Here is a 57,671-nt window from a genome sequence, read left to right on the forward strand (position 1 = left end):
TCTTTCGCTATCGCTCGGCTTCGGGTTGCTGTTTCTGCACTTCTTCACCGCGTATGCGACACAGGCCACCGCGCTGCTCTTCGGCAACGTGCTCGGCGTCAGTCACGAAACGCTCGCGGTGCTGGCGGGACTGGCGGCCGTGAGTCTTGTCGCGCTCGGAATCATCATGCGGCCACTGCTGTTTGCTTCGTTGCAGCCGGAGCTGGCCGAAGCCAAGGGCGTGTCGCTGCGGCTCGTGTCGGTGCTGTTTCTCGCGATCACCGCGCTCGCGGTGGCGGCGTGCACGCAGATCGTCGGCGTGTTGCTCGTGTTCGCGTTGATGGTCGGGCCTGCGGCGGCGGCGCAGAACGTCACGACGCGCTTGTCGGCAGGGCTGTTGCTCGCGGCGCTCTTCGCGCTCGGGCAGGCGTGGATCGGCCTCACGCTCGCTTACTACACCGACTGGCCGACGAGCTTCTGGATCACCATGCTCGCCGCGCTCGTTTATGGCGCGAGCCTGCTCGCGCGGCGCGGGAACTGACCGGCGCGCGGCGCCGGCCAGCCGTGTCGCATGTTCAGCGGCACAGCACGCGCGCATGATGCGCGATGTGCTCGCCCATGAACGTGGAGATGAAGAAATAGCCGTGGTCGTAGCCTTCGTGCCGGCGCACGGTCACGTCATGCCCCGCGTCGCGCGCATTGCGTTCGAAGACATCGGGATAAAGCTGCTCGGCGAGGAACTGATCCGCCAGCCCCTGATCGATGAGGATGCCCCCCTCGAAGCGCGATGCGGCATCGCCCTTGACGAGTTCGCTCGCGTCGTACTGCTTCCACGCGTCGCGGTCGTCGCCGAGATAGCCGGTGAACGCCTTCACGCCCCACGGACATTGCGACGGCGCGGCGATCGGCGCGAATGCCGACACGCTGCGGTACAGCTCCGGATTGCGCAGCGCGAGCACGAGCGCGCCATGCCCGCCCATCGAATGCCCGAAGATGCCGAGCCGGTCCTCGCGCACCGGCAATTCGCGAAGCACCGCCTCGCGTAAATCCCGCGTGACATACGAATACATGCGATAACGCGCAGCCCACGGTTCGCGCGTCGCATCGACATAGAAGCCCGCGCCGGCGCCGAAGTCCCACGCGTCTTTCTCGCCGGGAATGTCGGCGCCGCGCGGACTCGTGTCCGGCGCGATCAGCGCGATGCCATGCTCGGCCGCGTATCGTTGCGCGCCCGCCTTGATCGGAAACGTCTCTTCCGTGCAGGTGAGGCCGGCAAGATAGAAGAGCGCAGGCACCTTGCCCGACGATGCCTGCTTCGGCAAATAGACGGAAAAGCGCATCGGCAGGCCGATGGATTCCGGCTCGTGCCGATAAATGCGCTGCACGCCATCGAAACAACGGTGCTCTTCGACGAGTTCGAGCATGACGTTCTCCTCGCTCAATAAATGACGACGGAGCGGATCGACTCGCCCTTCTTCATGAGGTCGAAGCCGTCGTTGATCTGATCGAGCTTCAGATGATGCGTGATGAGATCGTCGATATTGATCTTGCCTTCCATGTACCAGTCGACGATCTTCGGCACGTCCGTGCGCCCGCGCGCGCCGCCGAACGCCGAGCCTTTCCACTCGCGGCCCGTCACGAGCTGGAACGGCCGCGTGCTGATTTCCTCGCCCGCCGCCGCCACGCCGATGATGAACGACTGGCCCCAGCCCTTGTGCGTGCATTCGAGCGCCTGACGCATCAGCTTCACATTGCCGACGCATTCGAACGAATAGTCCGCGCCGCCGTCCGTCAACTGGACGATGTGGTCGACCACGTTCTCGACTTCGTTCGGGTTGATGAAGTGCGTCATGCCGAACTTCTTCGCCAGTTCGACGCGGCCCGGATTGATATCGACGCCGATGATCTTGTCCGCGCCGACCATCTTCGCGCCCTGGATCACGTTCAGGCCGATGCCGCCGAGCCCGAACACGACGACGTTCGCGCCCGCTTCGACCTTCGCCGAATACACGACCGCGCCGACGCCCGTCGTCACGCCGCAGCCGATATAGCAGATCTTGTCGAACGGCGCGTCTTCACGCACCTTCGCCACCGCGATCTCCGGCACGACGATGTAGTTCGAGAACGTCGATGTGCCCATGTAGTGAAAGAGCGGCTTGCCGTCGAGCGAGAAGCGCGACGTGGCATCGGGCATCAGACCCTTGCCTTGCGTCGCGCGGATCGCCTGGCAGAGATTCGTCTTGCGCGACAAACAGAACTTGCACTGACGGCACTCGGGCGTATAGAGCGGAATGACGTGATCGCCCTTCTTCACGGTGCCGACGCCCGGCCCGACATCGACGATCACGCCCGCGCCTTCGTGGCCGAGAATCGCCGGGAAAATGCCTTCCGGGTCCGCGCCCGAGAGCGTGTAGTAATCGGTGTGGCAGATGCCTGTCGCCTTCACTTCGATCAGCACTTCGCCCGCGCGCGGGCCTTCGAGATCCACTTCCTCGATGGTGAGCGGCTGACCTGCTTTCCATGCGATTGCGGCTTTTGTCTTCATCGTTCGGTTCCTCGGTTCGATGTCATCGATTCGTTTTCAACGCACGACGTTCAGCACTTCGTAGCATGCGCCCATCGTGTGATAGTCGGTCTTGCCGGCGGGACTCTTTTCATCGCTGTACTGGCGGTTGTCGCGCGTCAGGATGCGATACCACGCGCCGTACTTGTGATCGACGAAATGCGTCCAGCTATAGGTCCACAGGCGTTCGTACTCGGTCCAGTAACGCGCGGCGGATTGCGCATCGCCGTCGCGGTCCGCGCGGTCGGCGAGCAGCGCCGCCGCCGCGAGCGATTCCGCCTGCACCCAGAAGTACTTGTCCTCGTCGTAGAACTTGCCGTCCGGATCGAAGCCGTAGACCATGCCGCCGTGTTCGTTGTCCCATGAGCATTCGAGCGCGCGATCGAAGAGTTCGCGTGCGCGCTCTGCGTGCCACGCTTCAGGGCGATGCCGGTCCAGAATCAGCAGCAGCTTCGCCCATTCCGTCTGATGCCCCGGCTGGAATCCCCACGGCCTGAAGATGTTGCTGCGGTCGCCCTTGTTGTAATCCCAGTCGACGGACCAGTCCGGCTTGTAGTGTTCCCACACGAGACCGCCTGCAAGCGCGGCCTGACGGTTCACCATGTTGTCGGCGATCAGCGCGGCGCGATCGAGATAGCGCGTCTCGCCGGTCGCCTCGAACGCGGCGAGAAAGGCTTCGCACGCGTGCATGTTCGCGTTCTGCCCGCGATACTCCGACACCTTCCAGTCCGCGCTCGCTTCGTCCTTGTAGAGGCCGTGCGGCGCGTCCCAGAAGTGCGTCTCCATCAGGTTCCACGTTTCGTCGAGATACGCGCGCGCTTCGTCGAAGCCGGCTTCGACCGCCTTCGCATACGCGAGCACGACGAACGCGAGGCCGTAGCAGTGATTCGTCGCATCGGTGACTTCACGGCCATCGAGCGTCCATGCATAGCCGCCCGTCTGCGGATTGCGATGAAACTCGCGCAGATAGTCGATGCCGTGCCGCACGCCGCCGCGATACTCCTCCAGGCCGAAGTGCTTGCACGCCATCGCGTAATTGAAGACGAAGCGCGTGCTCGACACGAGGTGCCGCGACTTGCGGTCGTAGATCGTGCCGTCGTTCTTGTAGAAGTGATAGAAGCCGCCTGCGGGGTCCATGCAGTGCGGGTGATAGAAGATCATCGTGCGCAGCGCGTGATCGAGCAGAAATGCGCGCGAGCGGAAATCGGGTTGCGACGGGACGGATGCGGACATGGCGGAAGGTCGATGTTGTAGTGATGAGCCTGACGCGACTGGCACATGAGAAACGTGGCACGCCAGTTTAAGGGCTAACGTGCGCGACGTCAGAACCAGTCTTCGGCGCGCGCGTAGAGCGCGAGAAAGCGCGCGTACCGGGGATCGAGCGCATCGTCGCGCCGCGGACCCGCGACGCGCCGCGCGGACGGCACGAGCGATGCGAGATCGTCCGCGCGCCAGTGTCCGGCCGCCATCGCGCCGATGATCGCCGCGCCGCGCGCCGCCGCGTTCGGGCAATCGACGGCGTGCAATTCGACATCGAGCGCGTCGGCGAGCAATTGACGCCAGCGCGCGTCGATGGAGCCGCCGCCCGCGAGACGCATCGACGTCAATGGCGTGCCGCTGCGCCGTATCGCGTCCAGTCCCGCCCGCAATGCGAATGCCACGCCTTCGAACGCCGCGCGCATCAGCGAGCCGCGCGTGTCGTCGAGACCGAGGCCGAGCCAGCCGCCGCGCGCGCCCGGATTCATCCACGGCGAGCGTTCGCCGCTCAAGTACGGCAGGAAGGTCACGGCGTCGCTGGGGGCGCCCGCGAAGGCGTCGTCGTAGGCGGCGGGCCATGCCGCGTAGCCGAGCCAGCCGCGCACCGCTTCGAGCGCCACGCCGACGTTCTGCATCGCGGCCATGCGATACCACGCGGGCGTTCCGGTCGCCGCGCGATAGCCATGCAGCCCGCGCACGCGAGGCGGCGCTTCCTTGCACATGACGACGATCTGCCCGCCGCTGCCCGTGGTGAGCAGCGCATCGCCATCGGCGACGAGGCCGCTGCCGAGCGCGGCGCAAGGCGTGTCGCCCGCGCCGACGGCCATCGGAATGCCGGCGCGAAGTCCCAGTTCGGAAGCCGCTTGCGCCGACAACGCGCCGCCCGCCGCGTCCGACGCCAGCACGGGCGCGAACCACTCGCGCGGCAATCCGAGCCTGTCGATGAGCGCCGCGTCCCATTCGCCCGATGGCGCCGCGAGCGCGGTCGCGCAGGCATCGGATGGATCGGTGGCGAACGCGCCGCCGAGCCGCGCGCGCAGCCAGTCCTTCGGCTGCAACGCCCAGCGCATGTCGGCGGCGAGCGCACGTTCGTTCATCGAGAGCCAGCGCAACAGCGGTCCGGCCATGCCCGGCGCGACGGGATTGGGCTGCGAGTCCGGCCACGCGTCGACGAGTGCGCTCGCGCGCGTGTCGGGCCAGAGCATCGCGGGACGCAACGCGCGGCCATCGGTGGCGGTGGCGACGACGCCATGCATCTGCCCGGAGAAGCCGATGGCCGCGACCGCATCGCGTTCGCCGGGCGGCAAGCGCGACGCGGCATCGACGAGCGCGGCGTACCACGCATCGGCGGATGTCTCGGCCCAGCCGGGATGCGCGCTCGTCACCGCATAGGCCGCGCTCGACGACGCGATCTCGCGCGCGCGGTCATCGACGATCGTGAGCTTGAGGGAGCCGGTACCCAGATCGATGCCGAGAAAACGCATGAATGAGTCCATCGAAAAGACGTTAGGGAAAACGCGCGAATCGCGGGTAAACCCCGCCGCGAGCGCGCCACGCACGAAAACGGACTATACGCGCGCCGTGATGACCGCCATAACCACGCGCCGGCAAAAGCAGCCTTTCTTCATACGACGCGAGCCTCGCGGCAAGCACCGGACCCCTTGCGGCAAGGGCTTTTCCGCGATGTTGCCGCACGCCGCGCGCGTTTTCCATATCGGCTGGCGAACGCGACGTATAGCGCCGGGTGGTCTTGTTCGCGCATTTTTTCGCACTTACCGTGGAGGCCAATCAATGCAGAGGCAAATAAGGAGACAGACATGGCATCGAGCGCGAGCCACCCGAAGGTCCACCCATGCGATGAACGGCTGCCAACCGGCCAGTTGTTGACGCTGGGAATACAGCACGTCCTCGTCATGTACGCGGGCGCGGTCGCGGTGCCGCTGATCCTCGGCGCGGCGATGCATCTCACGAAGGATCAAGTCGCGTTTCTGATCAGCGCGGACCTTTTTTCATGCGGCGTCGCGACGTTGATCCAGACGCTCGGCCTGTGGATCTTCGGCATCCGCCTGCCGGTCATCATGGGCTGCACGTTCGCCGCCGTCGGCCCGATGGTCGCCATCGGCACGAATCCGTCGCTCGGCATTCTCGATGTATTCGGCGCGACCATCGCGGCGGGCGTGATCGGCATCTTTCTCGCACCGATGATCGGCAAGCTGTTGCGGTTCTTTCCGCCGGTCGTGGTCGGCACGGTGATCGCGGTGATCGGGCTTTCGCTGATGGGCGTCGGCATCAACTGGGCGGCGGGCGGCGTCGGCAATCCGGACTACGGCAATCCGGTCTATCTGCTGCTCTCGCTCGTCGTGCTTTCGCTGATCCTGCTCATCAACAAGTTCGCGCGCGGCTTCGTCGCGAATATCTCGGTGCTGCTCGGGATCGTCGCGGGCTTCGTGATCGCCGCGATGCTCGGGCGCGTGAACATGGATGGCGTCGCGCATGCGCCGTGGGTCGGCATCGTGCTGCCGTTCCACTTCGGCCTGCCGCACTTCGATGCGCTCTCGGTCGCGACGATGGTCATCGTCATGTTCGTGACGTTCATCGAATCGACCGGCATGTTCCTCGCGGTCGGCGATCTCGTCGAGCGTCCGGTCGATCAGAAGGCGCTCGTGCGCGGCTTGCGTGTCGATGGCCTCGGCACGCTCATCGGCGGCGTGTTCAATTCGTTCCCGCATACGTCGTTTTCGCAGAATGTCGGGCTGATCGGCGTGACGGGCGTAAAAAGCCGCTTCGTCTGCGCGACGGGCGGCGTGATTCTCGTCGTGCTCGGCCTCTTTCCGAAGATGGCGCAGGTGGTCGCATCGGTGCCGCCGTTCGTGCTCGGCGGCGCGGGCATCGTGATGTTCGGCATGGTCGCGGCGAACGGCATCAAGGTGCTTTCCAAGGTCGACTTCACGAAGAATCACCACAACCTGTTCATCGTCGCGGTGAGCGTGGGCCTCGGTCTCGTGCCGGTGGTCGCGCCGAAGTTCTTCTCGCAACTGCCGCACGCGCTCGAGCCGATTCTTCACAGCGGCATTCTTCTGGCGTCGGTGTCGGCGGTGATCCTGAATATCGTGTTCAACGGTGTGCGCAAGGAACGCGATGCGCGCTGCGAGATTCGTCACGCCGGGCATGAGTTCGACGGCACGGCGCACGCGTCGGAAGCGCAGTAACGAAGGTTTGTGGCGGAGTGTTGCGGGTTGTGATGGGTTGAAGCGCCGCGGTGAAAGCCGCGGCGCTTTTTTTCGCGACGGCGCGCGAAAAAAAAGGCCCGACACACGGTCGGGCCTTGCAGCTTCGAAGCACGCTATGGGCGGGAAACCATCAACCCGCCGCAGCCGATGAAGCCGCGCGCGGCGCACTCGCCGCGCCGACATCGGCGGGCGCATCGGCCGGGCGCGGCTGATCGCCGGTGTGCTCGACCCAGCCGCCGCCGAGCGCCTGATACAGCGTGACCAGATTCGCGAGCCGCTCGGTGCGCGCGGTGATGAGCGTCTGCTGCACCGAATACAGGTCCTGCTGCGCGGTCAGCACATTCAGATAACTATCGACACCTTGCCGATACCGCATCGTCGACAAATCCAGCCGGCGCTGTTGAGCCGCCGTGTCGCGCTCGAGCGCCTTGATCTGCTGATCGTAGGTGCCGCGCGCGGCGAGGCCGTCGGCGACATCGCGGAACGCGGACTGAATCGCCTTCTCGTACTGCGCGATCTGGATGTTCTTCTGGATATTCGCGAGATCGAGGTTCGCCTGATTCTGGCCGCCCTCGAAAATCGGCAGCGTGATCGTCGGCGCGAAACTCCATGCCGCTGAGCCGGGCTTGAACAGGCCGCCGAGCGTCGGGCTCAGCGTGCCGAAACTGCCTGTGAGCGAAATGCTCGGGAAGAACGCCGCGCGCGCCGCGCCGATATTCGCATTGGCCGCAAGCAGGTTCTGCTCGGCTTCCATGATGTCCGGACGACGCGTCAGCAAGTCGGACGGCAAGCCCGCCGGAATGTCGGTGAGCAGGTCCTGTTCGTTGAGCGACATGCCGGTCGGGATATCGTCCGGAATCGGCTCGCCGATCAGCAGCACGAGCGCGTTGACCGCTTGCGCCCGCGCGCGCTGCTGCGCCTGCAGATTCGACGCCGCCGTTTCGACCACCGTCTGCGACTGGCTCAGATCGAGTTCGGACGCCGTGCCGTTGTCGAACTGCAGCTTGACGATGTTGTACGACTCCTGCGTCGTCTTGAGCGTCTGCTCCGTGACTTGCAGAAGATCGTCGGCCTGCAGCACTTGCAAATACTGCGAGGCCACTTGCGACACCAGCAGGATTTCCGCCGCCTTGCGCGCATACGCGGTCGAGAAATACTGCGCGAGCGCCTGATCCTTCAGGCTTTGCACGCGGCCGAAGAGGTCCAGTTCCCACGACGCGTTGAGGCCCACCGAGTAGCTGCGCGAGATCGTCTGGTTAAAAAACGACAGGTCGCGCGGCGTGCGCTGCACCGACGGGCCCGCCTGCGCCGCGATTGCCGGGAACAGTTCCGAGCGCACGATGCGGTACTGCGCCTGCGCTGCCTGAATGTTCAGCACCGACACGCGCAGATCGCGATTGTTCGAGAGCGCGATGTCGATGAGACGCTGCAGCCGCGCATCGACGAAGAAGTCGCGCCAGCCGATGTCGGCCGCCGCGACGCCGTTCGCGCTGCGCGCGCCCGCGTCCGCTGCGCCCGGCTGCGTCGAATACACGCCGCCGGCCGGGAAGTTCGCCGACACGGGCGGCGCGGGACGCTCGTACTTGGGCGCCATCGAGCAGCCCGTCGCAAGCGCCGCGATGGCCGCGGCAATCAGAGAAAGTCTACGCATTTCAGTGTCCTTCGTTGCCTGAGCCGCCGCCATCGCGCGGATGCTGCTGTTCAGGATGATGCTGCTCGTAATGCTCGAGCGCCGTCTCCGGATTTTCCTTCTCGCCGCTGAACTGCGCGCGGATCACGACGAAGAACATCGGGACCATGAAAATCGCGAGGAACGTCGCGGTCAGCATCCCGCCGATCACGCCGGTGCCGATCGCGTGCTGGCTCGCGGACCCCGCGCCGTTGCTGATCGCAAGCGGCATCACGCCGAGAATGAACGCGAGCGACGTCATCAGAATCGGACGCAAGCGCAGACGCGCGGCTTCCATCGCCGCTTCGATCGGCCCCATCTTCTCCGACATCTGCAGCTCGCGCGCGAACTCCACGATCAGAATCGCGTTCTTCGCCGACAAGCCCACCGTGGTCAACAAGCCGACCTGGAAGAACACGTCGTTTTCGAGGCCGCGCAGCGTCACCGCGAGCAGCGCGCCGATCACGCCAAGCGGCACCACCATGATGACCGAGAACGGAATCGACCAGCTTTCATACAGCGCCGCGAGACACAGGAACACGACGAGAATCGAGATGCCGTAAAGGATCGGCGCCTGCGAACCCGACTGGATTTCCTGATACGAGAGACCCGTCCACTCGTAGCCGATGCCGGCCGGCAGCTTCGCGGCAAGCGTCTGCATGGCCTGCATCGCCTGACCGGTGGATTTGCCCGGACCCGCCGCGCCCTGGATTTCGATCGACGAAATACCGTTGTAGCGTTCGAGCTTCGGCGAACCGTAAGTCCAGTCGCCCGTGGCGAACGCGGTGAACGGCACCATCCCGCCCGATGCGTTGCGCACGTACCAGTCGCTCATGTTCTCCGGCGTCATGCGGAACGGCGCGTCGGCCTGCAAGTACACCTTCTTGATCCGGCTGTCGGTATCGAGGAAGTTGTTCACGTACTGCGACGCCCACGCGATCGAGAACGTCTGATCGATCGAAGCGGCCGTGACGCCCAACGCGAGCGCCTTCTCGCGGTCGATGTTCACCTTGAACTGCGGCGTGTCGTTCAGGCCGTTCGGACGCACCTGCGCGAGCGTCGGGTCCTGCGCCGCCATGCCGAGCAGCTGGTTGCGCGCCGCCATCAGCGCGTCGTGGCCTACGCCCGCGCGATCCTGCAGCTCGAAGTCGAAGCCCGCCGCCGTGCCGAGTTCCGGAATCGACGGCGGATTGACCGGGAACACCGTCGCGTTCTTGTAGCCCGCGAAGCGCCCGAACAGCCGGCCGACGAGCGCCTGCACCTTCTGGTCGCCCTTCTGGCGCTGCCCGTAGTCCTTCATGCGCACGAACACGAGACCCGCGTTCTGCCCGCGGCCCGCGAAGCTGAAGCCGTTCACCGAGAAGGTCGATTCGACGATCGCGCTTTCCTGATTCAGCAGATAGTCGGACACGTCCTTCAGCGCGCGCGCCGTGGTTTCCTGCGTCGAGCCGGCCGGCGTCTGAACGAGCACGAACATGGTGCCCTGGTCTTCGTCAGGCAGGAACGACTTCGGCAGCTTCACGAACAGCAGGCCGACCGCCACGATCACCACCAGATAGATGATGAGCCAGCGCCCCGAGCGCTTGATGACGTGATACACGCCCGAGTGATACTTGTCGCGGCTCTTGTCGAACGTGCGGTTGAACCAGCCGAAGAAGCCCTTCTTCGCTTCGTGGTGGCCTTCCGGAATCGGCTTGAGAATGGTCGCGCACAGCGCCGGCGTGAGAATCAGCGCGGTCAGCACCGAGAGCACCATCGCGGAGACGATCGTGAGCGAGAACTGCCGGTAGATCGCGCCCACCGAGCCGCCCGAAAGCGCCACCGGCACGAACACCGCCGACAGCACGAGCGCCACGCCCACGAGCGCGCCGGTGATCTGCCCCATCGCCTTGCGCGTCGCCTCGCGTGGCGGCAAGCCTTCCTCCGCCATCACCCGCTCGACGTTTTCCACGACCACGATCGCATCGTCCACCAACAGGCCGATGGCGAGCACGAGACCGAACATCGACAGCGTGTTGATCGAGAAACCGACCGCCGCCATGATCGCGAACGTGCCGAGCAGCACGACCGGGACCGCGATGGTCGGAATCAGCGTGGCCCGCAGGTTCTGCAGGAACAGATACATCACGAGGAACACCAGCACGATGCCTTCGATCAGCGTCTTGACCACGTCCTCGATGGACAGGCGCACGAACGGGGTAGTGTCATACGGATACTTGACCACAAGTCCGTTCGGGAAGTACTTCGACAACTCGTCGATCTTCTGGCGCACGGCCTTCGCGGTGGCGAGCGCGTTGGCGCCCGTCGCGAGCTGAATGCCGAAGCCCGCCGCCGGCTGGCCGCTGTACTTGGTGTCGAAGTTGTAGTTTTCGCCGCCGAGCTCGATGCGCGCGACATCCTTCAGACGCACTTGCGAGCCGTCCTGATTCACCTTCAGCAGCACGTTGCCGAACTGCTCGGGCGTCGAAAGCAGCGTCGCTTCCGTGATGGTCGCCTGCAACAGTTGCCCCGGCACCGACGGCGTGCCGCCGAGCGAGCCGCCCGCGACCTGAACGTTCTGCGCCTGCAGCGCGCTTTGCACGTCCACCGGCGTGAGGCCGAAGTTGTTCAGCTTGTCCGCGTTGAGCCAGATGCGCATGGCGTACTGCGAGCCGAACAGCGTCACCGTGCCGACGCCGTCGAGACGGCTGACCGGATCCTGGATGTGCGACGCCACGTAGTTCGCGAGGTCGTACTTGCTCATGCTGCCGTCCTGCGAGACGAACGCCAGCACGAGCAGGAAGCTGTTGCTCGACTTCGTGACCTTCGTGCCGAGCTGCTGCACGATCTGCGGCAGAAGCGGCGTGGCGAGCTGCAGCTTGTTCTGCACCTGCACCTGCGCGATGTCCGGGTTCGTGCCGGGCGCGAACGTCAGCGTGATGGTCGCGGTGCCGGAGTCGTCGGACGTGGAGGACAGATACAGCAAGTGGTCGAGGCCGCTCATCTGCTGCTCGATCACCTGCGTGACGGTGTTTTCCACCGTCTTCGCCGATGCACCGGGGTACGTCGCGCTGATCTGGACGGCCGGCGGCGCGATGGTCGGATACTGCGCGACCGGCAGGGTGAAGATGGCCGCGATACCCGCGAGCATCAAAACGATGGCGATCACCCACGCGAAAATCGGGCGATCGATAAAGAACTTTGCCATGAGGCGGGCTCCTGGTTTTACGCGCCCGAGGCAGCAGAGGCGGGCTGAGCGGACGAAGCGGGCTGCGCGGCTTGCGCGCTGCTCGCCTGCGATGCTCCGTCCGCGGGCGCTGCGGGCAGTTGCGCGGGCACGGTCTTGACTTCCATGCCCGGACGCGCCTTGTCGACGCCCTGCACGATCACACGGTCGCCCGCATTGAGGCCGCTATCGACCACCCAGTTCTGACCGTAGGTGCCGGACGTCACGAGCTGGCGCAGCGCCACCTTGTTGTCCGGACCGACGACGAGCGCCGTCGGCGTGCCCTTCTGGTCATGCGTGATGCCGATCTGCGGCACGACGATCGCGTTCGGATTCACGCCCTCTTCGATGCGGGCGCGCACGAACATGCCGGGCAAGAGCACGCGGTCCGTGTTCCGGAAAATGGCGCGCACGGTGACGGAGCCGGTGGTCGGATCGACGGTCACGTCGGTGAACTGGAGCTTGCCGTTTTCGGCATAGACGCGGCCGTCTTCCAGCACCAGCGAGACTTTCGCGGCGTTCGGGCCGCTCGTCGTCAGGCGGCCCTGCTGAATCTGGCGGCGCAGCTTGAGACCGTCGAGGCTCGATTGCGTGAGATCGACGTACATCGGGTCGAGCTGCTGGACGGTTGCCATCAGCGTCGCCTGGCTCGCCTGCACGTATGCGCCCGGCGTGACCTGCGAAATGCCGACCTGACCCGTCACCGGCGACACGACGTCCGTATAGCCGAGGTTGATCGCGGCGGTGTCGACGGCGGCCTTGCCCGCGGCGACGTCGGCGGCGGCCTGGCCTTGCGAGGCGACCGCGTTGTCGTAGTCCTGCTTGCTGACCGCGTTCGCCGCGACGAGCACCTTGTAGCGGTTGGCCTGCGCGGTGGTCGACGCGAGGTTCGCCTGCGCCTTCGCGAGCGACGCCTTCGCGTTGTTCAACTGCGCGATGTACGGCGCCGGGTCGATCTTGTAGAGCCGCTGGCCGGCCTTGACGATGCTGCCTTCGGTGAACTCGCGGCGCTGCACGACGCCGTCGACGCGCGCCCGCACCTGCGCGACGAGGTAGGCGCTCGTGCGGCCAGGCAGTTCCGTCGTGACCGGCACGGCGGCGGGCTGGATCGTCACGACGCCGACTTCGGGCGTCTGCGGCGGCGGCGCCGACTGCTTTTGTCCGCATGCCGCGAGCAGCATGGCAGCCGTTGCGGCACTGACGAGGTGATAGGGAACCCTTTCGAAGCGCATGGAGCGACCTCTGTTCGTAACTGATAGCGAATAAAAACGCGCGCATCGGGAAGACCGCGCCTCGACGGACGAGGCGGATCTCTTTTGAACGCGATGCGCGCATCTGCGAGCGAGCGGCGCGCGCCGTACTAAAGCGCCAGCGCCGCGGGAGATTCTGAACAACGATGGTGACGGTGATGAACCGGCGGAAGTGCCGCGGTCTTGACGTGGCGTGGGGTGGTATTATAAATACATTCACGAATGAATGTATAAGTCCATCAACGCATAAGTTACGGCTGTAACGAAATGTTCACCGCGTAAAGCTCGACAAAAGCGGTACGCCGTTTCCCTCAATTCACGCTTCGCCCCTCGCGCCGCAGTTCCGCTGCCGGCGGCAAGCCGCAGTATCACGATATGGTCAGACGAACCAAGGAAGAAGCGCAGGAGACGCGCAACCGCATTCTGGACGCCGCCCAGCGCGTCTTTTATGAAAAAGGCGTGTCGCGCACGTCGCTCGCGGACATCGCGCACGCGGCGGGCGTCACGCGCGGCGCGATCTACTGGCATTTCGCGAACAAAGGCGATCTATTCAACGCCATGTTCGCCCGCAGCCTGCTTCCGCTCGACGAACTCGTCGAGGCCACGCTCGACGGCAAGGAGCCGGACCCGCTCGCGCACATCCGCGAGATTTTTGTCTGGTGCATGCGCAACATCACCGAGGACGAGCAGCGCCGCCGCGTGTTCGACATTCTGTTTCTGAAGTGCGAATTCGTCGAAGAGATGGGGCCGGTGCGCGAGCGCCAGCAGAACAACATGCGCGACGGCATGGAACGCATCGCGCGGGCGCTGCGCAACGCCATCGACAAGGCGCAGCTTCCCGCCGCGCTCGACGTGCGCCGCGCCACCACGCTGCTCCACGCGCTTTTCACGGGCATCCTGCACGACTCGCTGATGCTGCCCGACAGCGTCGATCCCGCGAACGACGCCGAAGCGCTCATCGACGCCTGCTTCGACGCGCTGCGCGCGAGCCCCGCGCTGCTCACGACGACGCTCGACTGAGGCTTTCCTCTACCGCGCGGTCGCACGCGTCCGCTGATTCGACGCGTAGATGTTGTCACGCGCGGGCGGCTCGCCGCTTTCGAGCGCGGCGATCCATTCGTCGGTGCGGAGCACGGCCGCGAAGCGCGACTGCATCACAACCGTGAACACGCGATGAATCTCCTCCGCGCTCGCCCGGCCCGCGCGGTTTTCGTACGGCACGGCGCCGGTCGCATCGACGAGAAATTCCACCGCGAGGCCCGCGTGCACCGCATGACGCACGGTGGAATCGTCGCAATTGTGGGTCATGTAGCCGGCAATCACGATCGTGTCGATGTCGTTCGTCTCGAGCCACTGCGCGAGATCGGTGCCTGCGAACGCGCTCGGCAGCGACTTCTCGACGTAATGCGCGCGCGGGCGCGAAGCCACCGACTCATGCAACTCCGCCATCGCCGAGCCGCGCGCGAAGATCGGCGCGGTGGCCGGCGCGAAGTTCTGCACGACGACGATCGGCACGCCGTGCGCGTCGGCGGCATCCATCGCGCGCGAGATGTTCGCGAGCGAGACGTTCACATCGGGATATTCGATCGGCAGATTGCCGGTGACGTACTCGTTCTGCACGTCGATGACGATCAGGGCGCGGCGCGGCATGGTCTCGTTCCTTTCGGCGAACTTTGGGGAGGAACGCAGGACTTTAGCGCCGATCGCCGTTCAGTGCAGGCTTCCGCGCTCCGCGAAGAACGCGAGCAGCGCGACGAGCACGAGCATCGCCGCCCACGCCCAGCCGTGCAGCCCGAACGGATGCGGCTCCTGCCGTTGATCGCGCTGCTGTTGCGCGAACGGATGCGCGCCCAGCCGATGCCTGAGCACGCCGCTCGCGGCGGCGTCGCCGGGCGAGCCGTGGACCGCGCGCGCGGTCGAAGCCGGACGACGCGAGAATGCCGCCGACATCGCGCCGGGGCGCAGGAAAAGGTGCCGGCGCGCGTCGCGTCGTTCGCGCATCGAGGGCAAGCCGTGCTTCGCGCGCACGACTTCGCAGAATTCGGCGAAGAAATCGTCGGCGCCTTCGCGCAACGCGTTTTCGATCTGGCGCGGGGGCAAGCCGGCGAGCGGCCCGGACACCGTCGCCCAGACGGTGTATTCGATCCACGTGGCGTGTCCGCCGTCGTCGGCATTGAGCGCAACCGCGATCTGACCGCGCAGCGAACCGACCCCCTCGCCGCGGGCCTTGAAACTCAGCGTGCGCGCGTAGGCGGCATCGCTCGCGTGGCCTGGGGCGCCGTCCTCCGCGCCCTGCCGCGTGCGCCCGGCCGGATGCGCGCGCACTTCGTAACGCGCCCTCAGCGCGCCGAGCGGCACGACCAGCGTGAGCGCATGTTCGCCGGACGGCGTGCGCGTGAACGATTCGCAATGGTCGAGACTCGCGCGCAACAGCGCGAGATCGCCGAGCGCGGACTGGACGTGCGCCGGCTCGAGCGGCACGCGCAACGCTTCGGTGACTTCCATCGGCGTCTCCGGGACAAGGACCGCATTCGTTCGTTATGGACGCTCGCGCCCGCCGTGTCTGTGCGCCGGCTCGCCTAAGAAGTCTCGTCGATGCGATCGACCCGCGTCGGATAAAACGCGAGATAGCCCTTGATCTCGATTGCGCCGTCGAGCGGGCTTTCGTAGCTCCACGCCGCGTTCTCGACGGGGCCGTCCTCGGTCAGCAGATGGTAGTAGGTGGCGTCGCCCTTGTACGGGCAATGCGACGTGTAAATGGAGCGCTCGAGCCGCGCCATGTTCACGTCGGCGCGCGGAAAATAGTGAACGATGTCGTGACCCGTTTCGCTGAGCGTCAGCGACGCGTGCGTGTCCGCGTACGTGACGCCCTGATGGATCACGCGGCAGCGCCGGGGGCTCGGCGCAATCTCGATGCGGTGCGCCTTCTGGCCGTCGTTCAGATCCGTGCTCATCGTGGTGTCCTCCGCGCATGACCGTCGAGAGAGAGTCGCGAGGCGCGGCGGCGCGCCGCGTTCACAAAAAAGCCACGAGCCGGCAAGCGACTCGTGGCTTCATTATGAGACAAACTTCCGCCGCGAGGGAGAGCGGAATCGAATCGCGGCGCTAGCGCATCATTGAATATTCCAGTGGAACGCCGCCTTCGCCTTGCCGGGACCGGCCACGCTGACGGATTGCTTCTTCTCCTGATCCTTGTATTTGGCATAGACGGTGTAGCTGCCCGGCGGGAGCTTGACAAGCATGTACGGACCCATCGATTCCGTATTCAACACTTCGCCGCTCTGCCCGCCCTTGCCGCCGACGATACGCACCTGCACGCCCGACAGATAATCGGCGGTCGGCCCGGTGAAGCGCAGCGACAACGGCCAGTGTGCCTGTTCGCGCAACAATGCGCGCGATTCGTCGAGGCCGACGCCGCCCGACGTGTACGAAACGTCCCCTTGCTGCTGGATCTGCGGCAGCCCACCGCCGTTGGCGTTGCCCGCGCTGCCCGTGTCGCTCGTGCCGGCGCTCGCGGCGTTGGCCGCATTGCCCGCGTTACCCGCGTTGCCCGCATTACCCGACTGTTGCGCCCAGGCGCCGCTCGCGAGACCCGCCGACAGCGCCGCCGCCAGCAGCGTCGCTGCCAGCTTGCCCGTTTTGTTCGTCATCTTGTTGGCTCCTTGATTCGATGTCGCCGTGCGCGAAACGCACGAGCGACCTCACGCCCGATGCGCGAATCACGCGACGGGGCCCCGGCATGCGACAGAGCATGCTTCGTGCCCGCATCGCGTGTCCGGGGCCACCGGCGGGGTGCCGTGACGCCGCGCGCGTCAGCCGAGATCGACCGGCACGAAGATCTGCGCGTCGTCGCGCTGGATCAGCAGCGCGATGCTGTCGCCGGCATGCGAAACCATCGATTTCAACTGCTGCACGGTGGTGACCGGCTGGCCGTTGACGGCGAGAATCACGTCGCCCGGCTGAATGCCCGCGCTCGCCGCCGCGCCGTTCGCCTGCTGCACGACGAGTCCGCGGGAAGCCGCGCCCTGCTGCTTTTCTTCGGGCGTGAGCGGGCGCACCGCGACCCCGAGACGCGTATCCTGCGACGCGCCGCCGTCATCGCCATTCACGTTCGCGCTCGCGGTCTTTGCATCCTTGAGCGCGCCGATGGTCACGTTCAGTTCCTTCGTGCCCTTGTCGCGCCACACTTGCACCTTCGCCGACGTTCCCGGCGAGAGGCTCGCCACTTGCGACGGCAGCGACGTCGAGTCCGCCACCGGCACGCCGTTGAGCGCGGTGATGACATCGCCCGGCTGGAGACCGCCCTTCGCGGCCGGTCCGCCCGGCTCGACGGAACTCACGAGCGCGCCTTGCGGCGAACTCATGCCGAAGGAGTTGGCGAGCGTCTGGTTCATCGCCTGCACGGTCACGCCGAGACGGCCGCGATCGACGTGGCCGGTCTTGATGAGCGCGTCCTTGACCTTGATCGCCTCGTTGATCGGGATGGCGAACGAAAGCCCCTGAAAGCCGCCCGTCTGCGAGTAGATCATCGAATTGATGCCGATGACTTCGCCCTGCAGATTGAAGAGCGGCCCGCCCGAATTCCCCGGATTCACGGGCACGTCGGTCTGGATGAAAGGCGTGTAGTTCTCGTTGGGCAGCGCACGCGACTTCGCGCTGATGATGCCCGAGGTCACCGTGTTGTCGAAGCCATAAGGCGAGCCGATCGCGACAACCCACTGGCCGACCTTGCTGCCGTTGGGATCGCCGATCTTGACCGTCGGCAGATTCTTCGCGTCGATCTTGAGCACGGCGACGTCCGACTGCTTGTCCGCGCCGATCACCTTCGCGCGATATTCGCGTTTGTCCGTGAGCTTGACGGTGACGATATTCGCGTTGTCGACGACGTGCGCGTTCGTGAGGATGTAGCCGTCGCTGCTCACGATGAAGCCGGAGCCGAGACCTTCGCTCGGACGATCGGCCGCGCCGCCGTCGCCGCCCATGCCGGGGACGTTGCCGTAGAAGCGCTTGAAGAATTGGTAGAACGGATCGTCGGGATCCATCGGCAACTGGTTGGCATTGCCGCGGCGCGCGGACGTCTGCTTCACGACGTGCTTCGCGCTGATATTCACGACCGCCGGGCCATACGTCTCGACGAGGCCGGAGAAATCGGGCACGCCCGTCTTGGCGGCGGCTTCGGCGGGCATCATCGCGGCCTGGGCCGGCGCGATGACCTGCGGCGCGGGAACGTTGTTGTGACCGGCGACATAGCCCGCCGACAAGGCCACGGCGACCGCGGCTGCGACGGCGCTGCGGGTGAGGATCTTCGCTTTCATCGTGTGCTCCTGATTCCTGATAACGGGTGTATTCACGGATGAGCCAAGATTACGAGACGTCGCTTAAACCTTTCTTAAAGCGCACGGCGCATAAAAAAAGGCGGCTGCCCTTTCGGACAGCCGCCCCTGCGTTGTCAGCCGCGGATGCGCCTGGCGCTTAGAACTCGTAGCCGACTTGACCGCGCACGCCGGTGTCGCCGCTCGGCGTGATCGATGCAGCCGCGTTCACGAGCCAGCGATTGTTCTGCGAGCGATACGTGCCGCCGAGACCGATTGCCGTGTAGCCCTTGTAGTTCGCGACGCCTGCCGCGACCACCGTCTTGCCCGGCTGGCTCGGCGTGAGGTTCGGCATGGCCATCGCGGAGGCGACGCCCGCGAACGCCTGACGCGCGACCGTGTTCACGTTGCTCTGCACCGCGTTCAACTGGTTCATGTTGACCGCGTCCGTACCCTTCACGCCGGGCGCGACGTTCGTGAGACGGCGCTCGTTGCCCGCCGAGCCGATCGACACCGTGTTGTCTTCGTCGGCGACCGAGCCGCTGCCGAGCGCGACCGAATTACTGCCCGACGCGACCGCGCCGTTGCCCATTGCCGTTGCGTCCTTGCCGCTCGCGATGGCCGGCGTATCCGTCTTGTCCGAGGCGAGGATGCTCGTCGATCCGGCGAAGTTTTGCACGCTTTGCGAGAGGCTGTCGAGCTGCTGATTGGTCGCGTAGAGCTGCGAACCGTTGACCGCGTCCGTGCTGTCCGCGCTGAGCGCGCCCGCCGCCACGCCCGTCACCGTGCGCACGCCTTGCGTGCCCGTCATGTCGACGACCGTGCCGTCGTTGTCCTTCGCGACGGTGATGGTGCGCGTCGTTGCGTCCTGACGCACGAGGCCGACGTTGCCGGAGTTGATCGCGTTGTTGATGTTGCTGATGTCGGTCGTGTTCTTCGAGATATCGGCGGTGTTCTGCGCGACGTTCGTGTTGAGGTTCGCGATATCGGCAGTGTTCTGCGCGACGCTCGTGCTCAGGTTGGCGACGGTCTGATTCGTGGCGTACAGCTGCGAGCCGTTGACCGCGTCCGTGCTGCTGGCGTTCAGCGCGCCCGCCGACACGCCCGTCACGGTGCGCGTGCCTTGCGTGCCGGTCATGTCGACGACGGTGCCGTCGGTGTCCTTCGCCACGGTGATGTTGCGCGAGGTCGCGTCTTGCTGAACGAGGCCGATCTGTCCGTTGGTGATCGCCGTGTTCAGGTTGGCGATGTTGCCGTTGAGCGTGCCGAGCGCGTTGTCGACGTTCGTGAACGCTGCGCCGACGTTCGTGGCCGCGCCGGTGGTGCCGTTGATCGAGTTGGCGTTGGTGAGTGCGAAGCTCGGAGCGGAGATCGTGCCGTCGCTGTTGACCGTCGAGCCGGCGCCAAGCGCGCTGGCGGTCGAGGAAGCGAGACCATAGAGCTGCGAGCCGTTGACCGCGTCCGTGCTGCTGGCGTTCACCGCGCCCGCCGACACGCCCGTCACGGTGCGCGTGCCTTGCGTGCCAGTCATGTCGACGACGGTGCCGTCGGTGTCCTTCGCGACGGTGATATTGCGCGTCGTCGCGTCTTGCTGAACCAGGCCGATCTGACCGTTGATGATCGCCGTGTTCAGGTTGTTGAAGTCGCCGCCGAGCGTGCCGAGCGCCTTGTCGACGTTCGTGAACGCTGCGCCGACGTTGGTGGCCGCGCCGGTGGTGCCGTTGATCGCGTTCGCGTTGGTGAGTGCGAAGCTGGGAGCGGAGATGGTGCCGTCCGCATTCAGCGTCGAGCCGGCGCCAAGGGCGCTCGCAACGCTATTGGCCGTACCCTTCAACTGACCGAAATTCACGGAATCGGTATTGGCGGTGCCAGCGGCGAGATTCGTGACCTTGCCGTTGTTCATCTGGATGTTTGCGCCCGACTGTGTGACGGTCAACGCATTGTTGTTCGTATCCGCTCCGTTGATGAACTGGTAGCCGCCGACAGACATGTTCTGGTTGGCGATCGCGACCGCGCCAGTTTGCGTGACGACGTTATAGCCCGCCGTATTGCTGCTGCTTGCGCAGTCTTCCATTCCGACGGTAGTGAAGGACTTGCCGGAAAGATACTGACATTGACCGGGGTCGACCACGCCGAAGTCCATGTCGTTGACGATGAGAGGCGCGGCCGCCGAGGCCGTCATCGGCGCACCAATGCCCACGGCGCCGACGGCGACGAGAGCGGGAACGACTTTCGAAAAAAACTGCAATTGCAGGGGCGAGCTAAGGAAGACTTTTTTCATGAGAAACCGAAGAACCGAACGAACGAATAGATGAAGTCAAGAAACGCTGCCCTGCCGACTAAGCCGGCCAGCCTTCCTGCGAGCTGCGCCGAGGGCCCAATGCAAGGAGGACCGCACGAAGCGTCCTTTTCCCGGTCGTTGCGACTGGCAACGATCAGCCTTCATCGACGGTCTGCCGTTTAGCCGACAGAACGAGAGAAAAGCTGAATGCGGCAGCGAGGTGTGAAATTTAGACGCGTCCAACCCGGACTCACATAGGCGCGCTCCGAATAATGCTCGAACGCGTCCATAGACATCCGTCTAAAAATGGGCTTTCATTTGTAAAAAATGAATGGAATCGGTGAAATGCCGATTCCAGCGCCCGCTGGAGGCATGAGGACGCGTCATTGCCTCGGCCATCGCCGAGAACGCTTTATGCGCGTGAGATCGTTAGTTTTCCTGCACATTTGCCGCAAGCGTTGCGCCTTCGAATTCGCAATGCCCTTTAGAACCGAATAGACGCCTTCAGCCCGCCCGCCTTCGATTCGCTCAGCTCGACGCTCGCGCCGTGCTGCTCCGCGATCCGCCTGACGATCGCAAGCCCGAGCCCGCTGCCGGCCACGTCCGTGCGCGCGCGATTCGCGCTCTGGCCCACGCGGTAGAACCGGTCGAACACCCTTTCTCGTTCTTCTTCTGGAATGCCCGGCCCGGTATCCGCGATTTCGACGACCGGGCGCCCGTCGCGCACGGTCAGACACACATCGACGCGCCCGCCCCTCGGCGTGTATTTGGTCGCGTTGTCGATGAGATTGTTGATCATCACGCGCAGCGAATCCGCATTGCCGATGACGGTCGCCGGCTCGCTCGCCTCGATGCCGAGATCGACGCCGCGTTCCTGCGCGACGAGCACATACGCGCGCACGCAGTCGTCGACGAGCGCGCGAAGGTCGACGGCGGAGGCGAGCGCCTTGCCGTCCGGCTCCGAACGCGCGAGCGCGAGCAGTTGCTCCGCGAGCCGCGTCGCGCGGGCGATGCCTTCGTTCAGATCGGCGAGCGCCTCGCGCCGGGCCGCGTCGTCGTGAGCGCGCCCGACGAGTTGCGCCTGAATCTTCACCGCCGCGAGCGGCGTGCGCAGTTCGTGCGCGGCATCGGCGACGAACGCCTTTTGCGTATCGAGCGCCGTCGAAAGCCGCGCGAGCAGCGCATTCAGCGCGCGCACGAGCGGCCGCACTTCCTGCGGCAGGCGTTGGTCCGAAAGCGGGTCGAGCGCTTCGGGATGGCGCGTGTCGAGCGCGCGCGTCACGCGCTGCAAGGGCGCCAGCCCGCGTCCGACGATCACCCATATCGCAAGCCCGAGCAGCGGCAGGAGCAGCACGAGCGGCCACAGCGTGCGCCACGCGACGCCCGCCGCCACGCGATTTCTGATCGACAGCGGCTGCGCGAGCTGCACGACGTTATCCCCGACGATCGCGCTATACACGCGCCATTCGCCGCGCGGCGTCGTTTCCGTGGAGAAGCCGAGTTCAGCATGCGGCGCGAGCGGCACGCGCGGATGCGAGTAGTACATCAGCACGCCATTGCGGTTCCAAATCTGGATGACGACGCCTTCGTCCGTCTCGCTGCGCGAACTGAGCACCGACGAGAACGGCTCCGACGGCAACGCGGCGGCGATCTGCTGAAGCTGGTAATCGAAGAGTTCGTTGGCTTCGGCGAGCGCCTGCCGGTAGATGAGCCATCCGGCGAAGCCCACGCCGACGATCACGAGCGCGAGCAGCCAGATGAGAAGCTGGCGGCGAATCGACCGCATCAGGCGTCCTTCGCGACCATATAGCCCAAACCGCGCACGTTGCGGATCAGATCGGCGCCGAGCTTCTTGCGCAGCGAATGGATGTACACCTCGACGGTATTGCTGCCGATCTCCTCGCCCCAGCCGTAGATCTTTTCTTCGAGCTGGCTCTTCGAGAGCACCGCGCCGGGCCGCGCCATCAACGCTTCGAGAAGCGCGAACTCGCGCGCCGACAGCGCGACCGGCGCGCCCGCGAGCGTCACCTGATGGCCGACCGGATCGAGCGTCAGGTCGCCATGACGCACGAGCGATTCGCCGCGCCCCGCGTGACGGCGGATGAGCGCGCGCATGCGGGCGCCCAGTTCGTCGAGATCGAACGGCTTGACGAGGTAATCGTCCGCGCCGGCGTCGAGACCCTTCACGCGATCCGCGACGGCATCGCGCGCGGTCACGATCAGCACGGGAAGCGCGTTCGCGCGGGCGCGCAGCGTCCTCAGGACATCGAGGCCGTCGCGCTTCGGCAGGCCGAGATCGAGCAGCATGAGGTCGTAGGCTTCGCCGGCGACGGCCGTGAGCGCGGCCTCGCCGTCCTGCACCCAATCGACCGCGAAGCCGTCCGCGCGCAGCGCACGGCGCACGCCTTCGGCGATCATCCGGTCATCTTCGACTAGCAGGATTCGCATGACAGTGTGTGTTGATGAAAACGTGGAGGGCGTCGCGTGCGGCTCATTTTAGCCGCGCGGCCATACGGCAGGCTTAAACCGGACTTAACCGCGCGCGGGCCGTGCTTGAGCGAAAGCCGGCTCGTTCGCGGCTTGCCCAGCTTGTCTACAATAGCCGCTCTGCCCGCGGCGGCTTTGCCGGCCAAGCGGGGCGGTCCACGAACTCATTGCCCAAAACAAAGCCCGTATGCCGCTTCTTTCTCCGACTTTCGGTTCCCTTTCCGCGCGTCTTTCGACGTTCGCGCTCGCCGCGACGCTCGCGTGCGGCGCTCTTTTCCACGCACCGGAAGCCGACGCACGCGGCGGCACGAAAGCCGAATCGCAGAAACATGCGCCCGAGCGCGCCGCACACAGCGGCAAGGGCAACGGCAACGGGAAGAAAGCCGCGCGCGCCGAGAGTGCGGTGCGGGCCGCGCGCCCGAGCGTGCCCGCCGGGCCGCTGCCCGCGTCGGTCATGGGCGCGCTCGCGCGCTCGCACGTGCCGCTATCGTCGATGAGCGTGTTCGTGCAGCGCATCGGCGCGCCCGCGCCGCTCGTCGCGATCAACGCCGATCGCCCGATGCTGCCCGCCTCCACGATGAAGCTCGTCACCACGTACTCGGGTCTTTCGCTGCTCGGTCCGGACTATCGCTGGAAGACGACCGCCTACGCCGATGGCGACGTCGACGCGCAGGGCGTGCTGCACGGCAATCTCTACATTCAGGGAACGGGCGACCCGAAGCTCGTGCCCGAGGAACTGATCGATCTCGTCACGCAGATACGAAGGAACGGCATCACCGGCATCGATGGCGCGCTCGTGCTCGACAAGCGCTATTTCGACGCCTCCACGCGTGATCTGCCGGCCTTCGACAGCGACGAAGCCGCGCCGTACAACGTCGGTCCCGATCCGCTGCTGTACGCGTTCAAGTCGCTCTCCTTCACGCTCACGCCGAATGCGGACGGGCAAGTGTCCATCGACGTGCTGCCGCAACTCGCGCAGCTTCAGATCGACAACGAACTGCGCGTGACGCGCGGCGCGTGCGCGGGCACGCTGCCGGCGGCGTCGCCGAGCGTGGCGCAGGCGCAGGGCGGCTTCGTGCAGGCGTCGTTCATCGGCGACTATCCGCTGCGCTGCGGATCGCGCACGATCAACGTCGCGGCGCTCGATCATTCGACCTTTTTCGCGGGCGGCTTCCTCGCGTTGTGGAAGCAGGCGGGCGGCACGTTCCAGGGCGCAACGCGCGAAGGCCCGACGCCTTCGGCCGCGCGGCTAGTCGGCACGCACCGCAGCCCGGTGCTGTCGGACATCGTGCGCGACATCAACAAGTACAGCAACAACGTGATGGCGCGCAATCTCTTCCTCACGATCGGCGCGGCGCAACTGAAGCCGCCCGCGACGACCGCTAAATCCGCGCAGGCCATCGGAACGTTTCTCAGCCGCAGCGCCCTGCCGATGAAAGGCTTGCAACTCGACAACGGCTCGGGCCTCTCGCGCGACGAAACCATCTCGGCGGCATCGCTCGGCGGTCTGCTGCAGGCGGCGAACGCGAGCCCGGTCGCGCAAGTCTTCGTGGAGTCGCTGCCGATCGCGGGCGTCGACGGCACGATGCGCAACCGGCTGACCAACGCCGGCGCGGGCGGCAACGCGCACATCAAGACCGGCACGCTGCGCGACGTGCGCGCGATTGCGGGCTATGTCGGCGCGGCGAATGGCGAGAGTTACGTCGTCGTGAGCTTCATCAACGATCCGCGCGCGGAAGCCGCTCGCGCCGCGCACGATGCGCTGCTCGAATGGGTCTACGAAGGCGCGCGCAACGCAGGCGCCGACGACTGAGCGCGCAGCCGGTGCGCGCGTTCGCGTGACTGAAGATTTCTTCTAGGACGCGTAGCCCGGCAGCGCGCGCGCGGCGTGTACTCTGTCGGCACGCCGCATCCCCGGACGGCGCGGCTTGCGGCACAATCCGGACAGCAGGACGCGCGGCGTGCATGTCGCGAGAACATTAGAAAACATCGAAGAAGGAGACGAGGTCCATGACGAAGCAACTCTCGAGGCGCGCGGCACTGGCGCGCCACGCCCGCACCGCCATCGCGAGCGCGGCATTGGCTTTCCTCGCCGCGTGCGGCGGCGGAGACGACAACAACTCGACGCCGGCGGGCGGCATCAAGCTGCAAGTCGTGTCGTTCGGCGACAGCCTGTCGGACGTCGGAACGTATGCGCCGGTCGCGGCGGCTAACTTCGGCGGCGGACGCTTCACGACGAATCCCGGCGAAGTGTGGGTGCAGGATGTCGCGAAGTACTACGGCGACACGCTCACCCCCGCGATGACCGGCGGCTTCGGCACGCCGCCTTCAACGCAGTCGGGCCTCGGCTACGCGCAGGGCGGCTCGCGCGTGACCAATCCGGTCGGCGTCGGCCACCAGACGGCCGATCCTGCGAACTACGCGGGCGCGCTGACGGTGCCGGTCGCGCAGCAGGTGACGAACTACCTGTCGTCGCATGGCGGCTTCAACGGCAATCAGCTCGTGATCGTCAATGGCGGCGCGAACGACATCCTGTACAACCTGAGCGCGGTTCAGGCGGGCCAGATGACGCCGGCTCAGGCGAGCGCGGCGATCGGCCAGGCGGCGATCGATCTGGCGGGCGTCATCGGCAAGATCGTGCAAAGCGGCGCGACGCACGTGCTGGTCTCGGATGTGCCGGATATCGGCACGACGCCGCAAGGCATGATGAGCACCGCGACGACGCGCGCGCTGCTGTCGCAGGCATCGCTCGGCTTCAATCAGGCGCTCAGCGCTGCGCTGACGCAAAGCGGCCTGATGTCGAAGGTGATTTATCTCGATATCGTCGGGCCGCTCGCGAATATCACGGCGAACTATCAGCAGTACGGCTTCGCGGTGTCGAATACGGGCACCGGCTGCAATCTGCAAGCGATGGCTGCGGCGGCAAAGGCGTTCGGCGAACCGAATCCGAGCGATTTCGCGACGTCGCTGTTCTGCTCGCCGCAGACCTATACGGCGGCGAACGCGGATCAGACGTACATGTACGCCGATACCGTTCATCCGACGACGCATCTGCACGCGCTCTACGCGCAAACGGCCGAGCAGAAGGTGGCGGCGAGCGGATTGGGGAAGTGATGTTTCGCTGAAGCGCTGGGAGCTAAACGACAAACCGCCCGGTTGGAAGAGCCGGGCGGTTTTTTATTTGCGTTTTCGAAAAGGGGCTTGGTCGCTGCTACTCGCCGTTCTCGCCTTCGAACGCCGCTGCAGCCCTTCCCAGCCGGTCGTTCACCGCGGCCCATTCCGCCGACTCCGGCAACTTCTCGATGAGAATTCGCCCGACATTCGCCCGGTCCAGCGCCCGCAGCAGTCCATAAAGCTCGCGCGCATAGCTTTGCGGATCTTCCGGCGCGGCGACGAAATGCACCTGCGGCGCACGCGCCCAGTCGCCGGCACTCGACGCCCTCGCCACCAGCGCGATCTTCTGCGCGCTCGCGCGATCATGCGCCGCGAGCAGCGGCTCGATCGATGCGAACGGCAGGAGCGCGAGCGGCGTGCGCGTCGCGTAATGCGCCTTCAGCGTGCCGGATGCGCGCGGCGCGGTGGCATCGGTGCCATCGGGCAGGCGCGGCGCGACGCCGATCACGTCCGCAATCGCCTGCGGGCTGACATGCCCCGGCCGCAACAACGCCGGAAAGCCGCGCGACAAATCCAGAATCGTCGATTCGATGCCGACGTCCGCCGCGCCGCCATCGAGCACATGCACCGCGCCACCGAATTCGTCGCGAACGTGCTGCGCCGTCGTCGGACTCACGTGACCGAAGCGGTTCGCCGATGGCCCCGCCACGCCGCCCTGCCCGCCCGTGCCGGCCCGCCGCGCGGCAAACGCCGACAGCAGCTTCTGCGCAACCGGATGCGAAGGACAACGAATCCCCACGGAATCCTGCCCGCCGCTCACCGCCGCCGGAATATGCGACGCGCGCTGCAGGATCAGCGTGAGCGGCCCCGGCCAGAAGGCGTCGATGAGCTTCTGCGCATCGGCGGGCAACGCGCGCACCCAGTAGCCGGGATCGGCGTCCGGCGCGAGATGCACGATCACCGGATGATTCGCCGGCCGGCCTTTAGCCGCGTAGATGCGCGCGATGGCTTCCGCATTCTCGGCGTCGCCGCCGAGACCGTAGACCGTTTCGGTCGGGAACGCGACGAGTTGCCCCGCATCGAGCAGAGCCGCTGCTTCGTCGATCTGCGCCGCGCTCGGGAAAATAATGGTCATTGCCAGCTGCTGCCTGCGATTTCAGTCGAGCGGAATATGCAGCATGCGCGCGCAGTCGCGCGCCGCCGTGCGCGCTTCCTCGAGCGTCGCCGCCGTGAAGTTGATGTGGCCCATCTTGCGGCCCGGACGCGCTTCCTCCTTGCCGTACAGATGCAGCCGCGCCGCCGGCATCGCCGCGACATCGACCCAGGCCGGCGCGCGGGCCTTGTCCTTTTGCGGACCGTCGAACCAGATATCGCCGAGCAGGTTCAGCATCGCGGCGGGCGAATGCTGGCGCGTGTCGCCGAGCGGCATGCCGGTCATCGCGCGGACTTGCTGTTCGAACTGGCTGGTGGCGCAGGCATCGACCGTGTAGTGGCCGGAATTGTGCGGGCGCGGCGCCATTTCGTTCGCGATCAGCGAGCCGTCTTCCAGCACGAAGAATTCGACGCACAGCACGCCGACATAACCGAGTTTCGCGGCGATGGTCAGCGCGGCGTCCTGCGCCTGAGCGACGAGCGCGGCGGACGCATCGGGCGCGGGCACGATCGTCTTCGCGAGAATGCCGTTGACGTGCGTGTTCTGCGCGAGCGGAAACACGGCGGACTTGCCGTCGCCGCCGCGCGCGATCAACACGGAGACTTCGTACTTGAGCGGCATGCGCTTTTCGAGCACGCACGCCACGCCCGAGAGCGAACCGTAGGCCGTGCGGACTTCTTGCACGTTGCGCACGCTGATCTGCCCTTTGCCGTCGTAGCCGAGGCGCGCGGTCTTGAGAATGCCCGGCAGCACGGCGGCGATCTCGTCGTCGTTGAGCGCGGCGAGCGCTTCGGGCGATTCGATCGCGAGATGCGGCGCGACCGGCACGCCCGCCTGCGCGATGAACCGCTTCTCCGCGACGCGATCCTGCGCAATCGCGACGCAACTCGCCGCCGGACTCACGAACGTGGACGACGCCAGAAATTCGAGACTGGCGGACGGCACGTTCTCGAATTCCGTCGATACCGCCGCGCACAGCCGGCCGAGTTCGGTGAGCGCGGACTTGTCGTCATACGCGGCGCGGATGTGGCGGTCGGCGACCGCGCCCGCCGGACTCGCCTCGTCGGGATCGAGCACGGCGACGCGATAGCCCATCGATTGCGCGGCGAAGCAGAACATGCGGCCGAGCTGGCCGCCGCCGACCATGCCGAGCCACGCGCCGGGCAGAATCGGGGAATTGGGAGAAGAGTGTGGGTTCATCGATGCGTGCGGTTGTCGAAGTCTTGCAGCGGGAACGAAGCCGCGATCAAAGCGGCGGCAGCGCCATGTCGCGCGCGGCCTGATTCTGCTTCGCGCGAAACGCGGCGAGCGCGTCGGCGTAGCGCGCGTCGGTCACGCTCAGGATCGACACCGCGAAGAGCGCCGCGTTCGCCGCGCCCGCCTCGCCGATCGCGAACGTCGCGACGGGCACGCCCTTGGGCATCTGCACGATCGAATGCAGCGAATCGACGCCCTTCAGATACTTGCTCGCCACCGGCACGCCGAGCACCGGCACCGTGGTCTTGGCGGCGAGCATGCCCGGCAGATGCGCCGCGCCGCCCGCGCCCGCGATGATCGCGCGCACGCCGCGTTCCCGCGCGCGCTCGGCGTAGGCGAACATTTCGTCGGGCATGCGGTGCGCCGAGACCACTTTCGCCTCGTAGGGCACGCCGAATTCCTGAAGAATCGCGACTGCGTTCTTCATCACGTCCCAGTCGGAACTGGAGCCCATCAGCACGCCGACGAGCGGCGCGTCGTGCGTATGTACTTCGTTCGTCATTTCTCGTGATTCCCCGCTCAGTCGAGCGTCTGGCCGGTCAGCCGTTGCAGCGCTTCCTGATACTTCTCCGACGTCTTCGCGATCACGTCTTCCGGCAGTTTCGGCGCGGGCGGCTCCTTCTTCCACGGCTGCGTTTCGAGCCAGTCGCGCACGAACTGCTTGTCGAACGACGGCGGATTCGTGCCGACCGTGTAGCCGTCCGCCGGCCAGAACCGCGATGAATCGGCGGTGAGGACTTCGTCCATCAAATACAGCTCGCCCTTGTTGTCGAGACCGAACTCGAACTTCGTATCCGCGATGATGATGCCGCGCGTCGCCGCGTACTCGGCGGCTTCCTCGTATAACTGGATCGAAATGCGCTTGATCGTCGCGGAAAGCTCCGTGCCGATGCGCCGTTCCATTTCATCGTAGGTGATGTTTTCGTCGTGATGGCCCATTTCGGCCTTGGCTGCCGGCGTGAAGATCGGCTCGGGCAGCTTCTCGGCGTTCTGCAGGCCCGGCGGCAGTTGCACGCCGCAGACCGCGCCCGTCGCCTGATAGTCCTTCCAGCCGCTGCCGGCCAGATAACCGCGCACGACCGCTTCGACGAGAATCGGCTCCAGGCGCTTCGCGACGACCGCGCGGCCCTTGACCTGCTCGGCTTCGTCCGCCGCGACGACCGTCGCCGGATCGATGCCCGTATTGTGATTCGGCACGATATGGCCCAGCTTCTCGAACCAGAAATCGGCCATCTGATTGAGCACGCGGCCCTTGTTCGGGATCGGCTCGCCCATCACGACATCGAATGCGGAAAGGCGGTCGGTCGTCACGATCAGGAGCTTGTCGTTGCCGACGGCGTAGTTGTCGCGGACCTTGCCACGGCCGAGCAGCGGCAGCGATTTGATCGTGGATTCGTAGAGCGTGGACATCGTCATGTACCGAAGAGGTGCCGAAAAAGTGAATCGCCGCGGCTTGCTGGAAGCGCGGCGAAGGGGAAAAAGCGAACAGGTTCCGTCGCCGGAACCCGTTGATTTTACTTTAGATACGCGCTGCTACTCAGAGCCGTCTCATTTGACGATCTGCGCAAGCTCGCCGGCCTTGTACTTCGCGGCGATCTTCTCGAGCGGAACCGGCTTGATTTTGCCCGCCATGCCCTCGCAGCCGAACTGCATGTAGCGCTGGCGGCAAATTTCCTTGGCGGCCTCGCGCGCGGGCTTCAGATAGTCGCGCGGATCGAACTTCGACGGATTTTCGAACAGATAGCGGCGGATTGCGCCGGTAATAGCCAAGCGCAAGTCGGTATCGATGTTCACCTTGCGCACGCCGTGCTTGATGCCTTCCTGAATTTCCTCGACCGGCACGCCGTAGGTTTCCTTCATGTCGCCGCCGAATTCGCGGATTTCGGCGAGCAATTCCTGCGGCACCGACGACGATCCGTGCATCACGAGGTGCGTGTTCGGAATGCGCTGATGAATCTCGCGGATGCGGTCGATCGCGAGAATATCGCCCGTCGGCTTCTTCGTGAACTTGTACGCGCCGTGCGACGTGCCGATCGCGATCGCCAACGCATCGCACTGCGTCTGTTTCACGAAATCGGCGGCCTGCTCGACGTCGGTGAGCAATTGCTCACGCGTCATCGTGCCTTCGGCGCCGTGGCCGTCTTCCTTGTCGCCCTTCATCGTTTCCAGAGAACCGAGCACGCCCAGTTCGGCTTCGACCGTGACGCCGATGGAATGCGAAAACGCGACGACCTGCTTCGACACGTCCACGTTGTACTCATAGGACGCGACGGTCTTGCCGTCCGCTTCGAGCGAGCCGTCCATCATCACGCTCGTGAAGCCGGAGCGGATCGCCGCCATGCACACCGCCGGCGACTGGCCATGATCCTGATGCATCACGACCGGAATATGCGGATACGACTCGACGGCCGCTTCGATCAGATGACGCAGGAACGCTTCGCCCGCGTACTTACGGGCGCCCGCTGACGCCTGCATGATGACGGGCGCGTTCACTTCGCTCGCGGCCGACATGATCGCCTGCACTTGTTCCAGGTTGTTCACGTTGAATGCCGGGAGGCCGTAGCCGTGTTCGGCTGCGTGATCCAGCAATTGACGCATTGATACGAGAGGCATTGTGGGACTCCATGATGTCAAACGAAACGCTTCGCGCGCGCGGTTCTGCTCTTGCGTGAGTCCTTCGGCAGCTTCCGGCCTTTTCTATGGCGACGACTTGCGCGCTCTTCGCGTTCGCGCCTGGCGATGCAGGCGGCGAACGCGTTTCAATGCCGTGATGCGGCGATGCGGTGATGCGGTAAAACGCGCGCGGTGCTTGACCGCGCATCTTTCCCGAAAATCGAGCGGCGTCAGAAATGATCGCCGACGCGCACGATCTTCAGCGTATTCGTGCCGCCCGCCTGCCCCATCGGTTCGCCGACGGTCAGCACGACCATGTCGCCGCGCGCCGCATAGCCTTTCGACACGACCACTTCGAGCGCCTGATTCAGCGCGGTGTCGCGGTCCATGTTGGTGTCGAGATGCAGCGGCGTGACATTGCGATACAGCGACATCGTGCGCTCGCTGCCGACGCGCGGCGTCAGCGCGAAGATCGGCACATGCGTCCAGTGACGCGACATCCACAGCGCCGTGGAGCCGGATTCCGTCAACGCGACGACTGCCTTCGCGCCGAGGTGATACGCCGTGAACAACGCGCCCATTGCGATCGACTGGTCGATGCGCGTGAACGTACGGTCCAGGAAATCGCGGTCCAGTTGCGACTCCTCGGACTTCTCCGCTTCGATGCACACGGCCGCCATCGTTTCGATGGTCGTCACCGGATACTTGCCGGCCGCGGTTTCGGCGGACAGCATGACGGCGTCGGTGCCGTCGAGCACGGCGTTCGCCACGTCCGAGACTTCCGCGCGCGTCGGCACCGGCGCGTGGATCATCGATTCCATCATTTGCGTGGCGGTGATGACGAGCTTGTTCGACTCGCGCCCCATCCGGATCATGCGCTTTTGCAGCGCGGGAACCGCCGCGTTGCCCACTTCCACCGCGAGATCGCCGCGCGCGACCATGATGCCGTCGGAGGCGTCGAGAATGCCTTGCAGCGCGGGAATAGCCTCGGCGCGCTCGATTTTCGCGATCATCTTCGGCTTGATGCCGTAAGGCGCGCCCGCGATGTTGGCGAGTTGCCGCGCCATTTCCATGTCGGTCGCGTTCTTCGGGAACGACACCGCGACGAAATCCGCGCCGAGCGACATCGCCGTCTTGATGTCCTCCATGTCCTTCTCGGTCAGCGCGGGCGCGGTCAGCCCGCCGCCCTGCCGGTTGATGCCCTTGTTGTTCGACAACTCGCCGCCGACCTTCACGGTCGTATGAATCTCCTCGCCGATCACGCGCGTCACATCGAGCACGATCAGGCCGTCGTTGAGCAGAAGCGTGTCGCCCGCGCGCAGATCGCGCGGCAGGTCCTTGTAGTCGAGGCCGACGCGCTCGTTGTTGCCCATCTCGCAGTTCGCGTCGAGCACGAACGTGTTGCCCGCGACGAGCATGGTCTTGCCGTTCTCGAACTTGCCGACGCGAATCTTCGGGCCTTGCAGGTCCGCCATGATCGCGACCTCGCGGCCTACGTGCCGCGCGGCCTCGCGGACCCATTCGGCGCGTTGGCGATGATCGTCGGCGGTGCCGTGCGAAAAGTTGAAGCGCACGACGTCGAGCCCCGCCTGCATCATCTGCAGCAGGATGTCGGGATTGCTCGATGCCGGACCGATGGTGGCGACAATCTTGGTGGCGCGATGCATGTCTTTCCTCGTCTCTTTGGGAACGCCCGGAACTGGGCTGCGAGCACGTTGCGCTTGCAGCGAGCTGTTGCTCACCGGTTGCGCGCGCGCGCCGGTTCGTGCCGGCGTCGCTTTGTCGATGTTCTTCAACGCATGGGCGGGCACGCCGCCGATGATGACCGGCGGGGTCGCCGGCAATGCTTCCTGCGTGACTGGAAGCGGCTCGTCGTCGGGACGGGCCGACTCTGCGATCAGTCGGGCTGCTTCGCCGGCGGCATCGAGTGCGCCGGCGTTTTCGAGTTCATCGGTTTGCGCGCCGCCGGCTGCTTGCGCGCCCTTCTTTCCTGCTTTCGCCGGGTTGTCTCGGGCCGTCACTGGCTTTATGCCCGTGACTCGAGCACTTCCACCGCGGGCAGCGTCTTGCCTTCGAGGAATTCGAGGAAGGCGCCGCCGCCAGTCGAGATGTAGCTGACCTTGTCGTGAATGCCGTACTTCGCGATGGCCGCGAGCGTGTCGCCGCCGCCCGCGATCGAAAACGCCGACGAATTCGCGATGGCTTGCGCGAGCGTCTTGGTGCCGTTGCCGAACTGGTCGAATTCGAACACGCCGACCGGCCCGTTCCACACGATGGTGCCGGCCGTCGCGAGTTGCGCGGCGAGCGCGTTGGCGGTGTCCGGGCCGATGTCGAGAATCATGTCGTCGTCGGCGATATCGGCGACGGGCTTCGTTTCCGCCTTCGCGGTCGCGGCGAATTCCTTCGCGGTTACGACGTCGCTCGGAATGGGCACGGATGCGCCACGCGCGCGCGCCGCCTCGATGATCTCCTTCGCCTCGTTCACGAGATCGGCTTCCGCCAGCGACTTGCCGATATTGAGCCCCGACGCCAGCATGAACGTATTGGCGATGCCGCCGCCGACGATCAGCTGATCCACCTTCTCTGCAAGCGACTTCAGAATGGTGAGCTTCGTCGACACCTTCGAGCCCGCGACGATTGCGACGAGCGGGCGCTTCGGGTTGCCGAGCGCGCGGCCGAGCGCATCGAGTTCGGCGGCGAGCAGCGGGCCGGCGCACGCAACCGGCGCGTACTTCGCGATGCCGTGCGTGGTCGCCTCGGCGCGGTGCGCGGTGCCGAACGCGTCGTTCACGTAGATGTCGCAGAGCTTCGCGAGCTTTTGCGCGAGAGCGTCGTCGTTCTTCTTCTCGCCCTTGTTGCAGCGGCAGTTTTCCAGCAGCACGACGCCGCCGGGCGCGACATCGACGCCATCGACCCAGTCGGCGACGAGCGGAACGTCGCGGCCAAGCAACTCCGACAGGCGCTTCGCGACCGGCGCGAGCGAGTCTTCCGGCTTGAACTGGCCTTCGGTCGGGCGGCCGAGATGCGACGTGACCATCACGGCCGCGCCGGCGTCGAGCGCCGCCTTGATCGCCGGAACGCTGGCGCGCACGCGGGTGTCTTCGGTGATGTTGCCGGCGTCGTCCTGCGGCACGTTGAGGTCCGCGCGGATGAACACGCGCTTGCCGGAGACTTTGCCTTCGGCGATCAGATCGGTGAAACGCAATACTTTCGTCATGGGAGTCAACGTTAGTCAGAAAAGCGGTTCGGGCGAAGAAGACCGGCGTGTGCCGGCCGGTTCGTTGAAACTTGGGCGCGGGGCCTGAAAACGGAATCCGTGAAGCGGAAGATGCGCGCGCGGACGAGACGGGAGACGAAGACCGCGCGAAAGACGCTGGAGAGCGAGACGCCGACAGCGCGAGGAGACGGACGCGGCGAGCTTCGGAACCGATGCGCGGTGAATGCCGGACTCACTTTCGACCTCGCTCCATGCGACAGGAAAGACCGTCATTTTAACCGATAGCACCGGCCGCTTTTAGCGTGCGATTCTTGATGATGCGTATTTGGCGGGATCGGCATGGACGATTGGCGCGGGCTTACGCGGCGAGGCGCAACAGCGTGTAGACGATCATGCCGACGGCGATCGTGCCCATCATCCCGCGCCGCCACAGGCAATACGCGAGCCCCGCGAGCGACGCCCACAGCGCATGGTTCGAGAGCGCGACGGAGAACCCGGCAGGCGTCTCGAGCAGGTCCGGCACGACCACGCCGGCGAGCGCGGCGGCCGGCGCGTAGCGCAGCACGCGCTGCATGCGCGGCGGCAGCACGGCGCGTTCGCCGCCAATCAGGAAGAACGCACGCGTCACGGCGGTGACGACGCCCATGCCGAGAATCACGAGCCAGATATAGAGCGTGCTCATCGCGCGGGCCTCGTGGCGTCGGGCGCTTGCGCGTCTTGTTCGGATGCCCAAGGCGTTGCAGGCGCTGGCGCCGGCTGCCCCCGTTTCCCGACGACATCGGCGAGCGTGCCCGCCGCGAGCGCGGCGAACACCGCGAGCGGCAAGCCGAAGCGGTACGGCAGATCGAATGCGAGGAGCGCGACGACGCTCGCGACGGCCACCGCTGCAAGCGTCGAGCGCGTCGCGATGGCCGAGACGATGAGCGGAATCAGCGCGAGCGTGCCCGCCAGCTCGAGGCCCCAGTCGTCCGGAATGACGCTCGCGAGCAGGATGCCCGCCACCGACGACACTTGCCACGACATCCAGCTCGTCACGGCGAGTCCCCAGAAGAACGCTTCCTTGCCGGGCTGCGCGCCGACGGCGAAGTTCCGCTTCGCGAACATCAGATAGATGATGTCGCCGTTGAAGTAGCCGATGAGCAGGCGCCGCGGCATCGGCAGATAGGTGAAATGCGGCGCGAGTCCCGCGCTGAAGATGACGAAGCGCAGATTGACCATCGCGGCGGTCAACGGCACGGTCCAGAGCGGGAGCTTCGCGGCGAGAAGCGGCAGCACCGCGAGTTGCGACGACCCCGCGTACACCGCGAGCGACATCCCGAGCGCCTGCGGGACCGTGAGCACGGACTTGGTCATGGCGACGCCGGTGACGAGGCCCCACGAAAAGGTCGCGACAATGGCCGGCGAGAAGGTGCGAAAGCCTTCGATGAAAGCGCGGCGATTCGTTTCGGACAGCCGTTCGAGCATGGACGAGTGCGAGGCCAGGATGGTGCGGTCTGATGCGATGCAGCCGGCCTGAAACGCGCAGCCGGCGCAGAAAGATTGCGCGATGCACTGAAAAACGCGACGTCGCCGCTCACCGACGCGCCGAAAGGCAAATTATAGCGGCGTGAAAGGCGGTGCCAGTTCGGTTCGATTGTGAAAAGAAGCTAAAATGACGGACTTTCACCGCCTTTGCGCCGCCCGCGCTCGTTCGCCGTTTTCTCCGCCTCTCTCTTTGCGTTTCGTGGCTCTGCCCGGTCTCGCGAGCGATGCGCGAGGCGCCGGCAACGAACGGCGGCAGACACGGATTCATCGTAATCACTGAACGAGACAGCTAGGAGAACCGTATGTCAATGGCCGACCGCGACGGCAAGATCTGGATGGATGGCAAGCTCATCGACTGGCGAGACGCCAACATCCACGTTCTGACGCACACGCTGCACTACGGCATGGGCGTGTTCGAGGGCGTGCGCGCGTACAAGACCGCGAAAGGCACGGCCATCTTCCGCCTGCAGGAACACACCAAGCGCCTGCTGAACTCCGCGAAGATCTTCCAGATGGACGTCCCGTTCGACCACGCCACGCTCGAAGCCGCGCAACTCGAAGTCGTGCGCGAGAACAAGCTCGAGACCTGCTATATCCGGCCGATCATCTGGGTCGGCTCCGAAAAGCTCGGCGTGTCCGCGAAGGGCAACACCATTCATGTGGCCATCGCGGCGTGGCCGTGGGGCGCGTATCTCGGCGAAGACGGCCTCGCGAAGGGCATCCGCGTCAAGACGTCGTCGTTCACGCGCCATCATGTGAACGTGTCGATGGTGCGCGCGAAGGCGTCGGGCTGGTACGTGAACTCGATTCTCGCGAATCAGGAAGCCGTGACCGACGGCTACGACGAAGCCCTGCTCCTCGACGTGGACGGCTACGTGTCCGAAGGCTCCGGCGAGAACTTCTTCCTCGTGAACAACGGCAAGCTGTACACGCCGGACCTGTCGTCGTGCCTCGACGGCATCACGCGCGACACGGTCATCACGCTGGCGCGCGACTTCGGCATTCCGGTCATCGAGAAACGCATTACCCGCGACGAGGTCTATACCTGCGACGAAGCGTTCTTCACCGGCACGGCCGCCGAAGTCACGCCGATCCGCGAACTGGACAACCGCACCATCGGCGCGGGCAAGCGCGGCCCGATCACGGAGAAGCTGCAGAGCGCGTTCTTCGACGTGGTCGGCGGCAAGAACGAGAAATACGCGAGCTGGCTCGCAAAAGTCTGATGCATCGCGGGCGGGCCGAGCGCTCGCCTTCGATCGGACAGACGACAGCAACGAACGACATCGAGAAAGAGATAGCAATGAGCGACCTGAAGGAAATGCCGCTGGTGGAATTGTCGGCGAAGGATATTCCCGCGTTCTGCCCGAACCCGAAAATGCAGCGCTGGAGCACGCATCCGCGCGTGTTTCTGGACGTGACGCACGGCGAAGCGCGCTGCCCGTACTGCGGCACGCGCTACAAGCTGAAAGACGGCGAGATCGTCAAGGGTCACTGATTCTCCGAACGCCCGTCGCGCCCGCGTATCGCGCGCGTCACTGACGCGCGCGGCTTCGTTCGGCTTCGCCGCAAGCGCAAACGCGCCGCACGCGCGCACCCGCCGCCCCACAACAAAGACATGAACCACGGCTCGCTGCACTGATGGCAATGAGCCGCGCAATTTTGAGATCGGAAACCGAAAGATGCGCCGTGCGCTGGTAATAGCACCGAACTGGATCGGTGACGCATTGATGGCGCAGCCGCTCTTCACGCTTCTAAAGAAGCTGCATCCGCGCATCGCGATCGACGCCGTCGCGCCCTCGTGGGTCGCGCCCGTGCTCGAACGCATGCCCGAGATCCGCGACGTCTACGCAACCGACCTCGCGCATGGCAAGCTGCAACTGCTGCGCCGCTGGCAACTGGCAAGCGACCTGCGCGATGTCGGCTACGACGCCGCCTACGTCCTGCCGAACTCGATGAAATCCGCGCTGCTGCCGTGGATGGCCGGCATCGGGCTGCGCATCGGCTACAAGGGCGAGAGCCGCTACGGGCTCTTGAACGTGCGCCATGCGAATCCGCCGAAAACCGACCGTCCGCCGATGACCGCGCACTACGCCGCCCTCGCCTATGCGCCCGGCGCGAAGCTGCCGTTCATCGACAAGTTCGCGCAGGCCGACGCCGCGCAGACGAGCGACGCGCCGCACTTGCCGGTGCCGCGCCTCGAATCCGATCCGAACGAAGCCGTGCGCGTCTCGGCGCGCTTCAATCTCGATACGCGCACGCCGCTCGTCGTGTTTTGTCCGGGCGCGGAGTACGGGCCGGCCAAGCGCTGGCCGCCGGAGCATTTCGCATCGCTCGCGCAGTTCGTCGCGCAGTCGTTTCCGTATGCGCGCATCGTCGCACTCGGGTCGAACAAGGATTCGGCGGTCGCCCAGGCCATCGCGGAACGCTCGCCCAATGTGCGCAACCTATGCGGTCAGACATCGCTTGGAGAAGCGTGCGCGTTGATCGCGCGGGCAAGCGCCGTCGTCACCAACGACTCCGGCCTCATGCACGTCGCGGCGGCGTTGCGGCGGCCGCTCGTCGCGGTGTACGGCTCGACCGACCCGCGCCACACGCCGCCCTTGTCCGATCTCGCAAAGGTACAATGGCTCCATCTCCAGTGCAGTCCGTGCTTTGCCCGCGAGTGTCCGCTCGGCCATCTCAATTGCCTTCGCGAACTCTCCGCCGAACAGGTTTTCGGCGATCTGCGCGGCATGCTGCTCGCGCATCGTTAAGCGCTTTTCGGGCGGCTTCGATTGCAGCGTGCGGGCGCGGACACGCCAATGTCTCCGAACGGAGGCATGCTTTGAACCATGACCGATACGCCGCGCCGCCACACGGCGCGACGCATCGAATGCCAGAGACCCACGAGCCATGCCACGTTTCGCCCGCCTATTCGAAGCTGCCGCCGACACGCTCAACGCCTACTATCAGGCCGTCGCGGACAACAGCATCGACGCTGTGATGTCGCTCTGGATCGACGAGGAATTCGCCACGTGCATCTGCGCGGACGGCACGCATCTGCATGGTCTGGAAAGCATCCGCGCGGGTCTCGGCAAGCAGTTCGAGACGCAGCCGCTCAACATCGAGCCGCTCGACATCCGCGTGTACGACAGTCTCGGCACCGTCGTCTATGCCATCGCGGAGGCGCATCAGAACGCGGTCGCCCTCGCGCCGCGCATGATCTTCACGACTTACGTGATGGTTCACGAGCGCGGCGAATGGCGCATCGCGCATATTCACGCGAGCGAGATGCCGACCGACGCGGCCGGCCAGTTCGCCGCGAAGCTGCGTCACGGGCAAGGGCCGTTGCACTGAAACACCGCGGTATCGAAACACAAAGACGTTCGTCGGGGAGAAGGCCATGAAACGCGATCCGTTGTTGAAGCACGATTCGTCGTTCGTGGACAAAGCGCCCGCCGCGGCGCTGAAGGACACCGCGCAAGCCGCCGCGCGCGTGCTGGCGCAGCCGGCGTCGCAATGGCTGTATAGCGCCCCGCGCTGGCTGCCGACGAGCCACGCGCAAACCATCGTGCCCGCGCTTTTCGGGCGCAAGCCCGACGTGCGTTACCGGCGCGAGCGATGGAACACGCCGGACGGCGATTTCATCGATCTCGACTGGCTCGCGCACGATTCCGACGCGGCGCGCCCGGCTTCGGCCGCGCCGCTCTTCGTGCTCTTTCACGGCCTCGAAGGTAACTCGGACTCCCACTACGCCCGCACGCTAATGGCTGCCGCGCAAGCACGCGGCTGGCACGGCGTGGTGCCGCACTTTCGCAGTTGCAGCGGGCCGCTCAACGATCTGCCGCGCTTCTATCACCTCGCGGATAGCGCCGAAGTCGACTGGATTCTGCGGCGTCTGCGCGAGCGCCACGCGGGGCCGATCGTGGCGGCGGGCGTGTCGCTCGGCGGCAACGTGCTGCTGCATTGGCTCTGCAAACGCGGCGCCGATGCATCGATCATCAGCGCGGCGGCGGCGATCTCCGCGCCGCTCGATGTCCACGCGGGCGGCCAGGCCATCTCGCAGGGCTTCGGCATGGTCTATACGCGCAGCTTTCTCAAGTCGCTGAAGAAGAAGGCGCTCGCGAAGCTCGCGCAATATCCCGGCCTCTACGCGCGCGACGCCGTGCTCGCCGCGCGCACGCTCTACGAGTTCGACAATGTCGTGACCGCGCCGCTGCACGGCTTTCGCGATACGAACGACTACTGGTCCACGGCGACGGTCCGCGCGCATCTGAAGCGCATCGAAGTGCCCGCGCTCGTTTTGAACGCGCGCAACGATCCGTTCCTGCCCGATTCCGCGTTGCCATCGCAGGCCGAAGTGTCGCCGTGCGTCACGCTCGATCAGCCGAACCACGGCGGTCACGTCGGCTTCATGACAGGGCCGTTTCCGGGGCGCATCGACTGGCTGTCGTCGCGCGTGTTCGGCTATCTGGAACACTTCCTTCCCCGCGAGTGAATCATGGATGACATCGTCAAACAGGCGCTCGCCAAGTGGCCCAACGTTCCGCACTGCACGGGCTGGCTGCTGCTCGACCGGCGCGGCCAATGGCGCATGCGCGACGAGGCGAGCCAGGCTGCGGGCACGCTCGGCGACGTGATCCGCCATGAAGCGCTGATCGGCTTCATCAACCGCAACTACGAGCGCGACGAAGAAGGCCAGTGGTTCTTCCAGAACGGGCCGCAGCGCGTCTACGTGGAACTGGCCTATACGCCGTGGATCGTGCGGCTCGCCCAGAGGAACGGCGGGCTTGGCCTGACCGATCACATCGGCACGCCGTTCGAGCCTGCGCACGCGTGGCTCGACGACGAAGGCGGCGTGCTCTTCTCCGACGGCGCCTCGCCCGCGCGCGTCGCCGCGCTGCACGATCACGATCTCGATCTGCTCGCAAGCCACGCATCGTTCGACGACACCGCGCGCAGCGGCGTTGTCCATTGGCGCGATGCGGTCGACATCACCGTGCAGCCGATCGCGCGCGCGGAGGTCGAAACGCGCTTTCACTTCGTCGCGAGTCCGTCGGCGCGCGCCGCGCTAACACGCTGACGCGCTAGCTTTTCTCGTCCTGATCGCGCTCTTCCTTGTAGCGCGTCTCGAAATCGCGCAGACGCGCGGAAATCGTCGATAGATCGTAGAAGCTCGCGCCTTTCACGTCGCGCGCTTCCTTCAACTGCCGGATCGCGGACGGCCATGCGCCGTCGAGCGCGAATTTCTCGGCCATCGCCTCGTGGTGGCGCAACGGATCGTTCAGCCCCGCGCTCGCCTGCGCGAGATAGAGCCACCAGTCGGCGCGGGCCGGCTCGATGCGCGTTTCGCGGCGCGCGAGCGTCTGGGCGTCGGCATAGCGATGCGCCGCGACGAGCGCCTGCAAATGAACGTCGATGGCCGCGTGCGAGTTCGGCCAGCGCGTCTCTGCGATGTCGGCGAGACGGATCGCGTCGTTGTAGCGGCCCGCCCGGCGCGCGATCTCGGCGGCGAGCACGTCGAGGCTCGGCGTGCTGCGGGCGGGATGCGGCAGCGCGTCGGCGGTGACACGCACGGGCGGAAGGGTGATTTCGTTGCCGGTCGATGCCGTCGCATCGAGTGCGTCGCGTGCGCTGCTGCCGAAGAGGGACGTCATCGCGGCGGCGGGCGGAGTACTCGCGACAGGCGCGCGGGACGCGGCGGCGGGCGGGGCGCTCGCTACAGGCGCGCGAGACGCGGCGGCGGCGGGCGGGGTACTCGCGACAGGCGCGCGAGACGCGGCGTCGGCGGGCGGAGCGCTCGCGACAGGCGCGCGGGAAGTCGCGGCGGCGGGCGGAGCGCTCGCGACAGGCGCGCGGGAAGTGGCGGCGGCGGGCGGGGTGGCGGTTTCACGCGCCCGTGCTGCCGGTGCGCCGCCCGATTGCGTCGCATGCGCCTTGCTGCTGGCGGTGTTTGCGGGACGCGCCGGCGCTGTCATCGATAAGTGCGTTGAACTGGCCGCGCTTGACATGTTCGCCGCGTTCGCCGCGTTCGCCCAACTTGCCGCCGAATCCGCCGATGCCGCGGCGCGCCCGCCCGCCGTCGCATCGACCGTCTGCGCCAGTTCACGCCGCGCTTCGACCGATGCCGCCGCCGTGCTCGCCTCCTCGCCTTCGAAGAGACGCCGCGCCCGCGCGAGCGCGTCGTTGGCGGCGTCGGCGTCGCCCATCAGCGAACGGGCAAGCGCGATGCCGTACCAGTTCGCCGCGGGATTGAGCGCGGTTTGATCGTCGATTTCGGACTTCAGGCGGCTCGCGACCTCGCGATAGTCGCTCGCGTAGTTGACCTGCAGCACGCGCGCGCGGGCGCGCACGAACGCGTATTCCGCCGATTGCCTCGGCTGGCGATACGGCACGCGCCGCGCGCGATCCTCCATGTCGGCGATGCGCTCGGTCGTAAGCGGATGCGTGCGCGCGTAGGGCGGCACGCCGTTATCGGCCATCGACGCGCGATCGAGCCGCTCGAAGAACGCGGTCATCGCGTAAGGGTCGTAGCCGGCAGCCGTCAGCATCTGGAAGCCGACGCGGTCCGCCTCGTGTTCGGCGGCGCGCGAAAAGCGCAGTTGATTGTCGACGGCGAACGCCTGCCCGCCCATCGCGATGCCCATGCCGAGATCGCCGCTGCGCGCCATCACGCCGGCGAGCAGACCGGCGAGCATCGCCGCGAGCGCCGCGTAGCTGCTCTTCTGCTGCGCACCGATCATCCGCGCGATGTGCCGCTGAAGAACGTGCCCCATCTCGTGCCCGACGACGGACGCAAGCTCCGATTCCGTCTGCGTCGCCGAAATCAGCCCCGTATTCACGCCGATGAAGCCGCCCGGCATGGAGAACGCGTTGATCTGGGCATCGCGCACGGCGAACAGTTCGAAGTCGGGCCGGTAGCCGCCGAGATACTGCGTGGCTGCGGCGGCCGAGAGCCGCGATGCGATGGAATCGAGGTAATCGCGCATCAGCCAGTCGTCGAGATAGTCCGGGTCGGCGCGGACTTCGCGCATCATGCGCTCGCCGAGCTTGCGCTCCGCTTGCGGCGAAAGCGTACCGCCGGAGCCGTCGCCGAGATCGGGCAGTTGCACCGACGAAAGCGGCGCGCGAAGGTTCGACATCGCTCCCGGACGATCCGCAAAACGGCTCTCTGCGCCGCCGTACACGCCGAAGACGCCCTCCGCGACGTTGCCCGCGTTTTGCGCGCCGGCGTCGTCTCCTCCGGAGTGGACCGGAGCGGCGGCGATGGCGTCGCGGTTGGCGTCGCGATGAACGTCCGCGTTCGGCGCGCCCGCCTGCGCCCACGCGAGTGGCGGCATGGCGAGGCTCAGGCAGAGCGAGACGATGAATACGCGACTTGTACGATTGGGCATATCGCGAAACGGGGCTCGAGGCGGCGGTCGGCGTGTCGGGGAAAACGCGCTTATCGTATCAAGTGTCGTGCGCGCGGACCTCCGGACGAAGGCGCGACGAGATGCGCCGATGCCGCGCTATGATAGGCGCCCTTTCAAAGCAACCCCACTGCGCAAACGGAGACGCCATGTCTGGACTCACTCATTTCGACGCCGCCGGCGAAGCGCACATGGTCGATGTCGGCGACAAGAACGAGACGCGGCGCATTGCGGTGGCGCGCGGCTCCATCGTCATGCTCGACGCCACGCTCACGCTGATCCGCGAAGGCCGCGCGAAAAAGGGCGACGTGCTCGGCGTGGCGCGCATCGCCGCGATTCAGGGCGCCAAGCGCACCGCCGATCTCATCCCGCTCTGTCATCCGCTCGCGCTGACGCGCGTGGCGGTGGACTTCTCAATCGATGAAGCGCTGCCCGGCGTGCATTGCGAAGTGCGCGTGGAAACGGTCGGACGCACCGGCGTCGAAATGGAAGCGCTCACGGCCGTGCAGGTCGGACTGCTGACCATCTACGACATGTGCAAAGCCGTGGATCGCGGCATGACCATCACGAACGTGCGCGTGATGGAAAAGCACGGCGGGAAATCAGGGGACTGGGTAGCGGACGAAGCATCGCCCGCCTGAACGACCCGGCCTTTCGCCGATGCCGCGCGCGTCATTCGTCCGCGTCGTCGTCGGGTTGCGCCTCCTCGCCCGCTGGCGCGCCGTACCGCTTCACCAGTTCCGCGCGGAACGACGCCAACGGCGCGCCGATCTCGTCGATGGAACGGTAGAGCGAATCGAGCTGCGCCGGCCAGTCATGCAACTCGGTCGCGAATATCTTGAGGCGCGCGGTCGTGTCCAGCGCTTCGGCCCGCTGCCCCGCGAGCGCCTGCAGCACCGCGTAGCGACGCAAGACCGTCTCGCCCGGCAAGAGCGCCATCGCCTGCCGATGCGCCTCGAGCTTGGATTCGAGGTCCTGCGCGTTCATCGGCAGCAGCGTGGCCGCGCCGTACTCGCCCCAGGCGCCGAAGAGGAACGCCGGATCGTCGCGATACTGCTCGGCCGGACGTGAGCCGTAATACAGCACCTCCGCGCGGTTGTAATCGCGCATCGTCGGGTAAAGCGCGATCAGGCCACCCGCCACCAGCACCGCATACACGCCATACGACACCGGCCGCGCGACGAGCCGCAGCGGGCGCGTCTCCAGCAGCCCGAACACGAGCATCGCGGGCATCAGAAAGAACATGTACTGCTGCGGATATTCGACGAGCGCGTGCATCAGCAGCACGCCCAGCAGCGACAGCGCGAAGATGCGCGCGGGCGTATGCGGCGCGCGCAGCACGCGAATCAGCCACAGCACGATGCCCGCCACCAGCACGGCGACGCCGATCAGCCCGGTCTTCGCGAGCAGATCGATGAAGATATCGTGCGCGTTGTTCGCAATCTCGACGCCGCCGAGATCGCGAACGAGATCGAACTGATAGCGCGGAAACTCGCCCCAGCCGACGCCGAGCAGCGGGTGCGTGCGGAACATCGTCCAGCCGTATTTCCACAGCGCAAGACGCGGCGCAATCTGGTTCGCGTCCTGCATGCGTTCCGCCGCCGATTGCGCGAGACCGAGCTGATAGCGCACGTTGATCCAGCGCACGGCTGCGTTCACCGCGACGAACAGCACGGCCAGCGCAACCGGAATCAGCCACGCGCGGATATCGCGGCGGTCGCGTCCGCCGCTCGATACGGGATCGTCGGCATCGGCGGCGGCGCCTGCGCGCCCGCGCGCGAAGGCCATCCACCATCCCGCGACCACGAGCACGCCCGTCTGTAGCCACGGTCCGCGCGATACGGTGAGCGCGAGCCCGAAAGAAAGCACCGCCGACACGACGACCCACACGGCGACGGGCATGCGGCGCGTCTGCACGAAGTAGAGCGCGCCCGCCATCGCGAACGAAATGACGGTCGCGAGGTGATTGGCCTGCGCCATGTTGCCGAAAGGCCGCCGCTGGATCGCGACGTTGTAAGCGACGACGAACGGCGCGAACTTCGCCTCGGCGTGGAACAACTGCACCGTCTGGCAAAAGACGGCGAAGAGCCCGCCCACGATTAGCGCCGCCGCGCCGACGCGCAGCGCCTTTTCAGCCAGCCCCGCACGCGCGAAGCCGAAGCCCGTATGCACCGCGACGAACGACGCGAGCAGATACGCGCCGCCGAGCCAGTTCATCGACGGCTGCGCGACGGGCAGCAGCGCCGTCTGCGCGACCACGACGATGCCGAACGCGAGCGGCATCAGCGCGACGACCGGCGATGCGAACGGCACGCGCGGTTCCGAGACGCGCACGAGCAGCGCGACCGTCGCGCCGAGCGCAAGGTACAGGGCGAGCGCGCTGTACTCGGCATAGAAGGTCGGAATCGGGTAAGTGTGGTTGACGACGCCGAAAGGAATCGTCAACGCGAGACACAAAACGGCGAAACAGAGAAAACGCGCGTATCGAGAAAGCATGAGGGGCTGGGAACGTCGGGAACCGGCGCACTATACAAAACTTTGCGTCCGCTGTGCGCCGCATGCCCGTAAATGCCGCGAAATGACCGTCGGACGCGCGGGAGCGCGTTGCCTCTCGCCCCCGCTCGACGCATCCCGCTTCAGGCGCGGCACTCCGGCGGTGCAAGATTGCCCGGCAGCGTCGGCGCCTGTGCCGGCGCCGGTCCCGCGCCCGGCGCCGGGAGCGAGGACGCCGCCTTGGCCCCGGCGAAGCACTCCCAGGTGATCGTGCCCGCCTGCACCGAGCCGCGCGTCAGCGCGACGCGCGCGGTCGGCGTCTCGGCGTTGTCGGGCGCGGACGGCACGAGCACGAGCGTGTTCGATCCCTCCGGCGCGACGCGCGTGCTGTATGCAATCGTGATCTGGCCGCTGTCGCTGTCGACGTGAATCGATTCCACATTGCGCGTGGCGGGCGGCGACGCGTAGGCGTTTGCGAGATCCGCGCCACTCGACGCGTTCTCCGCCACCGCGAGCCGCGCCGATGCCGCGAGCGCCATGCCCTCGCCTACGCGGCTGCGCGCCAGATAGTCCTGATACGCGGGAATCGCGTAGGCCGCGACCACGCCGACGATCGCCAGCACGATCATCAATTCGATCAGCGTGAAGCCGTTCGCGCCCGCTTTCGCGCGCGTGAGCCATGCGCCCCATCCTAGCCGCTCACGCGGCGCCTTCAAACTCAAAGCCGTGCTCGTCATTGCTGCTCCCAAAAGACAAAAAGCGCCGGCCGCGCAATGCGAACCGACGCTTTCATCGTATTGGGCGAGCACGCGCCGCAACAGTCGGCCATTCGGCCTAGGCGCGAAACGCGGGCATGTCAGCCGGTGGCGCGCCTGGCGACCGCGAGCGCGCGGCGTTTCATCAGCCAGCCGATCACTATCACGAAGCCCGCGCCGGCCACGCGCGCCGCGTAGCCCGCCGCGTCCGTATTGAGGGACGGCCAGCGGTCGATGAACGGATCGTCGATGATGAGGCCCCCCGCGATCCATCCGAGCAGCCCCGCGCCCAGCAACACGACGGCCGGGAAGCGGTCAAGGAGCTTCAGCACCAGCGTGCTGCCCCACACGATCAGCGGAATGCTCACCAGAAGCCCGAACACGACGAGCGTCAGGCGATGCCTCGGATCGGCAGCCTCGGCTGCACCCGCGATCGCGATGACGTTATCGAGGCTCATGACTGCATCCGCGACGATGATCGTCTTCACCGCCGCCCAGAGCTTGTCGGAAGAACTGATCTCGTGCGCGTCCTGGCCGGGCTGCATCAGCTTCACGCCGATCCACAGCAGCAGCAGGCCGCCCAGGAACTTGAGGAACGGCACGTCCAGCAGGAACACGGCGAACGCGATCAGCACGACGCGCAGCAGTATCGCGCCGAGGGTGCCGAACACGATGCCGCGCGTGCGCTGCGTAGCGGGAAGATCGCGGCACGCAAGCGCAATCACGACGGCGTTGTCGCCGCCCAGCAAGATGTCGATGACGATGATCTGGACGACCGCGCTCCAGTGGAGCGTCGAGAAAAAATCGAGCATGTGCGGAAAACAAAAAAAGCGAGGAAGCCTGCGCTCCCTCGCTTTCATTCGGCCTGTTACGAAAGGATTCGGTAAGCGTACCAAACCCTGACGTTTCGTGCCTGACTGCTTCCGGCTCTTAGATCACCGACTTCAGCAGGCGGCCCATTTCGGACGGATTCTTCGTGACCTTGATGCCGCACGCGTCCATGATTTCGAGCTTGGCGTCCGCCGTGTCCGCACCGCCCGAGATCAGCGCGCCTGCGTGGCCCATGCGCTTGCCCGGGGGCGCCGTCACGCCCGCGATGAAGCCGACGACCGGCTTCTTCATGTTGTCCTTGATCCAGTAAGCGGCGTTCGCTTCGTCCGGACCGCCGATCTCGCCGATCATGATGACGGCGTCCGTTTCCGGATCGTCGTTGAACATCTTCATGACGTCGATGTGCTTGAGACCGTTGATCGGATCGCCGCCGATACCCACCGCCGACGACTGGCCGAGGCCGAGCGCCGTCAATTGGCCGACCGCTTCGTACGTCAGCGTGCCCGAACGCGACACGACGCCGATGCGGCCCTTGCGGTGAATGTGACCCGGCATGATGCCGATCTTCAGCTCGTCCGGCGTGATCGTGCCGGGGCAGTTCGGTCCGAGCAGCAGCGTCTTGCGGTTTTCGCGGCGCATGCGGTCCTTGATTTCGAGCATGTCGCGAACCGGAATGCCTTCGGTGATGCAGATGGCGAGATCGAGGTCGGCTTCGACGGCTTCCCAGATCGCAGCAGCGGCGCCCGCGGGCGGCACGTAGATGACCGAAACGGTCGCGCCGGTTTCGGCCTTCGCTTCCTTGACGGATGCGTAGATCGGAATGCCTTCGAAGTCTTCGCCGGCCTTCTTCGGGTTCACGCCCGCGACGAACGCTTCGCGGCCGTTCGCGTATTCGCGGCAAGCGCGCGTGTGAAACTGGCCGGTCTTGCCGGTGATGCCCTGCGTGATGACCTTCGTGTCTTTGTTGATCAGAATCGACATGTAGTGACCTCTGTTCGTTTGGCGTCGCTCAGGCGTATGCCCGGCGCCGCCATTCGTATCTGGTGGAACGCTCTCTTAGGCAGGCACGCGAACGCGCTTACTTGCCTTCGGCTGCCGCGACGACCTTCTGCGCGGCTTCTTCCATGCTGTCGGCCGAGATGATCGGCAGACCCGAATCCGCCAGCATCTTCTTGCCGAGGTCTTCGTTCGTGCCCTTCATGCGCACGACGAGCGGCACCTTCAGATCCACTGCCTTCGACGCCGCGATCACGCCTTCGGCGATCACGTCGCAACGCATGATGCCGCCGAAGATGTTGACGAGAATCGCCTTCAGGTTCGGGTTCTTCAGCATCAGCTTGAAGGCTTCCGTGACCTTCTCGGTGGTCGCGCCGCCGCCGACGTCGAGGAAGTTCGCCGGTTCGCCGCCGAAGAGCTTGATGGTGTCCATCGTGGCCATCGCGAGGCCCGCGCCGTTCACGAGACAGCCGATGTTGCCGTCGAGCGAGATGTACGCGAGATCGAACTTCGACGCTTCGACTTCAGCCGGGTCTTCTTCGTCCAGATCGCGATACGCGACGATTTCCGGATGGCGGAAGAGCGCGTTGGCGTCGAAGTTGAACTTGGCGTCGAGCGCGATCACCTTGCCGTCGCCGGTCACGATCAGCGGGTTGATTTCGGCGAGCGATGCGTCCGTCTCGTAGAACGCCTTGTAGAGACCTTGCAGGATCGCGCGTGCTTGCGGGATCGATGCGTCCGGAATGCCGATCTTGCGTGCGAGGTCGTCGGCGTCCTTGTCCTGCAGACCGGTCGACGGCTCGACGGCGAACTTGTGCAGCAGATCGGGCGTCTTTTCCGCGACTTCTTCGATGTCCATGCCGCCTTCGCTCGACGCCATCACGACGATCTTCTGTGAGACGCGATCCAGCACGAGGCCGACATACAGTTCCTTCTTGATGTCCGCGCCTTCTTCGATCAGCAGGCGATTGACCTTCTGGCCTTCCGGACCGGTCTGGTGCGTGACGAGCTGCATGCCGAGGATCTGGTTCGCGTACTCGCGGACCTGCTCGATCGACTTCGCGACCTTCACGCCGCCGCCCTTGCCGCGACCGCCCGCGTGAATTTGCGCCTTGACGACCCAAACCGGGCCGCCCAGCTCTTCCGCGGCCTTGACCGCATCATCCACCGAGAACACGGGTTTGCCGCGCGGGACCGCGACGCCGAATTTCCGCAGGATTTCCTTACCCTGGTACTCGTGAATCTTCATGCGTGATTCCTTCAGTCTGAGAGTTGGAGTGAACTTCGATTTCGAATTGCCTGAACCGCCAATTCTTTAGATTCGTGTTGGACTGCGAGGCGCTCAACTGCCTGCCGACGATCAGCGGCTCATGTGTCGGGCGCATCTGGCGCATCTGGCGTTGCGGCTTGCGAACGCTCGGCCCGGGACGGCTCGTAGCCGAACCAGCGCGGATAGTATTCGCGCACAGCCGGACCGTCGAACCGCAACGCGTGGCAGCGGCCAAGCTGAAACGGCGGCTGCGGTTGACCCGACGCTTCGCGCCCCGATGCGTCGCCCCGCTGGAACGGACTGCCGTTCTCGATGGACCATACTTCGCCGGAAAACGCCTGGATCGCGACGGTCGGCAACACGGCGCACAACTCGGTGAGATGGGTGCACGCAGCCGTTCCGCGCAGGCGCGCACCGGCTTCGCGACGAAAATTCTGGAGCAGACTGAGTCCGATGAGGGAGCGATACGCGGAATTCGACTCGGCGCACAGCGCCGCATAAGGCGCCCACTCCGACGATGCCTCGGCGTCGACGATGGTGAGCTTGCGGTCGATGGTGATGCGCAGCCAGAGTTCATGGATCGGCAGGCCTTTCGGCCGGACGCCCGCCGCGAGGGGAAAGTCGCGGGGCTTCTCATCGGTTAGGCAGGCTTCGATGTCCCAGAGACCGTCCTCCCGCTCGAACGCTTCCAGGCGAATCGCGCGACGATGGCGCAACTGGCGGGAAACGGGCGGTGAGAGAGGCATTGGAGCGAAGCCGGAACGGGGAAAACCGTTGAATTTTAGCATAGCGAGTATTTCCGGCCTTGCATGTGCCTGACGAATGGCTGCGCGCGATGGAGCGCGGTTCGCGCTTGCGCTTGCCACCCTCAATCGTCGACGAACTCGTCGGCCCAGTCTTCCTCGCCGCCCTTCAAAATTTTGCCGATGGTGCCGCTCGAAAACCCGCGCGCCGCCAGAAAGCGCGCCTGCTTGGCCCGCTCGGCGGGCGTTTCGGGCGCAACGCCGTATTTCTTTTCCCAGACTGCCTTCGCGCGAGCGGTCTCCGTCTGCGCGAGCTTGTCTGCCGTCTCGCCGATGAGCGCCTCGCCGACTGCGTGCCGCTTCAGTTCGCTGATGATCCGGCTGCCGCCCATGCGACTCGCTCGCCGATGCACCACGCTTTCCACGAAGCGTTCATTGGACAGCCAGCCGTCGCGTTCGAGACTGTCGAGGACGGTTTCGAGCGAATCGGCTTCCTGGACGTAGGGGCGCAGCTTCCGGGACAGCTCCGCCCGGCTGTGTTCGCGGCGTGAGAGATAGGCGAGCGCTCGGCCTTTTAGCGAACGTTGAGGGCGTCTCGCGTTGTTGGCATCCGATGGCTTGCGCTGACGTTGCGTCGATCGGCTATAGACCGTGTCGGGTTCCGGCTCGGGCGCAGCGGCCGGAGCGCATTGCTCGAAGGGCTCGAACGGGTCGGCGTCTTCGAAGGGGTCCGGGAAGGAATCGATGCCCGCGTTCGCGTAGCTCGCCTCGGACGCCTTCAGCGATGCCGGCTCTTTCTGGACGCCAGGCGCCGTTGTGCGCCCCATCAGTGAGCGTGCTTGGGCAAGGCGTTCAGCGCGATCCAGTTCGGCAGCGCGCTGAGGGCGATGAGCGTCGGCTGCGAGTTGTTCTGCATCCTCAACAGCGACGGAATGCTTCGCCGCCCGGCGCGGTGTTTCCGCTTCCGGCGCGGTCGCGCTTCGCTCGCTCTCGTCGCGTTGATCGCGCTCGTTCGCCGCATGTGGCGGTGTCTCTTGGGGAGTCTCTCGAAGAGACTCGCGACGCGCGTCGAAAGCGCCACGCGCCGACGCGGATGACTCTGCGTCGGCGCGTGACTTGTCGCTGCGCGTGGACGAGCGCGGTTTTTTCGACGATGCCGCTCGGCGTTCGCTGCTTCGCTCGTAGCGGTCGACGGACTCCGCGGCTTCATCTGAAAACCCGACGCTGCGGGCAGCACCCACAGCGTCTTCACCGCCGGTCAGCGCGCCGTCCGAACGCTCAGAACGGCTGCGCCTGGATTCGGCGTTGCGAGCGTTCGACCCGGACCGGCGCTTGAACATCGACCGTGCGGCGGGACGCTTATTCGTCGCCCGCCACTGCTGCGCCCGTGGCTACGCCATCCGCCAGCGCCGCCACACCGAGCGATTCGCGGATCTTGTTCTCGATCTCGCGCGCGATGTCCGGATTTTCGCGCAGGAATTCACGCGCGTTGTCCTTGCCCTGACCGATGCGATCGCCGTTATAGCTGTACCAGGCGCCTGCCTTGTCGACGAGCTTGGCCTGCACGCCCAGATCGATGATCTCGCCCTGACGCGAAATGCCCTCGCCGTACAGAATGTCGAAGATAGCTTCGCGGAACGGCGGCGAGACCTTGTTCTTCACGACCTTCACGCGCGTTTCGTTGCCGATGACTTCGTCGTTCTTCTTGATGGAACCGATACGGCGAATGTCCAGACGCACCGACGAGTAGAACTTCAGCGCGTTGCCGCCCGTGGTGGTTTCCGGGTTGCCGAACATCACGCCGATCTTCATGCGAATCTGGTTGATGAAGATGACAAGGCAGTTCGTGCGCTTGATGGAGCCGGTGAGCTTGCGCAGCGCCTGCGACATCAGACGCGCCTGCAAACCGGGCAGCGAGTCGCCCATTTCGCCTTCGATTTCCGCCTTCGGCACGAGCGCCGCCACCGAGTCGATGACGATCATGTCGATGGAGCCGGAGCGCACCAGCGCGTCCGTGATTTCCAGCGCCTGCTCGCCCGTGTCCGGCTGCGAGATCAGCAGTTCCGGAATGTTCACGCCGAGCTTGGCTGCGTATTGCACGTCGAGCGCGTGTTCCGCGTCGATGAACGCCGCCGTGCCGCCGAGCTTTTGCATTTCGGCGATCACTTGCAGCGTGAGCGTGGTCTTGCCCGACGATTCCGGACCGTAGATTTCCACGACACGGCCGCGCGGCAAGCCGCCCACGCCGAGCGCGATATCCAGCCCGAGCGAACCGGTGGACACAACCTGAATGTCTTCGACCGCCTCACCCGCGCCGAGCCGCATGATCGACCCTTTGCCGAATTGCTTTTCGATCTGCGAGAGCGCGGCGGCCAGGGCCTTGCTCTTTTCCGCAGTCATTCCAGCCGGGCCTTTCTTGCTTTCTTCCATGAATCGTCCTTTGCTATGATGAACGGCGTCTGAGGCTTGTGCGAAAAGGCTTTGGCGCGCCCGTAAAAGGCGCTGTAACGGCGGATTAGCCGCTTTTCGCAAAGATGCAGACACTGTATAAAAAAACAGTAGTTTTTGCAAGCCCGATCACGCGAGCGTGGTTTTTTCCACGTCGCGCGAACCGCGCAAAAACCACGAACACTGGAGACCGCCGCGCCGGGCGATGCGGTGCCGGCAATGCGATGCGCGCCGCGCATCAGGCGCATACGACGATGCGAATCCTCATTGCCGAAGACGACAGCATACTCGCGGACGGCCTCGTCCGATCACTCCGCCAATCGGGATACGCCGTCGACCATGTGAAGCACGGCGTCGAGGCGGACACCGCCCTTTCCCTGCAAACGTTCGACCTGCTCATTCTCGATCTCGGCCTGCCGATGATGACCGGCCTCGAAGTGCTGCGCCGCCTGCGCGCGCGCAATTCGCCGATGCCGGTGCTGATCCTGACCGCCGCCGACAGCGTCGACGAGCGCGTGAAAGGCCTCGATCTCGGCGCGGACGACTACATGGCCAAACCCTTCGCCCTGAACGAACTCGAGGCGCGCGTGCGCGCGCTCACGCGGCGCGGCGCGGGCGGCGGGCCGACGGTCGTGAAGCACGGCTCGCTCGCGTTCGATCAGGTCGGGCGCATCGCGCATATCGGCGATCAGGTGATCGACCTGTCGGCGCGTGAAGTCGGTGTGCTCGAAGTGCTGCTGCAGCGCACCGGCCGGCTCGTGTCGAAGGAGCAGCTCGTCAACCATCTATGCGAGTGGGGCGAGGAAGTCAGCAACAACGCGATCGAAGTCTACGTGCACCGGCTGCGCAAGAAGATCGAGCCGAGCGGCGCGCGGATCATCACCGTGCGCGGACTCGGTTACACGCTGGAAAAGGCGTCGAACGGCGCATCGGGCTTGGCCGGGGCGTCCGCCAGCGCGCCGATGCCGCCGGGCCATCACTGAAGCCGGGGCGCGCATGGCGTCGCCTGTATCCACCGAGCGCGCAGACGAGGCACCGCGCGAGTCGCCAGCAAGCGCCAGCGCCGCCGACTCCGACGCCCTGCGCGACGCCCGCTACGCGAATCCGTTCGCGCCGCCCGACGAACTCGAGCCGGAAGGCGCGGCGCACCCTCGCTCGCTCTTCGGCGAGATTCTCGACTGGATGCTCGCGCCGCTTCTGCTGCTCTGGCCGATGAGCATCGCGGTGACGTATCTCGTCGCCAAATCGATCGCAAACGGGCCGTTCGACCGCGCCCTCGAAGCCGACGCCTACGTGATCGCGCGTCAGATTCAGCCGGCGGGCGGCGTCGCGGAACTGCGGCTGCCCGGCGCGACCCGCGATTTCCTGCGCGCCGACAACGTGGACAGCGTGTTCTTCCAGGTGCTCGGCACGCGCGGCGAACTGGTCGGCGGAGACCGCGACATGCCCTTGCCGCACGAGGACGACCGGCCGCAGCCGGGCATCGTCGAATTTCGCGACGACGTGCTGCGCGGCAACGACATTCGCGTCGCGTACACGACCGTCGATCTGCCGGGCCTCGCGCCGGGCCGCGACCCTGAAAGCGCGCAGCCCGTGCTCGTGCAGGTGGCCGAGACGCTCGACAAGCGCAGCCAGCTCGCCAACGACATCATCAAGGGCGTGATTCTTCCGCAGTTCGTGATTCTGCCGCTCGCGATCGTCCTCGTGTGGTTCGGGCTGTCGCGCGGGCTCGCGCCGCTGCACGCGCTCCAGGCGAATATCCGCTCGCGCCGCCCCGACGATCTCTCGCCGCTCGAAGCCGGCCGCGCGCCGCCGGAAATCGCGCCGCTCGTCGCGTCGTTCAACGATCTGCTCACGCGGCTCGAGCAGAACATGGAGTTCCAGAAACGCTTTATCGCCGATGCCGCGCATCAGATGAAAACGCCGCTCGCCGGGCTGCGCATGCAGGCGGAACTCGCACTGCGGCAGGACGTGTCGGCCGAAGTGCAGCGCTCGCTCGAACAGATCGCGACGAGTTCCGAGCACGCGGCACGGCTCGTCACGCAATTGCTCGCGCTTGCCCGCGCCGAGAACCGCGCGGCGGGACAAATCTTTTCGCGCGTCGAACTGACTTCGCTCGCGCGCCTCGCCGTGCGCGACTGGGTGCAGGCGGCGCTTGCGAAGCGCATGGACATCGGCTACGAGGAGCCGCCGTTTCCGGTCGAGGTCGAAGGCAATGTGGTGATGCTGCGCGAACTGCTCTCGAATCTGATCGACAACGCGATCCGCTACACGCCGGCGGGCGGGCGCATCACCGTGCGGGTTCGGACCGACGACAACGACCTCGATCGCGTGCATCTCGAAGTGGAAGACACCGGCTTCGGCATTCCGCCTGCGGAACGCGAGCGCGTCGTCGAGCGGTTCTATCGCATTCTCGGGCGCGAAGGCGACGGCAGCGGGCTGGGCCTCGCCATCGTCAAGGAGATTGCGACGATGCACGGCGGCACGCTCGCCATCGACGATCACGTCTATCAGGAATCGCCGCGCCTCGCGGGAACGCTGGTGCGCGTGAGCCTGCAGCGGGTTTTTCCTGCCCGGGACAAACCCTGAGCGCACACGTTCGCGGGCATCGGCCGCCAACCGCGAACGCCGGTGTTTCGTTGCAAATGAATCCTCTTTAGCCGACGTACCCGGCGCATTGGCGCTTTCGGCAGTCGCCAGCGATGCTCCGCGCGAAATGGTGCCGAGTCAGAACGCCGTAAGTTTTCGTTCCAATAATCGGTGCACCGGCGCTGCTCCGTGCGGCCCGATGAAGTCGACATCAAGACGCATAAACACGGCAACCAGCTTGCATGGATCGCATCGGGGCAGCGAAGCCCCGAATGCGGCCGCCACAGGAGACGATTCATGGCTACGGTCGAAGGGCGCATTTCCCACGCGCCGATGACGAACGAGGAGCGGAAGGTCATCTTCGCCTCGTCGCTCGGCACGGTGTTCGAGTGGTACGACTTCTATCTGGCGGGCTCGCTCGCCATCTACATCAGCAAGACGTTCTTCTCGGGCGTGAACCCGACCGCGGGCTTCATCTTCACGCTGCTCGGCTTCGCGGCGGGCTTCGCGGTGCGTCCGTTCGGCGCGATCGTGTTCGGGCGGCTCGGCGACATGGTCGGGCGCAAGTACACGTTCCTCGTGACGATCGTCATCATGGGCCTTTCGACGTTTCTGATCGGATTTCTGCCCGGCTACGCGACGATAGGCATCGCCGCGCCGATCATCTTCATCGCGATGCGGCTGCTGCAGGGCCTCGCGCTCGGCGGCGAGTACGGCGGCGCCGCGACCTACGTCGCGGAACACGCGCCGGCGAACAAGCGCGGCGCGTGGACCGCGTGGATCCAGACCACCGCGACGCTCGGCCTCTTCATCTCGCTCATCGTGATTCTGGTCGTCCGCACGATGACGGGCGAAGAGCAGTTCGGCGCGTGGGCGTGGCGCGTGCCGTTCCTCGTGTCGATTCTGCTGCTCGCCGTGTCCGTGTGGATTCGCATGAAACTGCACGAGTCGCCGGTGTTCGAGCGCATCAAGGCGGAGGGCAAGACCTCGAAAGCGCCGCTGACCGAAGCGTTCGGCCAGTGGAAGAACCTGAAGATCGTGCTGCTCGCGCTCTTCGGCCTGACGGCGGGCCAGGCGGTCGTGTGGTACACGGGCCAGTTCTACTCGCTCTTCTTCCTCACGCAGACGCTCAAGGTGGATGGCACCAGCGCGAACATCATGGTGGCCGTGGCGCTTCTGATCGGCACGCCGTTCTTCGTGTTCTTCGGTTCGCTGTCGGATCGCATCGGACGCAAGCCGATCATCATGGCGGGCTGTCTCATCGCGGCGCTCAGTTTCTTCCCGCTCTTCAAGGCGCTCGCGCACTACACGAATCCGACGCTCGAAGCCGCCACGCAGAAGTCACCGATCGTCGTGATTGCGAATCCGGACGAGTGCTCGTTCCAGTTCAATCCGGTGGGCACGTCGAAGTTCACGTCGTCGTGCGATATTGCGAAGAGCGCGCTGTCGAAGGCCGGCCTCAACTACGAGAACGTGGCGGCGCCGGCCGGCACGCTCGCGCAGATCAAGGTCGGCGAGACGGTCGTGAACACCTACAACGGCAAGGCGGCCGATGCGAAGGCGCGAGGCGCGGCGTTCGACAAGACGCTCGCCGGCACGCTCAAGAGCGCGGGCTATCCCGCGAAGGCGGACCCGGCGCTCATCAACTGGCCGATGGCGATCGTGATTCTGACGATCCTCGTCATCTTCGTGACGATGGTCTACGGCCCGATTGCCGCGATGCTGGTGGAAATGTTCCCGGCGCGGATTCGCTATACGTCGATGTCGCTGCCGTATCACATCGGCAACGGCTGGTTCGGCGGCTTTCTGCCGGCGACGGCCTTTGCGATCGTCGCGGCGCGCGGCGATATCTACTCGGGGCTGTGGTATCCGATCGTGATTGCGCTCGCGACGTTCGTGATCGGCATGCTGTTCGTGAAGGACACGCGCAAGTCGAACGTGTACCACGAGGATTGATGCCGGCTCGCGCGCGATGAAAATTGCGCGCGAGGGGTTGACAGACGTTCACGGCATCGCCATAATTTCGCTTCTTTCGGCGAATTAG

At 65.7% G+C, this 57,671-nt stretch carries 49 protein-coding genes and 1 tRNA gene (2 of these 50 cut by a window edge); 16 read left to right on the top strand and 34 right to left on the bottom strand.

Going from position 1 to position 57,671, the window contains the following annotated elements; genetic code table 11:
- A protein-coding gene (locus LDZ27_RS11990; RefSeq protein ID WP_244814295.1) for a metal ABC transporter permease crosses the window boundary here: on the top strand, positions 1–520 show its 3' portion. The gene continues 269 nt to the left of window position 1, outside the view; only the last 520 of its 789 coding nucleotides appear in the window; its start codon lies beyond the left edge, outside the window; the stop codon is at positions 518–520.
- Positions 521–554: 34 nt separating this feature from the next.
- Here the strand turns inward: LDZ27_RS11990 and fghA are convergent, their stop codons facing one another.
- From fghA to LDZ27_RS12010, 4 genes are all read right to left on the bottom strand, one after another.
- Positions 555–1,403 (bottom strand): S-formylglutathione hydrolase, encoded by an 849-nt coding sequence (gene fghA, locus LDZ27_RS11995; protein WP_244814296.1) that lies wholly within the window; start codon positions 1,401–1,403, stop codon positions 555–557.
- Between the two features lie 14 nt (positions 1,404–1,417).
- Positions 1,418–2,524, bottom strand: coding sequence for an S-(hydroxymethyl)glutathione dehydrogenase/class III alcohol dehydrogenase (locus LDZ27_RS12000; RefSeq protein ID WP_244814297.1), 1,107 nt, complete (start codon positions 2,522–2,524; stop codon positions 1,418–1,420).
- 36 nt (positions 2,525–2,560) lie between these two features.
- Entirely contained in the window at positions 2,561–3,775 is a 1,215-nt protein-coding gene (locus LDZ27_RS12005) for an AGE family epimerase/isomerase (RefSeq protein ID WP_244814298.1), read from the bottom strand.
- Between the two features lie 89 nt (positions 3,776–3,864).
- Positions 3,865–5,283: a xylulokinase gene (locus LDZ27_RS12010; protein ID WP_244816131.1), complete on the bottom strand. Its 1,419-nt coding sequence runs from the start codon at positions 5,281–5,283 to the stop codon at positions 3,865–3,867.
- 333 nt (positions 5,284–5,616) lie between these two features.
- On the opposite strand from LDZ27_RS12010, the gene LDZ27_RS12015 reads away from it, so the two are divergent.
- Positions 5,617–7,008: a nucleobase:cation symporter-2 family protein gene (locus LDZ27_RS12015; protein ID WP_244814299.1), complete on the top strand. Its 1,392-nt coding sequence runs from the start codon at positions 5,617–5,619 to the stop codon at positions 7,006–7,008.
- 151 nt (positions 7,009–7,159) lie between these two features.
- Here the strand turns inward: LDZ27_RS12015 and LDZ27_RS12020 are convergent, their stop codons facing one another.
- From LDZ27_RS12020 to LDZ27_RS12030, 3 genes are read right to left on the bottom strand one after another with little or no spacing between them, the layout of a single operon-like run.
- Positions 7,160–8,680, bottom strand: coding sequence for an efflux transporter outer membrane subunit (locus tag LDZ27_RS12020; RefSeq protein WP_244814300.1), 1,521 nt, complete (start codon positions 8,678–8,680; stop codon positions 7,160–7,162).
- A 1-nt stretch (position 8,681) separates the two neighbouring features.
- Entirely contained in the window at positions 8,682–11,885 is a 3,204-nt protein-coding gene (locus LDZ27_RS12025; protein WP_244814301.1) for an efflux RND transporter permease subunit, read from the bottom strand.
- A gap of 17 nt (positions 11,886–11,902) precedes the next feature.
- Positions 11,903–13,135, bottom strand: a complete 1,233-nt coding sequence (locus LDZ27_RS12030; RefSeq protein ID WP_244814302.1) for an efflux RND transporter periplasmic adaptor subunit — start codon at positions 13,133–13,135, stop codon at positions 11,903–11,905.
- Positions 13,136–13,528: 393 nt separating this feature from the next.
- Between LDZ27_RS12030 and LDZ27_RS12035 the strand changes: the two genes are divergently transcribed.
- Positions 13,529–14,173, top strand: coding sequence for a TetR family transcriptional regulator (locus LDZ27_RS12035; protein WP_244814303.1), 645 nt, complete (start codon positions 13,529–13,531; stop codon positions 14,171–14,173).
- Between the two features lie 9 nt (positions 14,174–14,182).
- On the opposite strand, the gene LDZ27_RS12040 is transcribed toward LDZ27_RS12035, so the two are convergent.
- The 8 genes from LDZ27_RS12040 to LDZ27_RS12075 form a co-directional block, all read right to left on the bottom strand.
- The gene (locus tag LDZ27_RS12040; RefSeq protein ID WP_244814304.1) at positions 14,183–14,803 is read right to left on the bottom strand and encodes a cysteine hydrolase family protein; all 621 of its coding nucleotides are present in this window, start codon (positions 14,801–14,803) and stop codon (positions 14,183–14,185) included.
- Positions 14,804–14,863: 60 nt separating this feature from the next.
- Positions 14,864–15,658 (bottom strand): CoxG family protein, encoded by a 795-nt coding sequence (locus LDZ27_RS12045; protein WP_244814305.1) that lies wholly within the window; start codon positions 15,656–15,658, stop codon positions 14,864–14,866.
- A 74-nt stretch (positions 15,659–15,732) separates the two neighbouring features.
- The gene (locus LDZ27_RS12050) at positions 15,733–16,107 is read right to left on the bottom strand and encodes a DUF427 domain-containing protein (RefSeq protein WP_244814306.1); all 375 of its coding nucleotides are present in this window, start codon (positions 16,105–16,107) and stop codon (positions 15,733–15,735) included.
- Positions 16,108–16,266: 159 nt separating this feature from the next.
- Positions 16,267–16,803 carry a carboxypeptidase regulatory-like domain-containing protein gene (locus LDZ27_RS12055; protein ID WP_244814307.1) on the bottom strand — a complete coding sequence of 179 codons (537 nt, stop codon included), beginning with the start codon at positions 16,801–16,803 and terminating at the stop codon, positions 16,267–16,269.
- Between the two features lie 162 nt (positions 16,804–16,965).
- Positions 16,966–18,468, bottom strand: coding sequence for a DegQ family serine endoprotease (locus LDZ27_RS12060; protein WP_244814308.1), 1,503 nt, complete (start codon positions 18,466–18,468; stop codon positions 16,966–16,968).
- Between the two features lie 157 nt (positions 18,469–18,625).
- Positions 18,626–20,746, bottom strand: coding sequence for a YadA family autotransporter adhesin (locus LDZ27_RS12065; RefSeq protein ID WP_244814309.1), 2,121 nt, complete (start codon positions 20,744–20,746; stop codon positions 18,626–18,628).
- Positions 20,747–21,230: 484 nt separating this feature from the next.
- Positions 21,231–22,532, bottom strand: coding sequence for an ATP-binding protein (locus tag LDZ27_RS12070; protein WP_244814310.1), 1,302 nt, complete (start codon positions 22,530–22,532; stop codon positions 21,231–21,233).
- Positions 22,532–23,194, bottom strand: coding sequence for a response regulator (locus LDZ27_RS12075; protein ID WP_244814311.1), 663 nt, complete (start codon positions 23,192–23,194; stop codon positions 22,532–22,534). Before LDZ27_RS12075 ends, LDZ27_RS12070 begins: the two co-directional genes overlap by 1 nt.
- Positions 23,195–23,420: 226 nt before the next feature.
- Between LDZ27_RS12075 and dacB the strand changes: the two genes are divergently transcribed.
- Together dacB and LDZ27_RS12085 are read left to right on the top strand one after the other, a co-directional pair.
- Entirely contained in the window at positions 23,421–25,046 is a 1,626-nt protein-coding gene (gene dacB / locus LDZ27_RS12080) for a D-alanyl-D-alanine carboxypeptidase/D-alanyl-D-alanine-endopeptidase (protein ID WP_244814312.1), read from the top strand.
- 197 nt (positions 25,047–25,243) lie between these two features.
- On the top strand, positions 25,244–26,347 hold the full coding sequence (locus LDZ27_RS12085; protein ID WP_244814313.1) for an SGNH/GDSL hydrolase family protein: 1,104 nt from the start codon (positions 25,244–25,246) through the stop codon (positions 26,345–26,347).
- 97 nt (positions 26,348–26,444) lie between these two features.
- On the opposite strand, the gene LDZ27_RS12090 is transcribed toward LDZ27_RS12085, so the two are convergent.
- The 9 genes from LDZ27_RS12090 to LDZ27_RS12130 form a co-directional block, all read right to left on the bottom strand.
- Complete coding sequence (locus tag LDZ27_RS12090) at positions 26,445–27,482, bottom strand: L-threonylcarbamoyladenylate synthase (protein ID WP_244814314.1); 1,038 nt, start codon at positions 27,480–27,482, stop codon at positions 26,445–26,447.
- Positions 27,483–27,503: 21 nt separating this feature from the next.
- The gene (locus LDZ27_RS12095) at positions 27,504–28,700 is read right to left on the bottom strand and encodes a 5-(carboxyamino)imidazole ribonucleotide synthase (RefSeq protein WP_244814315.1); all 1,197 of its coding nucleotides are present in this window, start codon (positions 28,698–28,700) and stop codon (positions 27,504–27,506) included.
- Between the two features lie 46 nt (positions 28,701–28,746).
- Positions 28,747–29,259, bottom strand: coding sequence for a 5-(carboxyamino)imidazole ribonucleotide mutase (gene purE / locus LDZ27_RS12100; RefSeq protein ID WP_244814316.1), 513 nt, complete (start codon positions 29,257–29,259; stop codon positions 28,747–28,749).
- A gap of 17 nt (positions 29,260–29,276) precedes the next feature.
- Entirely contained in the window at positions 29,277–30,167 is an 891-nt protein-coding gene (locus tag LDZ27_RS12105) for a phosphoribosylaminoimidazolesuccinocarboxamide synthase (protein WP_244814317.1), read from the bottom strand.
- Between the two features lie 138 nt (positions 30,168–30,305).
- A complete protein-coding gene (gene fba, locus LDZ27_RS12110; protein WP_244814318.1) occupies positions 30,306–31,370 on the bottom strand; it encodes a class II fructose-bisphosphate aldolase in 1,065 nt (354 codons plus the stop codon).
- Positions 31,371–31,600: 230 nt separating this feature from the next.
- The gene (gene pyk / locus LDZ27_RS12115; protein ID WP_244816132.1) at positions 31,601–33,037 is read right to left on the bottom strand and encodes a pyruvate kinase; all 1,437 of its coding nucleotides are present in this window, start codon (positions 33,035–33,037) and stop codon (positions 31,601–31,603) included.
- 359 nt (positions 33,038–33,396) lie between these two features.
- A complete protein-coding gene (locus LDZ27_RS12120) occupies positions 33,397–34,587 on the bottom strand; it encodes a phosphoglycerate kinase (protein ID WP_244814319.1) in 1,191 nt (396 codons plus the stop codon).
- A gap of 358 nt (positions 34,588–34,945) precedes the next feature.
- Positions 34,946–35,269: an AzlD domain-containing protein gene (locus LDZ27_RS12125; RefSeq protein WP_244814320.1), complete on the bottom strand. Its 324-nt coding sequence runs from the start codon at positions 35,267–35,269 to the stop codon at positions 34,946–34,948.
- On the bottom strand, positions 35,266–36,051 hold the full coding sequence (locus LDZ27_RS12130; RefSeq protein ID WP_244814321.1) for an AzlC family ABC transporter permease: 786 nt from the start codon (positions 36,049–36,051) through the stop codon (positions 35,266–35,268). The genes LDZ27_RS12125 and LDZ27_RS12130 overlap by 4 nt, the downstream gene beginning before the upstream one ends.
- Before the next feature lie 362 nt (positions 36,052–36,413).
- Here LDZ27_RS12130 and LDZ27_RS12135 point away from each other — a divergent pair, with 362 nt between their 5' ends.
- The 6 genes from LDZ27_RS12135 (at position 36,414) to LDZ27_RS12160 (ending at position 41,173) form a co-directional block, all read left to right on the top strand.
- Positions 36,414–37,334: a branched-chain amino acid transaminase gene (locus tag LDZ27_RS12135; RefSeq protein WP_244814322.1), complete on the top strand. Its 921-nt coding sequence runs from the start codon at positions 36,414–36,416 to the stop codon at positions 37,332–37,334.
- Positions 37,335–37,411: 77 nt separating this feature from the next.
- Positions 37,412–37,606 carry a zinc-finger domain-containing protein gene (locus LDZ27_RS12140; RefSeq protein WP_244814323.1) on the top strand — a complete coding sequence of 65 codons (195 nt, stop codon included), beginning with the start codon at positions 37,412–37,414 and terminating at the stop codon, positions 37,604–37,606.
- Positions 37,607–37,790: 184 nt separating this feature from the next.
- A complete protein-coding gene (waaF, locus tag LDZ27_RS12145) occupies positions 37,791–38,864 on the top strand; it encodes a lipopolysaccharide heptosyltransferase II (RefSeq protein WP_244814324.1) in 1,074 nt (357 codons plus the stop codon).
- Positions 38,865–39,003: 139 nt separating this feature from the next.
- Entirely contained in the window at positions 39,004–39,447 is a 444-nt protein-coding gene (locus LDZ27_RS12150; protein ID WP_244814325.1) for a nuclear transport factor 2 family protein, read from the top strand.
- 46 nt (positions 39,448–39,493) lie between these two features.
- A complete protein-coding gene (locus LDZ27_RS12155) occupies positions 39,494–40,588 on the top strand; it encodes a hydrolase (RefSeq protein WP_244814326.1) in 1,095 nt (364 codons plus the stop codon).
- A gap of 3 nt (positions 40,589–40,591) precedes the next feature.
- Entirely contained in the window at positions 40,592–41,173 is a 582-nt protein-coding gene (locus tag LDZ27_RS12160; protein WP_244814327.1) for a DUF2946 family protein, read from the top strand.
- Between the two features lie 4 nt (positions 41,174–41,177).
- On the opposite strand, the gene LDZ27_RS12165 is transcribed toward LDZ27_RS12160, so the two are convergent.
- Positions 41,178–43,484: a M48 family metalloprotease gene (locus LDZ27_RS12165; RefSeq protein ID WP_244814328.1), complete on the bottom strand. Its 2,307-nt coding sequence runs from the start codon at positions 43,482–43,484 to the stop codon at positions 41,178–41,180.
- A gap of 167 nt (positions 43,485–43,651) precedes the next feature.
- Between LDZ27_RS12165 and moaC the strand changes: the two genes are divergently transcribed.
- Positions 43,652–44,143, top strand: coding sequence for a cyclic pyranopterin monophosphate synthase MoaC (gene moaC / locus LDZ27_RS12170; RefSeq protein WP_244814329.1), 492 nt, complete (start codon positions 43,652–43,654; stop codon positions 44,141–44,143).
- A gap of 31 nt (positions 44,144–44,174) precedes the next feature.
- Here moaC and LDZ27_RS12175 read toward each other — a convergent pair whose 3' ends face one another.
- The 9 genes from LDZ27_RS12175 to LDZ27_RS12215 all read right to left on the bottom strand — a co-directional run bounded on the left by LDZ27_RS12175 (position 44,175) and on the right by LDZ27_RS12215 (position 53,286).
- Positions 44,175–45,998 carry a Wzy polymerase domain-containing protein gene (locus LDZ27_RS12175; RefSeq protein ID WP_244814330.1) on the bottom strand — a complete coding sequence of 608 codons (1,824 nt, stop codon included), beginning with the start codon at positions 45,996–45,998 and terminating at the stop codon, positions 44,175–44,177.
- 140 nt (positions 45,999–46,138) lie between these two features.
- Positions 46,139–46,732 carry a pilin gene (locus LDZ27_RS12180; protein WP_304656939.1) on the bottom strand — a complete coding sequence of 198 codons (594 nt, stop codon included), beginning with the start codon at positions 46,730–46,732 and terminating at the stop codon, positions 46,139–46,141.
- 119 nt (positions 46,733–46,851) lie between these two features.
- Complete coding sequence (locus LDZ27_RS12185) at positions 46,852–47,562, bottom strand: TerC family protein (RefSeq protein WP_244814331.1); 711 nt, start codon at positions 47,560–47,562, stop codon at positions 46,852–46,854.
- A 118-nt stretch (positions 47,563–47,680) separates the two neighbouring features.
- Entirely contained in the window at positions 47,681–48,562 is an 882-nt protein-coding gene (gene sucD, locus LDZ27_RS12190) for a succinate--CoA ligase subunit alpha (RefSeq protein WP_244814332.1), read from the bottom strand.
- A gap of 97 nt (positions 48,563–48,659) precedes the next feature.
- Positions 48,660–49,826: an ADP-forming succinate--CoA ligase subunit beta gene (gene sucC / locus LDZ27_RS12195; protein WP_244814333.1), complete on the bottom strand. Its 1,167-nt coding sequence runs from the start codon at positions 49,824–49,826 to the stop codon at positions 48,660–48,662.
- 119 nt (positions 49,827–49,945) lie between these two features.
- Positions 49,946–50,593 (bottom strand): DUF2889 domain-containing protein, encoded by a 648-nt coding sequence (locus LDZ27_RS12200; RefSeq protein WP_244814334.1) that lies wholly within the window; start codon positions 50,591–50,593, stop codon positions 49,946–49,948.
- A gap of 122 nt (positions 50,594–50,715) precedes the next feature.
- Entirely contained in the window at positions 50,716–51,930 is a 1,215-nt protein-coding gene (gene recX / locus LDZ27_RS29020; protein ID WP_370653311.1) for a recombination regulator RecX, read from the bottom strand.
- A gap of 19 nt (positions 51,931–51,949) precedes the next feature.
- Entirely contained in the window at positions 51,950–53,020 is a 1,071-nt protein-coding gene (gene recA / locus LDZ27_RS12210; RefSeq protein ID WP_244814335.1) for a recombinase RecA, read from the bottom strand.
- Positions 52,987–53,286, bottom strand: a complete 300-nt coding sequence (locus tag LDZ27_RS12215; RefSeq protein ID WP_244814336.1) for a hypothetical protein — start codon at positions 53,284–53,286, stop codon at positions 52,987–52,989. The genes recA and LDZ27_RS12215 overlap by 34 nt, the downstream gene beginning before the upstream one ends.
- 6 nt (positions 53,287–53,292) lie before the next feature.
- On the opposite strand from LDZ27_RS12215, the gene LDZ27_RS12220 reads away from it, so the two are divergent.
- The 4 genes from LDZ27_RS12220 to LDZ27_RS12235 form a co-directional block, all read left to right on the top strand.
- Positions 53,293–54,021 (top strand): response regulator transcription factor, encoded by a 729-nt coding sequence (locus tag LDZ27_RS12220; protein WP_244814337.1) that lies wholly within the window; start codon positions 53,293–53,295, stop codon positions 54,019–54,021.
- A gap of 13 nt (positions 54,022–54,034) precedes the next feature.
- Positions 54,035–55,627, top strand: a complete 1,593-nt coding sequence (locus tag LDZ27_RS12225) for a sensor histidine kinase (protein ID WP_244814338.1) — start codon at positions 54,035–54,037, stop codon at positions 55,625–55,627.
- A 297-nt stretch (positions 55,628–55,924) separates the two neighbouring features.
- Complete coding sequence (locus tag LDZ27_RS12230; protein ID WP_244814339.1) at positions 55,925–57,583, top strand: MFS transporter; 1,659 nt, start codon at positions 55,925–55,927, stop codon at positions 57,581–57,583.
- Between the two features lie 78 nt (positions 57,584–57,661).
- Positions 57,662–57,671, top strand: a tRNA-Met gene (locus LDZ27_RS12235); it runs 67 nt beyond the window's last position.

Source organism: Caballeronia sp. Lep1P3 (assembly GCF_022879595.1).
Classification (GTDB): domain Bacteria; phylum Pseudomonadota; class Gammaproteobacteria; order Burkholderiales; family Burkholderiaceae; genus Caballeronia.

Bases quoted from the DNA above. Each gene is read 5' to 3' on its own strand.
- LDZ27_RS12220 (WP_244814337.1), top strand. From the start codon at position 53,293: ATGCGAATCCTCATTGCCGAAGACGACAGCATACTCGCGGACGGCCTC.
- LDZ27_RS12000 (WP_244814297.1), bottom strand. From the start codon at position 2,524: ATGAAGACAAAAGCCGCAATCGCATGGAAAGCAGGTCAGCCGCTCACC.
- dacB (WP_244814312.1), top strand. From the start codon at position 23,421: ATGCCGCTTCTTTCTCCGACTTTCGGTTCCCTTTCCGCGCGTCTTTCG.
- LDZ27_RS12015 (WP_244814299.1), top strand. From the start codon at position 5,617: ATGGCATCGAGCGCGAGCCACCCGAAGGTCCACCCATGCGATGAACGG.
- fghA (WP_244814296.1), bottom strand. From the start codon at position 1,403: ATGCTCGAACTCGTCGAAGAGCACCGTTGTTTCGATGGCGTGCAGCGC.
- purE (WP_244814316.1), bottom strand. From the start codon at position 29,259: ATGACGAACGAAGTACATACGCACGACGCGCCGCTCGTCGGCGTGCTG.
- LDZ27_RS12085 (WP_244814313.1), top strand. From the start codon at position 25,244: ATGACGAAGCAACTCTCGAGGCGCGCGGCACTGGCGCGCCACGCCCGC.
- LDZ27_RS12150 (WP_244814325.1), top strand. From the start codon at position 39,004: ATGCCACGTTTCGCCCGCCTATTCGAAGCTGCCGCCGACACGCTCAAC.
- LDZ27_RS12165 (WP_244814328.1), bottom strand. From the start codon at position 43,484: ATGCCCAATCGTACAAGTCGCGTATTCATCGTCTCGCTCTGCCTGAGC.
- LDZ27_RS12090 (WP_244814314.1), bottom strand. From the start codon at position 27,482: ATGACCATTATTTTCCCGAGCGCGGCGCAGATCGACGAAGCAGCGGCT.
- recA (WP_244814335.1), bottom strand. From the start codon at position 53,020: ATGGAAGAAAGCAAGAAAGGCCCGGCTGGAATGACTGCGGAAAAGAGC.
- LDZ27_RS12030 (WP_244814302.1), bottom strand. From the start codon at position 13,135: ATGCGCTTCGAAAGGGTTCCCTATCACCTCGTCAGTGCCGCAACGGCT.
- LDZ27_RS12070 (WP_244814310.1), bottom strand. From the start codon at position 22,532: ATGCGGTCGATTCGCCGCCAGCTTCTCATCTGGCTGCTCGCGCTCGTG.
- LDZ27_RS12050 (WP_244814306.1), bottom strand. From the start codon at position 16,107: ATGAGCACGGATCTGAACGACGGCCAGAAGGCGCACCGCATCGAGATT.
- LDZ27_RS12020 (WP_244814300.1), bottom strand. From the start codon at position 8,680: ATGCGTAGACTTTCTCTGATTGCCGCGGCCATCGCGGCGCTTGCGACG.
- LDZ27_RS12005 (WP_244814298.1), bottom strand. From the start codon at position 3,775: ATGTCCGCATCCGTCCCGTCGCAACCCGATTTCCGCTCGCGCGCATTT.
- recX (WP_370653311.1), bottom strand. From the start codon at position 51,930: ATGTTCAAGCGCCGGTCCGGGTCGAACGCTCGCAACGCCGAATCCAGG.
- LDZ27_RS12010 (WP_244816131.1), bottom strand. From the start codon at position 5,283: ATGCGTTTTCTCGGCATCGATCTGGGTACCGGCTCCCTCAAGCTCACG.
- LDZ27_RS12230 (WP_244814339.1), top strand. From the start codon at position 55,925: ATGGCTACGGTCGAAGGGCGCATTTCCCACGCGCCGATGACGAACGAG.
- sucC (WP_244814333.1), bottom strand. From the start codon at position 49,826: ATGAAGATTCACGAGTACCAGGGTAAGGAAATCCTGCGGAAATTCGGC.
- LDZ27_RS12185 (WP_244814331.1), bottom strand. From the start codon at position 47,562: ATGCTCGATTTTTTCTCGACGCTCCACTGGAGCGCGGTCGTCCAGATC.
- LDZ27_RS12055 (WP_244814307.1), bottom strand. From the start codon at position 16,803: ATGACGAACAAAACGGGCAAGCTGGCAGCGACGCTGCTGGCGGCGGCG.
- LDZ27_RS12025 (WP_244814301.1), bottom strand. From the start codon at position 11,885: ATGGCAAAGTTCTTTATCGATCGCCCGATTTTCGCGTGGGTGATCGCC.
- LDZ27_RS12225 (WP_244814338.1), top strand. From the start codon at position 54,035: ATGGCGTCGCCTGTATCCACCGAGCGCGCAGACGAGGCACCGCGCGAG.
- LDZ27_RS12040 (WP_244814304.1), bottom strand. From the start codon at position 14,803: ATGCCGCGCCGCGCCCTGATCGTCATCGACGTGCAGAACGAGTACGTC.
- LDZ27_RS12130 (WP_244814321.1), bottom strand. From the start codon at position 36,051: ATGCTCGAACGGCTGTCCGAAACGAATCGCCGCGCTTTCATCGAAGGC.
- LDZ27_RS12075 (WP_244814311.1), bottom strand. From the start codon at position 23,194: ATGCGAATCCTGCTAGTCGAAGATGACCGGATGATCGCCGAAGGCGTG.
- fba (WP_244814318.1), bottom strand. From the start codon at position 31,370: ATGCCTCTCGTATCAATGCGTCAATTGCTGGATCACGCAGCCGAACAC.
- LDZ27_RS12095 (WP_244814315.1), bottom strand. From the start codon at position 28,700: ATGAACCCACACTCTTCTCCCAATTCCCCGATTCTGCCCGGCGCGTGG.
- LDZ27_RS12120 (WP_244814319.1), bottom strand. From the start codon at position 34,587: ATGACGAAAGTATTGCGTTTCACCGATCTGATCGCCGAAGGCAAAGTC.
- LDZ27_RS12035 (WP_244814303.1), top strand. From the start codon at position 13,529: ATGGTCAGACGAACCAAGGAAGAAGCGCAGGAGACGCGCAACCGCATT.
- moaC (WP_244814329.1), top strand. From the start codon at position 43,652: ATGTCTGGACTCACTCATTTCGACGCCGCCGGCGAAGCGCACATGGTC.
- waaF (WP_244814324.1), top strand. From the start codon at position 37,791: ATGCGCCGTGCGCTGGTAATAGCACCGAACTGGATCGGTGACGCATTG.
- LDZ27_RS12045 (WP_244814305.1), bottom strand. From the start codon at position 15,658: ATGGAAGTCACCGAAGCGTTGCGCGTGCCGCTCGAGCCGGCGCACGTC.
- LDZ27_RS12125 (WP_244814320.1), bottom strand. From the start codon at position 35,269: ATGAGCACGCTCTATATCTGGCTCGTGATTCTCGGCATGGGCGTCGTC.
- LDZ27_RS12200 (WP_244814334.1), bottom strand. From the start codon at position 50,593: ATGCCTCTCTCACCGCCCGTTTCCCGCCAGTTGCGCCATCGTCGCGCG.
- sucD (WP_244814332.1), bottom strand. From the start codon at position 48,562: ATGTCGATTCTGATCAACAAAGACACGAAGGTCATCACGCAGGGCATC.
- LDZ27_RS12135 (WP_244814322.1), top strand. From the start codon at position 36,414: ATGTCAATGGCCGACCGCGACGGCAAGATCTGGATGGATGGCAAGCTC.
- LDZ27_RS12155 (WP_244814326.1), top strand. From the start codon at position 39,494: ATGAAACGCGATCCGTTGTTGAAGCACGATTCGTCGTTCGTGGACAAA.
- LDZ27_RS12175 (WP_244814330.1), bottom strand. From the start codon at position 45,998: ATGCTTTCTCGATACGCGCGTTTTCTCTGTTTCGCCGTTTTGTGTCTC.
- LDZ27_RS12140 (WP_244814323.1), top strand. From the start codon at position 37,412: ATGAGCGACCTGAAGGAAATGCCGCTGGTGGAATTGTCGGCGAAGGAT.
- LDZ27_RS12180 (WP_304656939.1), bottom strand. From the start codon at position 46,732: ATGACGAGCACGGCTTTGAGTTTGAAGGCGCCGCGTGAGCGGCTAGGA.
- LDZ27_RS12065 (WP_244814309.1), bottom strand. From the start codon at position 20,746: ATGAAAAAAGTCTTCCTTAGCTCGCCCCTGCAATTGCAGTTTTTTTCG.
- LDZ27_RS12160 (WP_244814327.1), top strand. From the start codon at position 40,592: ATGGATGACATCGTCAAACAGGCGCTCGCCAAGTGGCCCAACGTTCCG.
- pyk (WP_244816132.1), bottom strand. From the start codon at position 33,037: ATGCATCGCGCCACCAAGATTGTCGCCACCATCGGTCCGGCATCGAGC.
- LDZ27_RS12105 (WP_244814317.1), bottom strand. From the start codon at position 30,167: ATGTCCACGCTCTACGAATCCACGATCAAATCGCTGCCGCTGCTCGGC.
- LDZ27_RS12060 (WP_244814308.1), bottom strand. From the start codon at position 18,468: ATGAAAGCGAAGATCCTCACCCGCAGCGCCGTCGCAGCCGCGGTCGCC.
- LDZ27_RS12215 (WP_244814336.1), bottom strand. From the start codon at position 53,286: ATGCGCCTGATGCGCGGCGCGCATCGCATTGCCGGCACCGCATCGCCC.